The sequence below is a fragment of the Saccharopolyspora sp. NPDC045941 genome (assembly GCF_056431445.1).
Genome location: NZ_JBWKKU010000011.1, coordinates 57,387 through 115,057, shown reverse-complemented (window position 1 = coordinate 115,057; position 57,671 = coordinate 57,387). Strand labels below are relative to the sequence as shown.

The 57,671-nt window shown below is 66.5% G+C and carries 24 protein-coding genes (1 of these 24 only partly in view); 4 read left to right on the top strand and 20 right to left on the bottom strand.

Annotated elements, in window-relative coordinates:
• The 12 genes from AC07FN_RS11545 to AC07FN_RS11490 all read right to left on the bottom strand — a co-directional run.
• On the bottom strand, positions 1 to 31,402 hold the 5' portion of the coding sequence (locus AC07FN_RS11545; RefSeq protein ID WP_478395562.1) for a scabin-related ADP-ribosyltransferase. Its footprint begins 18,653 nt before the window's first position; the window shows 31,402 of its 50,055 coding nt (coding positions 1–31,402); it begins with the start codon at positions 31,400 to 31,402; its stop codon lies beyond the left edge, outside the window.
• Between the two features lie 44 nt (positions 31,403 to 31,446).
• Positions 31,447 to 31,791 carry a hypothetical protein gene (locus AC07FN_RS11540; protein WP_358611350.1) on the bottom strand — a complete coding sequence of 115 codons (345 nt, stop codon included), beginning with the start codon at positions 31,789 to 31,791 and terminating at the stop codon, positions 31,447 to 31,449.
• A complete protein-coding gene (locus tag AC07FN_RS11535) occupies positions 31,784 to 32,179 on the bottom strand; it encodes a YbaB/EbfC family nucleoid-associated protein (RefSeq protein ID WP_478395561.1) in 396 nt (131 codons plus the stop codon). Before AC07FN_RS11535 ends, AC07FN_RS11540 begins: the two co-directional genes overlap by 8 nt.
• 20 nt (positions 32,180 to 32,199) lie before the next feature.
• The gene (locus AC07FN_RS11530) at positions 32,200 to 35,358 is read right to left on the bottom strand and encodes a hypothetical protein (protein ID WP_478395560.1); all 3,159 of its coding nucleotides are present in this window, start codon (positions 35,356 to 35,358) and stop codon (positions 32,200 to 32,202) included.
• Positions 35,359 to 35,360: 2 nt separating this feature from the next.
• Positions 35,361 to 38,645 carry a hypothetical protein gene (locus AC07FN_RS11525; protein WP_478395559.1) on the bottom strand — a complete coding sequence of 1,095 codons (3,285 nt, stop codon included), beginning with the start codon at positions 38,643 to 38,645 and terminating at the stop codon, positions 35,361 to 35,363.
• 105 nt (positions 38,646 to 38,750) lie between these two features.
• A complete protein-coding gene (locus tag AC07FN_RS11520) occupies positions 38,751 to 39,041 on the bottom strand; it encodes a hypothetical protein (RefSeq protein WP_358390201.1) in 291 nt (96 codons plus the stop codon).
• Between the two features lie 25 nt (positions 39,042 to 39,066).
• Positions 39,067 to 39,357, bottom strand: a complete 291-nt coding sequence (locus AC07FN_RS11515) for a hypothetical protein (protein WP_358611340.1) — start codon at positions 39,355 to 39,357, stop codon at positions 39,067 to 39,069.
• Between the two features lie 11 nt (positions 39,358 to 39,368).
• The gene (gene eccB / locus AC07FN_RS11510) at positions 39,369 to 40,727 is read right to left on the bottom strand and encodes a type VII secretion protein EccB (protein WP_478395558.1); all 1,359 of its coding nucleotides are present in this window, start codon (positions 40,725 to 40,727) and stop codon (positions 39,369 to 39,371) included.
• Between the two features lie 44 nt (positions 40,728 to 40,771).
• Positions 40,772 to 42,190: a type VII secretion integral membrane protein EccD gene (gene eccD, locus AC07FN_RS11505; protein ID WP_478395557.1), complete on the bottom strand. Its 1,419-nt coding sequence runs from the start codon at positions 42,188 to 42,190 to the stop codon at positions 40,772 to 40,774.
• 443 nt (positions 42,191 to 42,633) lie between these two features.
• Complete coding sequence (locus AC07FN_RS11500; protein ID WP_478395556.1) at positions 42,634 to 43,767, bottom strand: NAD(P)/FAD-dependent oxidoreductase; 1,134 nt, start codon at positions 43,765 to 43,767, stop codon at positions 42,634 to 42,636.
• Entirely contained in the window at positions 43,760 to 43,954 is a 195-nt protein-coding gene (locus AC07FN_RS11495) for a cucumopine synthase-related protein (protein ID WP_478395580.1), read from the bottom strand. The genes AC07FN_RS11500 and AC07FN_RS11495 overlap by 8 nt, the downstream gene beginning before the upstream one ends.
• 89 nt (positions 43,955 to 44,043) lie before the next feature.
• Positions 44,044 to 44,973 (bottom strand): glutaminase, encoded by a 930-nt coding sequence (locus AC07FN_RS11490; protein WP_478395555.1) that lies wholly within the window; start codon positions 44,971 to 44,973, stop codon positions 44,044 to 44,046.
• Between the two features lie 493 nt (positions 44,974 to 45,466).
• Here AC07FN_RS11490 and AC07FN_RS11485 point away from each other — a divergent pair, with 493 nt between their 5' ends.
• On the top strand, positions 45,467 to 46,603 hold the full coding sequence (locus AC07FN_RS11485) for a PTS transporter subunit EIIC (protein WP_478395554.1): 1,137 nt from the start codon (positions 45,467 to 45,469) through the stop codon (positions 46,601 to 46,603).
• Here AC07FN_RS11485 and AC07FN_RS11480 read toward each other — a convergent pair.
• From AC07FN_RS11480 to AC07FN_RS11445, 8 genes are all read right to left on the bottom strand, one after another.
• Positions 46,590 to 47,225, bottom strand: coding sequence for a DUF742 domain-containing protein (locus tag AC07FN_RS11480; protein WP_478395553.1), 636 nt, complete (start codon positions 47,223 to 47,225; stop codon positions 46,590 to 46,592). The genes AC07FN_RS11485 and AC07FN_RS11480 overlap by 14 nt on opposite strands.
• 324 nt (positions 47,226 to 47,549) lie before the next feature.
• A complete protein-coding gene (locus tag AC07FN_RS11475; protein WP_478395552.1) occupies positions 47,550 to 48,170 on the bottom strand; it encodes a helix-turn-helix transcriptional regulator in 621 nt (206 codons plus the stop codon).
• Between the two features lie 182 nt (positions 48,171 to 48,352).
• The gene (locus AC07FN_RS11470; protein ID WP_478395579.1) at positions 48,353 to 48,781 is read right to left on the bottom strand and encodes an SsgA family sporulation/cell division regulator; all 429 of its coding nucleotides are present in this window, start codon (positions 48,779 to 48,781) and stop codon (positions 48,353 to 48,355) included.
• 229 nt (positions 48,782 to 49,010) lie between these two features.
• A complete protein-coding gene (locus AC07FN_RS11465; RefSeq protein WP_478395551.1) occupies positions 49,011 to 49,367 on the bottom strand; it encodes a hypothetical protein in 357 nt (118 codons plus the stop codon).
• Positions 49,368 to 49,682: 315 nt separating this feature from the next.
• Entirely contained in the window at positions 49,683 to 50,537 is an 855-nt protein-coding gene (locus tag AC07FN_RS11460; protein ID WP_478395550.1) for an ATP-binding cassette domain-containing protein, read from the bottom strand.
• Complete coding sequence (locus tag AC07FN_RS11455) at positions 50,534 to 50,938, bottom strand: GntR family transcriptional regulator (RefSeq protein WP_478395549.1); 405 nt, start codon at positions 50,936 to 50,938, stop codon at positions 50,534 to 50,536. Before AC07FN_RS11455 ends, AC07FN_RS11460 begins: the two co-directional genes overlap by 4 nt.
• A gap of 55 nt (positions 50,939 to 50,993) precedes the next feature.
• The gene (locus tag AC07FN_RS11450; protein ID WP_478395548.1) at positions 50,994 to 52,274 is read right to left on the bottom strand and encodes a hypothetical protein; all 1,281 of its coding nucleotides are present in this window, start codon (positions 52,272 to 52,274) and stop codon (positions 50,994 to 50,996) included.
• A gap of 562 nt (positions 52,275 to 52,836) precedes the next feature.
• Complete coding sequence (locus tag AC07FN_RS11445) at positions 52,837 to 54,132, bottom strand: nickel pincer cofactor-dependent isomerase, group 22 (protein ID WP_478395547.1); 1,296 nt, start codon at positions 54,130 to 54,132, stop codon at positions 52,837 to 52,839.
• Between the two features lie 936 nt (positions 54,133 to 55,068).
• On the opposite strand from AC07FN_RS11445, the gene AC07FN_RS11440 reads away from it, so the two are divergent.
• The 3 genes from AC07FN_RS11440 (at position 55,069) to AC07FN_RS11430 (ending at position 57,663) form a co-directional block, all read left to right on the top strand.
• Entirely contained in the window at positions 55,069 to 55,257 is a 189-nt protein-coding gene (locus AC07FN_RS11440) for a hypothetical protein (protein ID WP_478395546.1), read from the top strand.
• 82 nt (positions 55,258 to 55,339) lie between these two features.
• Positions 55,340 to 56,470: a terpene synthase family protein gene (locus AC07FN_RS11435; protein WP_478395545.1), complete on the top strand. Its 1,131-nt coding sequence runs from the start codon at positions 55,340 to 55,342 to the stop codon at positions 56,468 to 56,470.
• Positions 56,467 to 57,663: a cytochrome P450 gene (locus AC07FN_RS11430; RefSeq protein ID WP_478395544.1), complete on the top strand. Its 1,197-nt coding sequence runs from the start codon at positions 56,467 to 56,469 to the stop codon at positions 57,661 to 57,663. Before AC07FN_RS11435 ends, AC07FN_RS11430 begins: the two co-directional genes overlap by 4 nt.
• The last annotated feature ends 8 nt before the right edge of the window (positions 57,664 to 57,671 follow it).

Here is a 57,671-nt window from a genome sequence, read left to right as displayed (position 1 = left end):
CGACCACGACCACCGAGTACCGGAAATCCGCATCACTCAGACCAGCTGGCAATTGCCCCATCGCCGGCACGTGCCACGCCCGAATTCCCGCACCACCCTCCAAACCGCTCTCGGGCCACCGCACCACCAGCGCCTCAGCCGCAACCCGACCCTCCGTAAACGCATGCATCACCGTCGCATCCAGCACCTCCCGTACATCCTGCTGCGGCGGAACCACCTCCAACGACCCCGGCATCACCCCGCCATCAAACGACGCCCCCCGACCAGTCAACGCCCCCGCAAACCCGTCCCATGCCGCAGACCCACCCTCCAACGCCCCCCACGCCAAACCCGCCGCCACAGCCCCCAACAACGACTCGGCAGAACCAGCAGCCCCCTGCAACTGCGGCGTCTGCTCCACCACCCGCAACGCAAACCGCCGACCCTCCAACACATAACCCACAAACCGATCCACCGCCTCCCGAACATCACCGGGCAGACGGGCAAAAACACCCTCCACCTCCGCGTCCATCCGCCCATGCGCCAACGCCACAGACTCAGCCGTACGCTCCGCGACAAACGCGCCCTCCTCCGCCGCATCCAACCCAGCCACCAAGGCCACCACACGCTCCGGCGACCACACCAACCCACCAAATCCCGCACCAAAACCAGACCCCGCACCCTCATCACCGCGCTGCCGCTTCGCCGGAGAACCCACCTGAGGACCGACCTGCTCCACAGCACGCTGCCGCTTACGCCGCCCCTTCCTAGAAACCCCACTCGCCACCGACCGCTCGCCGCTTTCCGACGCCGCACCGAGCTCCTCCGCGGCCGCCGCCAGCGACGCCCAATCCTTACCCCCCGAAACAACAGCCCTCAACAACGACTCGACGTCACCGGCGGCGGCGAAGCCACCAAGCTCTTGCTTTTGCAGCGCAATCTTCTGTGCCAACGAGCCACTCACCGATGCCTCGGCGACGAACCTGATGATCGCGCTCTGAACCACCGGGTCCAGGCCGCCCCAGACCTGAGGGTTCTCCCGGCTCAGCCGGTCATAGGCCCCGGCCACCTTCCGCTTCGCCTCGGCCAAAGCCGACCGCCGCTCGGACCCAGCCGACCGCCGCCCGGGCCCCGTCCTCCCCGTCCTCAAAGCCGACGTCAAGTGGCGCAGCTCGTCCTGGTCCAGAGCGCTGACCACCTCCCGCAATCCCGCAGGCAAGGAACCCGCAGCCTTCTGACCTTCGGCGGATCCCGGCTGCGGCATCTGCGACGACCCACCCGGAACCGCCCCCTGCGGGAGAGCCCCGGCGACCAGGTCCAGCAAGGTTGCGGCAACCTCCCTGGATTTTTTGAAATCCCCCAGGTCGGTGGCCCATCCGTCGGCGTTGCCCCACGACCCGCTGGCGCGGAATGCCTCGGTCTTCGCCATCACCCGCAACGCCACCGGATTCATCGCCAGCACATGCGCGACGAACGTCTTCACAACCTCCTGCTCGCGCGACTGCAGCCGCCCCAATGCCTCCGGCGCCTCCTTCTCGGACGCCTCAACCACCGCAAGCTTGGCTTTGGCCAGATGCCATGCCGCAGCTTCCCGCTTCTCGTCGTGTACTTCGCCCGTCGGCGGCAGAGCCCAACGCTCCACCTCAGCCGCATCACCAAGCTCCCGCGCAACCTTCTCCAACCGCTCGAACGTCAACCGCCCATCCGGCGTCTCGACACCACCGGCAACAACATTCCCTGACCCCTCAGCCACGTGCGCCAGCACCGCCAGCCACCCCACCAGCGGAACCCGGCTCTCACCCTCGTCGTTAACCAGGCCCGCCAGCTCCGATGTCCCGACCGCCTGCACCGCCAACGGCGTCTTCGCCACGATATGCTTGGCCACCGTCCTGAGAATGAGAACCTTCTCCGACATCTCGCTCAAAGCGGCCGGGACCAGCCCCCTGTCCACGGCTGACTTCCAAGACACGCCCATCCTCAACCCCACGCTGTAAAGGCGCCGGTCGTTCGCCACGTCCTCCTGCAGGGACGACGACCGCAGCTCCGCCTCACGCACCTCAAGTGCACCCGCCAGGGACTCCAACCCACCAGGCGTCGTCAACTCCAACCGCCGCACGACCGACTCTGGCTGGCGGTCCAGCGACGCAGAATCACCAACCCCAGCACCCAGCAACCTGTCACCACGGTCGCTGTCGCCTTCAAGGCCACGGAGCGGCGAAATGCCGGTGACCGCACTACCGTCGTCGGCGGCATTGGACTCGGCTTCCTGCCCCTGAGCGGAAACCGTCATTTCTTGGCCGGCCGGTTCCCACTGACTCACGACCTCGTCGACCACGGCGACGCGCTCTTCGTCATCCATCTCCAGGACCCGCGCCGCAGCGTCGTACTCGTCTGGGGTGAGCCAACCCGGCAACAGCCCGTGCAGTGCCCCCGAAACCAATGTGTCGTCCAGCGGCAACCCCGACGCGCCGTCCAGCGCCTGTTCCTGCGTCTGTGACGATCCCGCTTCCAGCGTCTGTGACGATGCCCCCGCGGCGGGCTGCTCAGCTACCAAACCAGCCAGGATCTCGTTGAACACCACCTCAGCGGCCTCGCCCCGATTAGCCCGAAGCCACACCACCCGCGCCACACCCTCAAAAACCTCCCCATCCTCACCCGCCAAAGCCCGAGAGGCGTCCAACCCGCCCGGCGGACCCAACTCGCCCCAAATCCCACTCCACGCCTCACCACTGCCCGGCGCCTCCAACACCGACACCGCCGACAGCACCCGCGCCCTGTCCCACACACCCCCCGTCCACGAATCCCCCGCCGCCTCATCACCGCGCTGCCGCTTCGCCGAAGAACCCACCTGAGGACCGGCCTGCTCCACAGCAGCACGCTGCCGCTTACGCCCGCCGCTTTCCGGCGCGAGCTCCTTCGCGGCCGCCGCCAGCGACGTCCAATCCTTACCCCCCGAAACAACAGCCCCCAACAACGACTCGACGTCACCGGCGGCGGCGAAGCCACCAAGCTCTTGCGTTCGCAGCGCAATCTTCTGCGCCAACGAGCCACTCACCGATGCCTCGACGACGAACCTGATGATCGCGCTCTGAACCACCGGGTCCAGGCCGCCCCAGACCCGATGGTCCTCCAGGCTCAGCTCGTCATAGGCCCCGGCCACCTTCCGCTTCGCCTCGGCCAAAGCCGACCGCCGCTCGGCCAAAGCCGACCGCCGCTCGAGCCCCGACCTCCCCGTCCTCAAAGCCGACTGCAAGTGGCGCAGCTCGTCCTGGTCCAGAGCGCTGACCACCTCCCGCAATCCCGCAGGCAAAGGACCCGCAGCCTTCTGGCCTTCGGCGGATCCCGGCTGCGGCATCTGCGACAATCCACCCGGAACCGCCCGCTGCGGGAGAGCCCCGGCGACCAGGTTCAGCAAGGTTGCGGCAACCTCCCTGGATTTTTTGAACTTTCCCAGGTCGGGGACCCGTCCGTCGGTGTTGCCCCACGACTCGTCGGCGTGGAATGCCTCGGTCTTCGCCATCACCCGCAACGCCACCGGTTTCAACGCCAGCACATGCGCGACGAACGTCTTCACAACCTCCTGCTCGCGCGACTGCAGCCGCCCTAATGCCTCCGACGCCTCCTTCTTGGACGCCTCAAACACCGCAAGCTTGGCTTTGGCCAGATGCCATGCCGCAGCTTCCCGCTTCGCTTCCCGCTTCGTCGCAGCTTCCCGCTTCGTCTCGTCGTGTACTTCGCCCGTCGGCGGCAGAGCCCAATGCTCCACCTCAGCCGCATCACCAAGCTGCCGCGCAACCTTCTCCAACCGCTCGAACGTCAACCGCCCATCCGGCGTCTCGACACCACCGGCAACAACATTCCCTGACCCCTCAGCCACGTGCGCCAGCACCGCCAGCCACCCCACCAGCGGAACCCGGCTCTCACCCCCGTTGTTAACCAGGCCCGCCAGCTCCGATGTCCCGACCGCCTGCACAGCCAACGGCGTCTTCGCCACGATATGCTTGGCCACCGTCTTGACATCCTGCGGAGACACCCCGCTCAAAGCGTCCGGGACCAGCCCCCTGTCCACGGCTGACTTCCAAGCCGGGCCCATCCCCGTCCCCGCGCTGGTAAGGCGCTGGTCGTTCGCCATGTCCTCCTCCAGCGACGACGACTTCAGCTCCGCCTCACGCAGCTCAAGTGCACCCGCCAGGGACTCCAACCCACCAGGCGTCGTCAACTCCAACCGCCGCACGACCGACTCGGACTGGCGGTCCAGCGACGCAGAATCACCAACCCCAGCACCCAGCAACCTGTCACCACGGTCGCTGTCGCCTTCAAGTTCTTGTCCCGCACCGGCCGTCGACTCCCCGCGCCCGGAACCCGGTGCCTGCGCAGTAGCAACCCGCGGCCGCCCGACAACCTCCTTGCCCTTATCACCCGACACATCCCCCGAGTCGCCGGAAAACTCGGAGCCGTCAGCGTCCCCGAAGCCCTCGGAGACGTCGTCGTCAGAGAACGTCGGGACGTCGTCCCGGACAGGACCGGTGGAGCTTTCCCCCGGTTCTTCTTCGGCCCACCTCAGGCGCCGACTCGGCGCGTCACGCAGCACTTGCGGCGCGCCACCATCACCGTCGCTGTCCCGCGCGCCGACCCGCCCGTCACCCACCGGCACAGCACCCTGCGACCGCACCGGCAACACCGTCGACGCCGGGGACGCGCTTTCCGGCGCCGACGAGTTCCGAGCAACGACTTCCAGCGCCGACAAAGCAACGGCGACGCCATCGGACTCCACATCGGGGTCCCAGCCAAGTTCTTCAAGCCGCGGCGTAGCCCGCACGATCTGCAGCGCTTCCGGCACACCCGCCAATGCCTCGGCGACGAGCCTGTTGACCGCACGCTGAACCACCGGATCCAACGCATTCAGAGCACCAAGGTCGTCATCGCTCAACTCGCCGTACGCGACCCACACCAATTCCTTCGCCGTCCGCAGCTGCTCGGCGCGATCCAGCCATTTCCGTACCGATATGTCTCGCTCGGCCGTGCGAAGCTGATCCACCGCACGAACCAGCCACTCGGCGCTCAACGGCACCACATCCCGCTGGTCGGCCGCTGCGCCCCGGGAAACCTCTTGCCCGGGCACCACAGGCTCAGCAGACACCAAGGTCGCGAAGACCTTCATCACATCGACAGCAGTTGATGAAGTGGACCACCTTTCGGGCACAGGCCCCCAGGAGTCGGCGTCGCGGAACGCCCCGGTCTTCGCCAGCATCAGCAAAGCCAACGGGTTACCCGCCAGCACATGAGCAGTGATGACCTCGACCGCGTCCCGCTTTACCGACGGCAGCCTCTTCAAAATCTTCGATGTCTCAGCATCCGACGTTTTCGCCCAGAAGGCCTTCGCCGCGACTTGGCCACGTTTCAGCCACTCAGCGTTCCACTCCCGACCGCGCTCGGTCAGCGGGTGAGCCGCGTCCAGCACATCCCAGCGATCGCTATCAGTCTCACGAACAAGAAGATTCGCCGCATCCTCCAGCCCAGCGACCGTAATGGCCGGCAACGCATCCCAAGCAAGAACACGCTCCTGCCCACCCTGATCACCCGGCTCGTTCGCCGCCCGCTGGTACCCCTCCCGCACGACATGCGTCAACACAGGCACCAACCCACGAAAAAGAACCCGTGACGAGCCCTCATGCACCAGCCCAGCCAGCTCAGGCGTCCCCCTCAACAACGCCAGCGCCGGCTGCGAGTCCGCGTGCGCTCGCTTGGCAATCTCCACAAGATTGCCCCAGTCCCTGGGGTACTCCTTGCGGAAAGCCGCCGCCGCCGGGCTGATGTACCCGAAATTATTCTTGTTGATCAGACGGTTCGCGATACCCAGCCCGTTGAAATACGGCCACTTCTCGGCCGCGGAGAGCCGCGCCAGCCATCCGGCCTCGTCAGAGCTGACCTGGGCCAGCTGCGCCTCCAACGCCGCACCCGTCCACCCCGCCATCACGGGCATCACGGGGGCAACGTGCCCAGGGTCGATCCGGCGCCCCCCAGCATCGAGCCCGTACACCCAATAATCGGAACCGGGATCACCGAGCGCATCCGGAAGCACACCACTCAGCGCCTCCCATCCGCGCACATGCACCGCCTGGCCCTGCCCACCACTCGGGTGCCACACCACCAGAAACTCGGTCGTGGACGGCTCCTCCGCATTCCGTGCGAGATCCCCCAACCGAACCCGGACATCAGCGACCATGCCCAACGACGCCAGTTCCGGAACGCGATGCGACCTCAGCCGCGAACGGTCCAACGCGCCGGAGAACGACTCCCACGCCTCAACTCCACCCGCCAGCTCCCCCCACTGCCGAACCTGCCGCACATTGTCCGCGATTTCCTGCACCAACTCCTCCGCAGAACCCCAGCCCAGATTACGAAGCTGAGGTGTCGCGTAGAGCACCTCAAGCGCCAACGGCCGACCGGCCAGCGCATAGGCGACGATCCTGCCGACAGCACCCCGATCCACCTCATCCAGACCAACCAGGAGATGCGCCTCCGTCATCCAGCCAAAGACGCCAGCCACCTCGGCCTGTGCCTGCTGCAGACGCACGACATGCTCGCGATCGGTCCCCCGCCGCCGCTGCCCCTCGAGGAACGCCGACTCGGCCGCATCAAAGCGATCCGCCACCGTTCGCAAACCCTCCGGCGTGAACCTCACCGGCCAGGCCGGCACCCGTGCGGCCACAACACCCAACAGATCCACGACGGAATCCAGATCAACACCGGCGAACTCCGGCAAATACATCGCCGCCGGCGTCTCAGCCAGCACGTGCGCAACAATCCTGAACGCAGCATCCCGATACGCCGACCCAGCCTCAGCCAGCCGATGCACCGCATCACTCAACTCCCGGCCATCGAAAACCTGCCGCACGTCAGCCAACGCCGAGCCCAACCGCTCCGCAGACAACGACAAGTCACGCGCCCGAACCTCATCCAGCGCATACGCCGCATCCAGCAACCCCCGCGGCGTCCACTCCACCGAAACAGCCGTGGCGTCCCCTGACCTCACATCACCGCCACTGGTGCCGTCAGCGTTGAACGCCTCCCCCACGTCGCTAGACCCCGCGTCGTCTGGCCCTGCACCAAACAGCAACCCGTCACCACCGTCGCCTTCAAGGGTGCCCGGACTACCGTCGCTGTCGCCTCCAAGGGTGCCCGGACTACCGTCGGCAGTGAACTCGGCTTCCTGGCCCTGAACGGAAACCGTCATTTCTTGGCCGGCGGCCAGTTCCCACTGGCTCACGACCTCGTTGACCACGGCGACGCGCTCTTCGTCATTCATCTCCAGGGCCCGAGCCGCAGCGTCGCGCTCGTCTGGGGTGAGCCAATCCGGCAACAGCCCGCGCCGTGCCCCCGAAACCAATGTGTCGTCCAGCGGCAACCCGGACGCGCCGTCCAGCGCCTGTTCCTGCGTCTGTGACGATCCCGCTTCCAGCGTCTGTGACGATCCCGCTTCCAGCGTCTGTGACGATGCCCCCGCGGCGGGCTGCTCAGCTACCAAACCAGCCAGGATCTCGTTGAACACCACCTCAGCGGCCTCGCCCCGATTAGCCCGAAGCCACACCACCCGCGCCACACCCTCAAAAACCTCCCCATCCTCACCCGCCAAAGCCCGAGAGGCGTCCAACCCGCCCGGCGGACCCAACTCGCCCCAAATCCCACTCCACGCCTCACCACTGCCCGGCGCCTCCAGCACCGACACCGCCGACAGCACCCGCGCCCTGTCCCACACACCCCCCACCCACGAATCCCCCGCCTCCTCCAGCTCCACCCCACCCTGACCCGGAACGAACACCGTCCCCCACCAGCGGTCACCCTCAACCCGACCCGAACCGGGTTGCAGGACCGCGTTCAACTGCTCCCTGATCCGCCTCATGGCCGAGGCGTCCGCGAAATCATCAAGCTCCAACCGCGTACCCGGCTGGGCTGTCAGCGCACGCATCACATCGAACTCATCGCGCTTCAACCACCCCCACCGGCCAGCCGTCTTCATCAACAACCCCTCAGCCCGCGGCGAATGCTCGCGCGGCCACACCCTATTCACCAGACCTTCGACCGCGGACGGAGCAACCAGCCGATCCCCTTCCGCACCGGTCGTCGTATACCACCACGAACTCTCACCGCCACCGTTTTTTCCGGGCGTGTGCGAAACAATGATCCCGGCACCGTGCCGCCTCAACACCTTGTTGACTTTCGAGATTCTTACATCAACAGCATGATCTTTGACACTGGAGTTCGGATCCCAGATACTCTTCCGAAGCTCATCACGGAAGAACTTCTCCCCCGGCGCCTGCGCGAAGAAATGCAGCATCTTCAACGAGCCTGCTTCTAATAATTTACCCCAATCGGCAGCGGTGAACCGGTGCCCCGTTCGACTATCGATATCGGCCACCGGCATCTTGGGCACATACAGATAGGCCGTCTCGTCACCACGTGTCTCGGTAACAATCCAGCCGCTCGACTCCTCGAAACTTCCGCCACCCAAATCTTTCAGGACCGCAGCGTTCAAGAATTCGAAAGTTCTCCGGTGAAAGGGATTGTCTAGCGACTGTTTCGGCCACGCCACTTGCCGCAGAATGCGCGCAGGAATGGGGCGGCCCGGATTCGCCTTATAGAACGCCAGCAACCTATCCTCCGGCGTCGCGTCAGACGCGAGGGGAACCTGCTTGAACGACGCCAACTGCAGCTTGCTCTCCTCGGCACGCCGTTCGCCGAGCGCCCCCGTCGGCTTCATCCCCCACTTCTTCCGCGCCTGCTGCTGCGCGGAGTTGTTCGTTTTACCGAGCTTCGGTTGATCCAACTTGGTCAGCGTCGCCGCATGCCCGGCCTGCTCCAGCCCCAACCGTAGGGTCCAGCCATCGAGCGCGACCAGGTCCCCCACCCCTGCATCGGCGCCGACCGAGTTCAGTTCCGCCACTATCCTCGTCGACGACTCGTCCACCTGCCGCGGCAGGTCCTTTTGCAGGGCCGACAACAACTGCCCCGCACCGTCGCTCAACCACGCCCGCCAGTGGTCACCCACCAGCAGCTCCCACCCATCCCACCGGCGTTCGGGCCGCAACGATGTGCGACCGACGTCCGGGATCTCGGCCATCGACAACAACCGATCCCCCTCCTCGTCAGTCGACGCATATACGAACCCCGTAACCTCTTCGCCGTCATTGATGGGAAAGATGTAACCCGCACTATTCGCCAGCAACAACCCATTGATCTCACTGACAATCTTCGTGGAAAGAATTGCCGTCTTTCGACCACGCAGCGCATCGAACTCCGCCGTCGAAATGAAGCGCCGAGGCGCCTTGACGAACCCCGCCAACAAGTTGAGCTCAGGCCCGCCCAGCGCACCGCTCCAGTTCAACCGACGCGGTCGATCCCCCGCCAAACCCCCACCATCCGATGCCACCGCATTCGATACCGCAGCATTCGGAACGAACATGTACTTCCCAGCCCTGGACACGACCCACCCCGCCGCGCCAGAACCCGAACCAAGACTCTCCCGCGCAGAAGACAGAACCTTCGCGAACGATTTCCGATCCAACCCCTGCGACTCAAAACCAGCCGCCTTGACACCTTCATGAGCCCGGTCCAACCACTTTTCCGGCTCCAACAGCACATTCGGCTTATCCCGGAACGCGGCGGCTAACACATCCTCCCAAGTCTGCGAACCCTTACCCCGCAGCGACTCCGACGTCCGACCACCAGCCTGCGCCTCGTCAGCCTCAGGTTGTTCGTTTCCAGGGCGTTGTGCCGCCGGGTCCAGTTGTGCTGGCGCGGCGGAGGGCTGAAAGTCACGCGCCCGAACCTCATCCAGCGCATACGCCGCATCCAGCAACCCCCGCGGCGTCCACTCCACCGAAACAGCCGCGGTATCCCCTGACCTCGCGTCACCGCCACTGATGCCGCTGAACGCCTCGCCCGCGTCGCTTGACCCGGCACCAAACGGCCCGCCGACCGACTCGGGCTGGCGGTCCAGCAACGCAGAATCACCAACCCCAGCACCCAGCAACCTGTCACCACCGTCGCTGTCGCCTTCAAGGCCACGGAGCGGCGAAATGCCGGTGACCGCACTACCGTCGTCGGCGGCATTGGACTCGGCTTCCTGGCCCTGAACGGAAACCGTCATTTCTTGGCCGGCCAGTTCCCACTGACTCACGACCTCGTCGGCGCGCTCTTCGCCATTCATCTCCAGGACCCGCGCCGCAGCGTCGTACTCGGCTGGGGAAAGCCAATCCGGCGACAGCCCGCGCAGTGCCCTCGGAACCAATGCGTCGTCCACCGGCGGCAACCCGGACCCGCCATCCAGCACCTGTTCCTGCATCTGTGACGATCCCGCTTCCAGCGCCTGTGACGGTCCCCCCTCATCACCGCGCTGCCGCTTCGCCGGAGAACCCACCTGAGGACCGACCTGCTCCACAGCACGCTGCCGCTTACGCCCGCCGCTTTCCGGCGCGAGCTCCTCCGCGGCCGCCGCCAGCGACGCCCAATCCACACCCCCCGAAACAACAGCCCCCAACAACGACTCGACGTCACCGGCGGCGGCGAAGCCACCAAGCTCTTGCGTTCGCAGCGCAATCTTCTGCGCCAACGAGCCACTCACCGATGCCTCGGCGACGAACCTGATGATCGCGCTCTGAACCACCGGGTCCAGGCCGCCCCAGACCCGACGGTCCTCCAGGCTCAGCCGGTCATAGGCCCCGGCCACCTTCCGCTTCGCCTCGGCCAAAGCCGACCGCCGCTCGGAAGCCGACCACAGCTCGGACCTAACCGACCCCCTCGCCTTCAAAGCCGACTGCAAGTGGCGCAGCTCGTCCTGGTCCAGAGCGCTGACCACCTCCCGCAATCCCGCAGGCAAAGGCCCCGCAGCCTTCTGACCTTCGGCGGATCCCGGCTGCGGCATCTGCGACGACCCACCCGGAACCGCCCCCTGCAAGAGAGCCCCGGCGACCAGGTCCAGCAAGGTTGCGGCAACCTCCCTGGATTTTTTGAAAAGTGCCAGGTGGAAGGCCCATCCGTCGGTGTTGCCCCACGACTCGGCGGCGCGGAACGCCTCGGTCTTCGCCATCACCCGCAACGCCATCGGTTTCATCGCCAGCACATGCGCGACGAACGTCTTCACAACCTCCTGCTCGCGCGACTGCAGCCGCCCCAATGCCTCCGACGCCTCCCTCTTGGACGCCTCAACCACCGCAAGCTTGGCTTTGGCCAGCTGCCACGCCGCAGCTTCCCGCTTCTCGTCGTGTACTTCGCCCGTCGGCGGCAAAGCCCAACGCTCCACCTCAGCCGCATCACCAAACTCCCCCGCAACCTCCTCCAACCGCTCGAACGTCAACCGCCCATCCGGCGTCCCGACACCACCGGCAACACTCCCTGACCCCTCAGCCACGTGCGCCAGCACCGCCAGCCACCCCGCCAGCGGAACCCGGCTCTCACCCTCGTCGTTAACCAGGCCCGCCAGCTCCGATGTCCCGACCGCCTGCACCGCCAACGGCGTCTTCGCCACGATATGCTTGGCCACCGTCCTGAGAATGAGAACCTTCTCCGACATCTCGCTCAAAGCGGCCGGGACCAGCCCCCTGTCCACGGCTGACTTCCAAGCCGGGCCCATCCCCGACCCCACGCGGAAAAGGCGCTGGTCGTTCGCCACGTCCTCCCCCAGCGACGACCGCGGCAGCTCCGCCTCGATCCGCTCAAGTGCACCCGCCAGGGACTCCAACCCACCAGGCGTCGTCAACTCCAACCGCCGCACATCCGCCATAGCCGGACCCTGCTCCGCAGCGACCCCCGGCCGGACAACCTCCTTGCCCTTATCACCCGGCACATCCCCCGAGTCGCCGGAAAACTCGGAGCCTTCCCCGAAGCCCCCGAAGCCCTCGGAGACGTCGTCGTCAGAGAACGTCGGGACGTCGTCCATCAGCACGTCGTCGCCCGGGTCGGGCACGGTGGCCCGGTCGCGGACAGGACCGGTGGAGCTTTCCCCCGGTTCCTCTTCGGCCTGCGACCGCACCGGCAACACCATCGACGCCGGGGACGCGCTTTCCGGCGAGTCCGACGAGTTCCGAGCAACGACTTCCAGCGCCGACAAAGCAACGGCGACGCCATCGGCCTCCACATTGGGGTCCCAGCCAAGTTCTTCAAGCCGCGGCGCAGCCCCCACGATCTGCACCGCTTCCGGCACACCCGCCAATGCCTCGGCGACGAGCCTGTTGACCGCACGCTGAACCACCGGATCCAACGCATTCAGAGCACCAAGGTCGTCATCGCTCAACTCGCCGTACGCGACCCACACCAATTCCTTCGCCGCCCGCAGCTGCTCGGCGCGATCCAGCCATTTCCGTACCGATATGTCTCGCTCGGCCGTGCGAAGCTGATCCACCGCACGAACCAGCCACTCGGCGCTCAACGGCACCACATCCCGCTGTTCGGCCGCTCCGCCCCGGGAAACCTCTTGCCCGGACACCACAGGCTCAGCAGACACCAAGGTCGCGAAGACCTTCATCACATCGACAGCAGTTGTTGAAGTGGACCACCTTTCGGGCACAGGCCCCCAGGAGTCGGCGTCGCGGAACGCCCCGGTCTTCGCCAGCATCAGCAAAGCCAACGGGTTGCCCGCCAGCACATGAGCAGTGATGACCTCGACCGCGTCCCGCTTCGCCGACGGCAGCCTCTTCAAAATCTTCGATGTCTCAGCATCCGGCGTTCTCTTCGCCCAGAAGTTCTTCGCCGCGGCTTGGCCACGTTTCAGCCACTCAGCGTTCCACTCCCGACCGCCCTCGGTCAGCGGGTGAGCCGCGTCCAGCACATCCCAGCGATCGCTATCAGTCTCACGAACAAGAAGATTCGCCGCATCCTCCAGCCCAGCGACCGTAATGACCGGCAACGCATCCCAAGCAAGAACACGCTCCTGCCCACCCTGATCACCCGACTCGTTCGCCGCCCGCTGATACCCCTCCCGCACGACATGCGCCAACACAGGCACCAACCCACGAAACAGAACCCGTGACGAGCCCTCATGCACCAGCCCAGCCAGCTCAGGCGTCCCCCTCAACAACGCCAGCGCCGACTGCGAGCCCGCGTACGCTCGCTTGGCAATCTCCACAAGATTGCCCCAGTCCCCGGGGTACTCCTCGCGGAAAGCCGCCGCCGCCGGGCTGATATACCCGAAATTCTTCGCGGTGATCAGACGGTTCGCGGCAACCAGCCTGTTGCCATACTCCCACTGCTCGGCCGCGGGGAGCCGCGCCCGCCGTTCGGCCTCGTCAGAGCTGACCCGGGCCAGCTGCGCCTCCAACGCCGCACCCCTCCACCCCGCCATCACGGGCACCACGGGGACGGAGGGCTGATGAGCCGCGTCGCCGGGGCCGGCGCCGCCCCTCAGCTTCTCCAGCTCCCTGCGCACCACCCACCCCGGATTCTCGGTGCGCAGAACGCGTCCGAGTTCAGCGGCGAACCGCTTCAGACGAGGCTCATTCCACCCGCGAGGGAGGTTCGCGCGCTGCTCGGCAACGAGGCGAGACACCGTGTTGAACGGGAAACCCCAGCCGACTTCACCGTCGAGATCGACCACATCAGGGTTAACCGGGGTGTCAAACAGGTTGGTTTCGCTGACGATTCGCTGCGCGGCCTTCAGGTCGTTGTAATGCGGCCTCAGATTCCTCGCCGCATCAAAGATCTGGGCTTCACTCGTCAACTTCTCCCGACCAGCGCCGCGGTCAACGGCAAACGGCTGATCAGACGCGGTCCTCGACTCAGCCCGGAGTGCCCCCAGCCCACGCGCGATCCTCGTGGCGATCTCGAGGACGGCATCGCGGTTCAGCTCGCGGTTGCCCAGCAGCGTGCTGATCTCGCCGATAGCGGCGACGTAATGCCTCCGTCGGCTCTCCAACTGGTCGACGTCGCTGACCTCGCTGAGCAGGTCGCGGGCGGTCTGGATCCGGTCCAGCAGGGGGCCGACCTCATCCGGGCCCGGCTGGGACCTGACGAACTCACCGACCTGCTCAGCAGTAACAGCGTCTTCCTCCACGCCCACCCGATCCGCAACCAGCGAACGAAGCACACGCGAGGCATGCAGCGCCGAACCCTCCCGGCCGCGTTCCAGCTCCCGTTCACCGGCGCCCTCCGTTACCTTCGGGGTGGGCGCCGGTTCGATGGCGTCCGGGCGGCCGGTGCTGGGGATGGGTGCCGCCGGCAGGTCCAGATCCTGGCGGATGTTCCTGGCGCGATCGAGCGCCGCGCCCTCGCCCCGGGTCACCAGGTCGAAGGCGATGACGTCGCGCAGATCGTTGCGCAGGCCGCGGCCGAGGTGCCGCGCTTGCTCCGAGCGAAGGTTCATCTCGCGCTTGGCGATCGCGTCGGCGCGTTCCCGCTGCGTGTGTTTGCCGACCTCGTCGCCGGGGTAGATCGCGTCGAGCAGGTTGCGCACCTGCTGCCCGCGCCAGTTGAGCTGGATGGCGTTGGTCAGCGCATCGCGCAGTCGCTGCTCGGTGAAGCCGGCGTCCTGGGCGAAGGTGTACGTGGCAGGCCGCAGGGCCGCCGGCAGGCCGGCGAGATAGCCGACCACCTGGTTCATGGTCACACCGGGCCCGATGTCCAGGTTGCGGCCCCTGGTCAGGTCGTCCTGAGGCAACGCGGGCCGCGCCGGCTCGTACGGCTGGCCCTCGCCATGCATGAACGCTCCGGTTCGCCCGGGAGTGCTGCCGACTACGACCCCCCTGGGCACCGCGACGGATTCCTGCCACAGCTGGCCCAGGTCGGTCATGCCGAGGCGCAGTGCGAGATCACCGGTCACCATGACGATGCTGTCGTCGTGCGCGTCCACCTGCGTCACACTGCGCTGGAGGCGGGTCTTCACCGACAGGAAGTACTGCCAGCTACCGCGGAATATGTACTTATCGTCGTTGTAGACGTTGTTCTTCGCCCAGTTCGTCGCCCCCCGATCAGACACGAAATGCGTGTCGTGCTCGGCGAGCACGTTGCCCTCCGGGATTACCCGGGCATTCGGGTTGATGCCACCCTCACCCTCCGCACGGACGCCCATTCCCTCGCCGCGCAACCCCGCCGCCGCGCCCACCGCCGTGGCCTCGGACTCGCCGAACCGTTTGCTGAACTGGTCGATCGTGGCCAGCGTCGCGCCCGCCTCCGGCGGCACCTTCTTCAGCAGCGTGAACTCGGCAGGAATGGGCTTGGCGTGGGCACTGACGTTCATCCGGCTCTTGCGGAAACCCCGTCGCACCACAACCTTCTCGGCCCCGTAGCGGTCCTTGCTGTGAGCCATGGCGTGCATACCGCCGCGTACCGTGCTGCCGCGCGAGAGCATGTCCAGCACGAGCCGGCCGGCACTGCCTTCCTCGGTGTAGCGCGACTCCTTGGCCGCCGCGTTCTCCAGGTCCGTTGCCGTGACCGCGCCCGGCGGCAGCGGAGCATTTCCCAGCTGAGCCTTCAACACCGACTCGAACGCCTTGGAGGTGTACTCGCCGATGGCCATGGTTTGGAGGCCGTCGCCGACCGCCAAGACGGGGCTCGCCCCGTCCGGCAGCGTGGCGTGGACGGTCACCGTGGGCCCTTGTGCCGGGCGCTGCAGCGCCGGAGCGAACCCGGCTTGTGGCGAAATCAGCCCCACCTTCCCGAGCACGGTCGCCGGCACCGACACCGCGGCGCTGCCCCCGCCCTCCGGCGGCGGCGACTTCTTCCGCAGCTTCACCGGACCCTGCGGCCGACCGTCCCGCAGCGGCAGCACGTCCTTGTCAACCACATGACCCAGCGTGACCGCCTTGAGCAAGAAGCTGGGCTTTTCGTGCCGCGAGAACTCCAGCGTGTACTTCACCTTCACGTCGGTGCGGGCGACGAGGCTTTGCGAGGTGCTGACGCCGCGCTCCTCCTTGTTGCTGCCGTCCAGGATGGTCACCTTCGTCTTCTCGCGAACCGCCACGAGTCCGGTGCTGGCCCCGCCGAACGTGTCCGTCCCCCCGCCTGGACGCGGTTCGGCGTGCGCGCCGCCGACCTGGGGACCGCCGCCGAACACCAGGGTCCTCGCCTTGGTCAGCGACGTGAGCACGATCGAGAAGGCGAGGGAGGCCATCGACGTCGGCATCACCGGGGAACGCCGCACCGGCGTCTCGTCCTCGTGGTCCGACCTTTCCGCGGAGATCCGCACGTTGACCACTTCGTGGAACCCGAACAGCCGCCGCCAGCCCTTGCTCGCCGGATTGACGATCGACAGCACCGCGCCCTGCTCCGTCGTCCTGCCGGCCAGGGCGTCGCTCAACGTGACATGCCCGTCCGGTTCAGCCAGCACTTCCTCGATCGGCTGCAGGATCTTGTCGCGGAACTCGGCATCGGTCACCTGCAGGAAATCGAGGGCCCGCTCGGCCTCGGCAAGGGGCTGCCGCCCGTGTACTTCGGACGACTCCACCACCGTCCCGTTGTGCGAACGGTAGTCTTCCGGGTTCTCCGGCAGCAGGGTCTGTACCGGGGACGCCTCGATCCAACGACGAACCGACGACTCCGACACCGACAGGTCGTGATCATCACGCAGCCGCTGCACGATCGTCGCGACCGTCACACCGGCGTCAATCCACTCCTTGATCCGAGCCCGATGAGGCTCGAGCTCCGCTTCCGCCGTCTCCTGGGCATCCGCCTGCTCCTGCCGGTGCTTCTCCAGCTCCTTGAGCAGCTCGGGCGGCACCTCCTCGCCGTCCGCCTCGTACAAGCTGATGGCGTCCTCCAGCGGCATCACTATCACCGCGGCGTTGGGCACCACCGAGACCGCCGGACCCCCTGGCAGCCGGCTGTTGATCAACCAGTTGACCGCGCGGCTGGACGTCTCGTAGGTCGTCTTCCGGTCGACGACGAAGACCGCCGTGGGACCGGAGTACGGGAGCACCTGCAACGGGCCCGGAGCCTTCAGCACGGTCTTTCCGAGGTTCAGGTTGTACAGCCCCAGCAGGTTGCCCAGCACCCGCCCAGCGCTGCCGGGCATAACGCTGATCAGCGACAGCAGGATCCGCACGCCCAGTTGGTATCCCCGAGAACGCGACCTGACCATCAGCGGCAACTGGCTGGCATAGCGGTACAACTCGGGGGAGTCCTTGGCGCTCTGCGCGCTCAGCAGCCGGTAGTTGCCGAACTCGCTGGTGTGGACTTTCTTGGTGAGCAGCCGCGACCACAGGCCGCCGGTCGCCAGCTCGGGCACCTCCTGCTTCCGGCCACTGAGCGCGAGGTCGGCGTCCACTCGATGAGCGCCGTAGCTATCGAACGTGTCGACCAGTCGGCCAACCGCGTCGCCGGATCCCTTGTGCGGAGGTGCCTCGTACCGGTACTCCGTCGTCGTCCCGTCGGGCAAGACCTCGGTGAAGGCCTTCAGCCCCTCGGGGCTCGACCACGTCTTGAACAGCCGTGGCGGCTTGTGCTGGGGCGCATCCGGCCGTCCACCGTCGGCGGGAACCAGCGAACGAGCACCCGACAGCTCCGCGGCAGCCCGGTCGGCGGGGCTGACCCGCACCGTCTGCGGGTACGCGAAGTTCCCCACCTTCTTGGGTTCGAGCCTGCGGAAGGTGACACCGTCCGGCAGCGACCCGAGATACGTCCGCTCCTCGACCTCACTGGCGGGCAACGGCTTGGCCGCCCAGGCGAGCTTGCTCTCCGGCACCGCCAGCAGGACCGCGTTTTCGATGCGCTCGCTGAATACTCCCTGCCGCGGCGACGGCACGGCTTGCGGCTCGGGCGGAAGCTTATTGCCGGACTCGTCCTTGCGCAGCACCTTCCGGAACGCCTTCGGCCTGGACAACGACCGCGAGCCCGGGGAACCGGACGCATCGCCGGGCTCCGCACGCTCCGTCTCATGTGGATACAGCGAGTCACCGGGCGTGAGGCCCGCCAGCTGCGCGTCAGCGGCCGTCGGCGCGGCCCGGCGACCACGCACGTCCGAGCCGATCATCGTGCCACCGGCCAGCAAACTCTGCGCCAAGTTCGGCAGCTGCCAGGAGGTGTGTACGCCCGCGACCCGCGCGTTCGCGTAGGCCTCGACGAGGTTCTCCGCGGTGTACCCACGTGCGTTCTCCGTCGCCCAGCCCTGCATGTTGGTGCGCCGCACGTTGAAACCGGCGCTGACGCCCATGCTCGGCATGTTCCAGGAGCTCGGCTTGCCCCTCAGGAACGAGAAGAGCCCGAAGACGAACCGCAAGAACCGGTTGGCAGAACTCACGCGGGCACGCAGGTTCAGGCGGTTGTCCTCCTTGGTCCTCGAGCGCTCGGACGACGGCTGGAAACTGTTGGGCACCTCCGCCTCGATGCGCACCGCGACCCGGTGTGCCCTGCCGTCGGCCTCCACCCAGCTGAACGCGAACTCACCGGCCGTCGCACTGCGCATCGCCTCGGTGGCCTTCGCCGCGGCAAGCTCGCCCCGGCCGGCGTCGGGGTGCCCGCCAAGGGCTTCCCACAAGGCGGCCTTGCCCTGTGGGCCAAGTGCAAATCTCTCGGAGACCATCTCGGCGAACTCGCGGACCTTCGGCTCGGGCACCTCCTTCACTTCTTCCGGCGCCACCAGGAAGGCGGGGGCACGGCGCTCGGGCGGCACCTCGATGTCCTTCGACTGCGTCAAATGGCGGGGAACAGGCAAGCCGGCACGGATGGCCACGTGCGCCGGCATCGCTACCCGGTGGCCACCCACCTCGTAGACCAGCCGGTCGTAGAGCGCCTTAACCTTGTTCTCCAGGTAGATCATCGAGAAGGGGCCGTTGTGGGTACCGAACCCGCCTTCCACGTTGAGCCCGCCCATTAGCCCGGTCACGAGCCCCAGCATCTCGCCGGCGGCCAAGCCGCCACCGGCGGCGAGCTCGACGCCTTCGAGCTGAGACGCGTTGAACTCGATCTTGTGCTCCTCGCCCCGACCCGCCGGGGTCGAGCCGACAAGGCGAACCCGCGCCCCGGCGGTGATCGCCTCGGTGATCCCCTTCGGTAGCCGAATGCCGTTCCCGGCGAGGCGGTCAACGACCTCCGGCGTCAGCTCGGCGGTGTCCTCATCCTCGGCTGCTTTGACCGGCGTAATGCTCGCCACGCGCAGGCCCGCATCCAGGATCGCCACCGCGGGTCGCCGCCCCTCGGCGCCGGACCCGACCCGGACGGTCATCGTTGCCGGGATGGCCGGGCGGCCGCCGTCACCCTCCATGACCAGGTTGATTTCGGTGTAGTCGAGATCATGGCGCGAGTCCACCGCCGGTCCGACCCACACCAGGGGACGGACGTACGCGTCGGAGTTAGAGATCGGCTCGATCGTCCCCAGCGGGATCCGCAAGACCGCCCTGGCCGATGCCTCCTGAGTGTCGAAGTCACGGTCCTCCGTGCCGCTCGACTTGACCGTGACGGGTGCCAGCTTGGACGGCACGGCACTACCCGGCGGCCGGTGCAGCTCGACCTGCACCGGGACCAGGATCCGGTCACCCGCGGCGGTCTGGATCGGCAGCTCCCGGTTGGTGAATGCCTCGGCGAGCTCGACCAGGCTCATCTCGCGGATCTGCGACTCGATGGCCGCACGGCCCTCTCCGCTGTGCTCGGCCACCGCGTCGACCAGCGACGAGACGCCCTTGAGGCTCTCGATGGTCAGCGTTGAACTCATGGCGAGCAACTGGAGCTCGGCTGCCTGCTCGACCATCGCAGCGGTGGCGTCGGCAACGGTCTGGTACTTCTCGATGGCCGCGTTCAGCGTCTCGTACTGCTCGCGCAACTCCGAGCCGAGGGCCTCGGCCTCGCCGTGCAGGAGCTCCGACTGGTCAGCCGCTGCGGCGATCCGGTTGTCCCGCTCGGTCATATCGTCGAGGTCCCGCGAGAGCAGCGACTCGGCTTCCCGTCGCTGCTCCCCGTCGAGACCAGGGGAGGTGAGCTTCTCGATAGCCTGCGCGGCTTCGGCGATCTTGGCACGGTAGGTCTGCGCGGCCTCGCGCGCGTCGGCTTCGACGCGGCTCGCCTCCTGGGACCTGGCGTGGACCCCGTCCACCAGGCGCTCGGCCTTGCCGCGGACGGTCTCGATCCGGTCGATGAGCTCGGCACGGGCTTCTCGCAGCTGTGCAAGCCCGGCGTCGGTCGCCTGCCACGAGAGGTGAGTGGCGGACACAACGTCCGAGGCTTCCCGCACGAGTCGCTCCGCCCGCTCCACCGCCGCCGCGGACCGGGCAAGACGCTCGTCCGAGTCCTGTCGTGGCGGCAGAGTGCCCGCAGGGGTCTGATCGATCTCACGAAGCAGGTCAGCGTGCCGGCCCCGCTCAACGTCCAGGTTGGCCGCCGCGTCGGTCAGCCGCTGCTGAGCCTGGTCCCAGGCCGTCCGAGTCGCACGCGCGCTGGCTTCCGCTGTGTCTTCGGCCCTGTCGAGCGACGCGGGGTCGATTTCTCGCAGGTCACCGTCGATCTCCGCGAACAGGTCGGCGGACCGGTCGGCCTCCGCCTTGACCTCCTCCACCCGGGCGCCGGTGACTTGCCGGCGATGCAACGGGGTGAAGCTACGGACGAGACCGCTGTCGTTGGCGATCCACCTGGCGGCCTGCACCACGGACATGTCGTTGGCCGCCGCCTCCGTCTCCACGACAGAGGCCACCGCCTCCGGATCCAGCTCGTGCAGTTCGAGCAGGTACGGGTCGAACAAGGCCTCCACCGCAGTCATGGTGCGGACCTCGACTGCAGGCCTCTCGCCGCTGGCGTGGATTTCGTCGCTGAGCACCTGGCGGGTGAACAGACGCCGATTCGGGCCAGGCTCACCGTCAGCGGATGAGGATGGCTCGGGCGCAGCGGTCTTGAAGGACCGGATGATGTTGTCCACCACAAACCACGAGCTGACGTTGTTGTCGCTCATCTCGACGATGCGGTCGGCCACCCGGATCACGTGGTCCGGGTCGAGGCCCTGTTCAAGCAGCCACTCCCGATCTTCCGCGGCGATCGACGGCCGGAAGTCCTGCGGAATGTCGACAAGCTCTGGCGCGTGCGCGAGCTCGCGGGCGAAGCGTGCGCGTGTCCACGCTTCGACGCCCATCACCAGCGCCATCAGCCGCGCGAAGCTAGTGTCCGGCCCGCTCCTGAGCTGGACCTGCTCAACGACCCGTTCCATGTCGTCGAGGTTGATGCTGTCCTCGTGGAGCAGCTGCATATCGACGGCTCGCAACACCTCGGCGTCGGTGTCCGAGCTGACCGAAGCCAGCGACGGCGCCTCCGCCAGGACCTCGTCGAACTGCGGCCGGTTCCCCCCGCCCAACCGGAGCTCCCGGGAGATGTTCTCCGCGATGCGCCCGACGGGCACCTCGCGGCCTTCCTGCTCCCAGACCGCCTGCACGACAGCGGCGACATCGGTGAACCCGAACTTGGCACCGAACAGTGCGGCGGTTCCGACATGCCACTCGACGATCCCGCGCAGCTCAGGATCGAGATCGGCCTCTGCCGGCGCTGCGGCGCGCACCTGCTCGAACTTCTCCCAGGTCCATTTCTCCGTGCCGAGCGCGCGGGCGACGTGCCTGGACAACGCTTCCGGTTCGACTACATCGGCGCTGGCGTCAATGGCGTTCTGCAGCGCCGTGGCCACGTCGTCCTGCGAATATCGGCGGCGGGCCAGCAGCGCCGGGCTGTGCTGATTCGCTGCCTCCCGCACGGCCGGATCGACCGCGTCACGGAGGAGGCGCTGCTCGCGGAACGCATCGAATTTCTTGCCCGACCACGGATCCGTTCTCGTTTCCACGGCCAGGTAGCCGGCGATTTGGTCCAGGCTGAGACGACCCTCGGCCTGGTGTTCGAGGTGATTGACCAGCCAGGCGATCTGTTCGGGGGCGTAACCGTTGCGGGCGAGTTCGACGCTGCTGAAGTACATGACCACCGAGCCGGGCATGACCTGCCCCGGCGACGCGCCAGCTTCGGCGCGAAGAGCGTCGACCATGCCCGGACTCAGCGGCTCGATGCCGAGCCGCCGCACCAACGCTGTGGCAACCACAGCTTCTTCGATGGTGTTCCCGCTGCTTGCCCTGATCGCCGCAGTCACCTGCGCGATGTCAAACACGTTGTAGCCATGCACCTGGGTGCGCAGGTAACTGCTGTTCGTGACGACGGCCGCGAATGCGGGGGCGGGATCGGCGCGCAAGCCGGCCGCCGCCAGCACGACATGCCGCGGCTCCCAGCGCAGAGCCGGCACGCTACCGATCTGGGCGGCCAAAGCCTCGCCCTCGCCGAGACTGGCCACACCGGGCCCGCCCGCCTGGTGCATCCGCCACGCGAGAACGTCGCGAGCCGCCTCCACCGGTGAACGGCTGAGCTGCTGGAAACCACTGATCCTCGGCAACGGATTGATCGACGACAACGCCAGATCCAGCGCCGGCTCCCGCAGCCGCGACACGTACTCGGGGTCGCCCAGTTTTTCCAGCGCCATCGACGCCACGTACCCCTCGACATCGAGGCGGTCCTGCGTCCACTCAAGCGCCATGCTGCCGCGGTCCGCGGCGATCTCGTCCGCCACCTGCAACCCGGCAGCCCAACCCCCGCTGCTCGTCGCGGTGGCGATCATCGTCCTGATAGCCCCGGCCAGCTCGTCGTCACGCTTGTCGGCATCACTGATCTCACCCGCGTCGAACGCCGCGGCGATCAGCTTGTCCGCGCTACGCAACGCTTCCTCGCTCGGGGGCTGCTGGATCGCGGCCTCCGCCTTCAGCCGCTCCTCCGGCCATGCCGCCCGCAGGTCAGACTCCGCGCCGAACCAGGCCCTCGCCTGCCTTATCGTCTCGTCGCCGGTCGCTGGGTCCATCCGGTCCGCAGCAACCAGCGGAGCCAACCACTCCCGCTGCGCGGGGCTCAACAACGGGGCCGACTCGGCCAGCACCCCCATCGCCTCCGCTACCAGGTCATCCCGACCGGGTAGCTCGCTCAGCGCGACTTCCGCTGCCTCCAACTCGGTGTCGATGGCTTCCCGAAGCTCGGCCAAGACTTCGTCCACCCGCAGGTCCGACTCCGGACCGAACCAGGCCCTCACCCGCTCTGTCGTCTCGTCGCCGGTCGCTGGGTCCATCCGGTCCGCAGCAACCAGCGGAGCCAACCACTCCCGCTGCGCGGGGCTCAACAACGGGGCCGACTCGGCCAGCACCCCCATCGCCTCCACTACCAGGTCATCCCGACCGGGTAGCTCGCTCAGCGCGACTTCCGCTGCCTCCAACTCGGTGTCGATGGCCTCCCGAAGCTCGGCCAACACGTCGTCCACCGTCTGCCGGACATTGGCCCGGCCCGGCGCGTTCTCTGGCGTGGTGGCACCGCCGCGGAGCCCAGGACGGAACCGGTGCTCGAGAGCCGATTCCGGACGCAACGTCCCCGAGATCTGGCTCAGGAGCACCGCGTTGGCGTGCCGCATCTCGACGCTCTCGGCGATCAAAGCGATGGCGGCCCGAGACTTCGCGTCATAGCTGCTGAGGTCGTGGTAGGCAGCGCCGTCGCCGACACCACGGATGTCGACCTCGTCAAAGATCCGTCGCGCCTCCTGCATGGCCGCCGCGTCGAACTCCATCGACTCTGCCAGCGTGGTCATGTCCTCGACGGTCTGCACCACCGCGCCCGAACTCGTGCGCATGGTGTCCAGACGGCTCCCGTCACGGCTCATGCCCATGCCGGCGACGACCGATTCGGCGTCCTGCGCGACCTGGACCCTGTCGCCCTCATTTCGCAGTAGCCACACGACAGCGCTGAGCGCCTCGGGATACCGCAGAGCGTCCCGCTTCAGCCGCTCGAAATCGCTTACGTCGCGCAGGATGTCGAGAGCTGCCGGTACCTCGGCATCGTCCGCGGTCGCCTGCGGTATCCGGCGCACCCGCGACGGTCGCTCAGACCCGCTCCCGGGGGATTCTGGTTGCAGGCTCTCGCGGCCTGCCGCGGGCGGCGATTCAAGCCGGGGCCGCTTCGCCAGCGGCCCCTGCGGCTCTGCGCCCGCCTGCTCACCGGACGGCCTGGGGGAGCCGGGATCGTCGACCTCCACCGCCGGGTGATCCGAAACCTGCGCAGCCGCGACATCCGGGTCAGGTTCCGTCGTCGCGACCGGCGGGCCGTCGTCCTGGAAAAGATCCGGATACTTCTGGCGAAGAACCCATTCCGGGTGGACCGAGCCCATGATGCGGCTAAGCCCTTCGGCATACCGGACCAGAGCCTCAGAATCCTTGCCCAGCTCCGCTTCGGCAGCGATGAGGGTGATGGCGGACTCGGCTTCGTCGACGATGTCGGGATCGGGATCGTCGGGATCACGCAGGTCGATCTCCTCGAACAGCCCCCGCGCGGCCTGCGCGATGCTGCTGTCGACCTCCAGCTCGTCGGCAGCCTCGAGGATGTCCTGGATCGAACGCAGCGTCCCGCTTCCACCTGTCACGGCGGGAGGTTCGCTCGGGTCAAGGGCTTCGATGATGTCCATCGCATCGTCAAGTACGACGGACTCGTCGGGCTCGTTCTTCAGCCGCCATGCGATGGCGTCCAACGCCAACCGGTGACTTTCCGGGTCTCGCTCGTTGGGGTCGCTCACCTCGTCCAGGATGCCGAGAGCCGCCTCGTAAACGTCGTCGTCCGGCTGCACCCGCGGTATCCGGCGCACCGGCCCCGCCGCCTCCGCCCCAGGCATCCCGAAGGATGCAGGAATGTCGAGGGCTTCGATTTCCTCCAGAGCATCGCTGATGCTGAGTCCCGCACCATCGCTGGGGAAAAGGGATGGCGCGAATGGCGGTGACGATACCGGCGGCGGGACAGGCGTCGAACGGGCGCTGTGCCACCTCTCCCGCAGTCGTCCCAGGGCGCCTTCGATGGCCTCCTCTCCGGACTGCCCGGGGTATCGCGCGGCAGGAGTCACGGCCGGTGGCGCGGCCTGCGCCGCGCTGGGGGGCGCTTCCCGTCCAGTGGTGGAGGTCTCGTCCGATGGCAGCTGCCTTGCCTCGCTCAGCACCTCGGCCAGAAACGCGCCGGGAACCAAGCGGTCGGGTGGCATCTGCACCCGATCCAATGCTCGACGCAGTTCCTGTTCGCTCACCTCGTACAGCCGGCCCCGGTTCGTGTCCGGCCATGACAACCGCTCGGCCGTCGGCCGCGCGGTACCGAGCTCACGTCCGATCGCCTGCGAGCTGTTGCGGATTTCCAGGATGCTGGCCGCGTCGATGCCGAGCTCGATGAGCTGTTGAGCAGCAAGCTGGACCAGCGGGGCTTTCAGGTGCAGGTTCGGCGGCTTGTTCTTGAGCTGCTCATCCAGCTTCACCGAGCGGAGCTCTGGTGGCAGGTCCAGGCCATTGCGGGCGACATCGGGCCTCCTGTACGGCCCGGTGAAATGGTGGACGCTGTCGACGATCGCCTGCGCCAGCTGCATCAGATCCTGCGCCAGCGGGCCCGAGATCTGGCGCAGGGCGCGCACCGGCATCGCAGCGGCCTTGCCCACGCTGACGACCCGCTGCGGGGTCCACGCCCGCGACGGCATCGCCCTCGACTTCGCCCCGGACGCGGCCCCGTCGCGCTCCTGCCGGCCGATTCCCAGGTCGCCGACCCACCGCTGGACCACCTCAGACGGTGTCCGCGCCGGATCCTTGCGCACCTCGTTGGCCGCGACGAACGTGAGGTTGCTGGCCGAGATGCCCTGCTCGAGCGCGCTGGGCCCGTCGACCGCTTGCCGCACCGCTTGCCGCACCTGCAGCCAGGTGTCCCAGGTCAGGCCCGAGCGTGCCTGTCGCAGGAGCTCCTCGTCGAAACGCCGCCGAGCGGGCGACGCGGCGGGTTTCGCCGCCTGCTCCGGTGCGGCTTGCCTGCTGCCGGGTTCGGTGAACAAGTCTGGCGGGAAGACCGATCCGTCAGACCGCTTGCCGACCACCAAGATCCTGCTCAGATCACCCAGCATGGCGGGATCGACCGGGTCTCCGTCGGCATGCAACACCGCCACGTTATTGGCATCGCCGGCCGCACCGCCCGGTTGGCGCGCCACGACGTAGGCGTCACGCGATTCGCCGTCCAGCACGATCGCGGTCGCGGCGCCGCCTTCGTCCGCACGCACCGCCTCGATGACGCCGTTCAACGTCCCGCCCATGACGACCGGCGCGGTCCACATGCTCTGGCCAAGCTGAGGCGGCTCATCGCCAGGCTCTGCTCGCTTCTTGCCGATCCGCGCGATGCGCGCCTGGCGGATCTCGTCCTCCCGCACCAAAGCGAGTTCGGCCGCGCCGGACTTCACGAACCGGCGAGCGTCGCCGTACCCGAACAGGCCAAAATGGGCAGGCTTCGGCAGCGCGCTCCGCAGCTCCTCGAACCTCGCCGCCCGATCCTCACTCACCGTGGCGACAGCCTGATCGCCAATGAGCGCCGAACCGTCCGCGTCCATCGCGATGGCGTGGACAAGCTTGTCGGCGCCAATGCGAGCATCGCTGCCGGTCATGTCGTACGACATGCCGTTGTGGTGCCGCTTGACGCGTACGTCGCTGTCACCCACGCGCTGCATGATAAGAGCCTGGTGCCCGGCAGTGTCTACCAGCACCGCGGTCGCACCCTCACCTCGCAGCCTGAGCAGGTCTCGGACCTGGGAGAAAGCACCCGGCCCCCGGCCGACCAGAGTGGGCTTCAGCGTCCATCGCTTGGCCGGATCGTCAGCTGGCAGGTCCCGGACGGCCGCCTGCACATCCTCCATCATCGTCAGGCTCAATGCCGACAGCAGGTCTGCGTCTTCGGTCGGCGGTATATTCGCGTACTCCTCGGCGAGCTGGGAAACCTGCTGGTCCGTCAATACGGCCCGACGGCCGAAGAGCAGCCCGCCGTCAAGCAGGTAGGCCACCCCGAACAGCCGCCCCGCACCATCCAGATCGCCAGGTCGCGCCGCCTGGCCGTCGTGCATGCCGAAAATATGGACGTCGTTGCCACGCCGCACCAGGACGAACCCCTTGCGCGTGTCCGGCGCGAACACCAGCGCCCGCACACCGTCGACGTTTGACCCGTACAGCAACTGTCCGACCCGTCTCATCGCCACCAGGCCGTCACCCAGATAAGCGAGCGGGTAATTGGGCATGCCTGGCCCGCCGGCCCGATCGTTGCGTCCCGGTCCCAACGCCTTTGCCTGGAAGACCAGCGCATTGTCGAACCCGGCGAACATGTCGCGGAATCCAGCCAACGTGTAATTCCGCGCCACGTCGGAGGACGGCCAGGATGCCGTGATCGCGTCGAACAGTGCTTGGTCTTCCTCCGCCAGCGACGGCCCAACGCCTGCCTCCGGCGGCGCGCCACCGGGGAGATTGTTCTGCTCTGCCCGCGCGCGGAGTCCGTCCGCGACCCACCGGGTACGGGTGTCGAGTCCGGCGCTGTGCACCTCGGCGAGCAGGATTCGGTCCACCAGGCCACGAACATCCTCGCCGAGCCGGCCGACGGCGTCCATGTCGAGGATGCGCTGCCGTTCCAGGTATCCCGCCAGCCGCGCTTTCTTGTCGTCCGAATGCGACTCCACCGTCGGCGTATCCGCCACCGCCGTACCCAACGTCTTGATGAAGGTTTCGACCTGCGGGTCGGCGCCCCCGGACCACAAGGCGTTGACGGAACCGTCCATGCTGAGCATGGGATCGGCGAATTCGAGGGGAATCTCCCGGATCTCCCGTACCCCGCCCGTGTCGTCGACTTCGGCGAGGGAGGTCGTATCGGTCCGGTCGGACCCATCGGAGACGGCCGAGACGATCGAAGCCGCATCGGACTCCTCGGCGAGCAGGGCCCGCTCGTCGGAGTACAGGTCATCGGGATCGTCCGAACGGGTCTTCTCGTCAACGACCTCCGCCGCGGTTTTCTCCTCGACGGTCTCCGCCGCGGTCTTCTCGCCGCGGGTCTCCGCCGCGGTCTTCTCCTCTTTCTCCGCAAGCTTCTCCGCCGCGGTTTTCTCGCCGAGGTTCTCTGGCGCGGTCTTCTCGCCGCGGGTCGCCGGCAGATCCTTCCCACCCCAGCGACCAAACCAGTCCCGCGGGTTCCACGAACCCGGATCAGGCCGCACATCCAGCAGTTCGGCCACCAACAACGCGATCTTGGGCGCCCCGCCATCCCGCCGAGGCTGACGAAGCAGCAACTCATACAAACCCAGCAACGTTTCCGGCCCGTACCTACCCGTCAACGCCAACTGATCAACCCGGCCCTGCAGGATCGTGTTCAACCACACGAACGACGTGACCCCGGCGCCGGCCAACCGCAGATCCTTCTTCGGCTTACCCGCATACGCCCGCAACTTCGCCGGCAACGCCTCCGGATCCCCCAACAACCCCGCATACGCCCGCAAATCCGGATCAGCAGCAACCAGCATCGCCAACAACTCACGCCGCGACCCCGGCTTCGAACCCGACCCGGACCCCACACCCGGCCCCGACCCGCGACCACCACCAATCTTCTCCACCCGCGACGACGACTCCACCACCCGCGACGAGTCAGCACCATCGCCGACACCCGCGGCCGCCGTCACCTCCCGCACCCCACCAGAACCCGAACCATCACCGACCCGGCCCGGCATCCCCGGACCCACCGTCCCAGCCCTCAGCGACGGCACACCGCGGCTCGACGACCCCGACCCCGGCCCACCAGACGTGCCCGACCCGCCAGCGGTCCCAGCCGACCCGGCGGACGTCCCACCAGACGTACCCGCACCCGGCCCCACCGGCGCAGAACCCGAGGGGGCCGCCGCTGAAGTGCCCCCGGTAGTACCCGTCGTGGCGGCCGCGGGGATACCCGAGCTAGCCGCCGCAGGAACCTGCGAAACCGGAGCGGTCGCCGGCGCCTGGCCAGACCCCTGCCCCGTCCCCGAACCAGAACCCGACCCGGTACTGGCGGCCGGGGCCTGGATCGGTGCCGGGGTCACGCCGTCGCGATCACCATCGGAGCCGACCGCGGCATGGGAAACGACCGGACCATCAACGTCCCCCGACACCGGCGCGCCGGTGTCATTGGCGGCCGGGACACCAGAAGGAATCCGCGCCGACGTCGACTCGCCACCACCGGACTCACCGGCCGACTCCCGACCACCGCCAGGCGTGCTGGCCGACCCACCGACCCGTTCGCCGCCAGGCGTGCTGGTCGACTCGCGATTACCGCCAGACTCACCGACCCGTTCGCCGCTGGGCTCAACCCCGCGTTCGCCGCCGGGCACGCTGGTCGACCCACCGACCCGCTCACCGCCAGGCTCACCGACCCGTTCGCCACCACCAGACTCACCGGTGAACCCGCGATGACCACCAAGCTCGTCACCGCGTTCGCCAACGCCGGTCGACCCACCGCGTTCGCCACCACCAGACTCACCGGTGAACCCGCGATCACCAGACTCACCAGCCGACTCCCGACCACCACCAGGCACGCCGGTCGACTCACCGACCCGCGCGCCACCAGGCACTTCGCCGCGTTCGCCGCCGGGCACGCCGGCGGGTTCAGACCCGGGCTCCCGCGCGCCATCGGGCTGACCCGCGGACTGACCGGCGGGTTCAGACCCGGGCTCCCGCGCGCCATCGGGCTGACCCGTGGACTGACCGGTGGATTCGGACCCGGGCTCCCGCACGCCATCGGGCTGACCCGTGGACTGACCGGCGGGTTCAGACCCGGGCTCCCGCACGCCATCGGGTTGACCCGTGGACTGACCGGCGGGGTCGGAGGTCGTGTTGGCCTGATTGTGGGTGACAACCTCGCCGGCGTTGGGTGCCGGCCCGGAGTCTGCCCCGTGGGGCTGGGACTGCGCGAAGCCGCCCAACCCGTCGTTCCCGGGGGTCCGGGCAGAGTGCGTAACAACCTCGCCAGGGCCGCGATCACCGGTGACGCCTGACTGCGGAACATCCGGCCCCGACGGGACCAGCCGATGACCTTCCGGCACCCGCTGCTGCCCGCTACCGGACTCTTCCCGGACGGCCTCGGATCGTCCCGGATCACCCGGCGTGGCCGGGACCTGGTCACCCGGCTGCCCCGGCCGCGACGCAACAGCACTTACCGGATCCACAACGGGCTTGGTGTCCGACTCGCCCTCGGCACCGACCCGTTCACCCGGCACACTCCGGCCACCAGAGGTTTCCCCACCCCCAGACACAGCACCAGAACCCTCGGGAACACTGATGTGGCGGGGCTCGCCCACCGAGGCGGGACTGTGCTCGTCGCCGGACTGGTGCTGGCCGTTGCCCGGCAACAGGGCATCCCGGCCCCCACGAGAACCACTGGAGTCGCCCTGACCGGTGGAGTGGGTGGAAATGGCCGGTGGGACGGTGGTTCCCCCGGTGAACGCCCCCAGCCCCGGCCCACCATCGCTGCTGCCACCGCCGGACTCGCTGCCAGCGTCGTCCGCGTCCTCGCCGCCGTAGCCGGACTCGCCGCTGCCACCGCCGGACTCGCTGCTGCCGCTGCTGAACTCGCTGCTCGCGTCGTCGGCGTCCGCCTCCTCGTCGCTGCCGTAGCCGCTGTCGGCATCCTCGTCGCCCGGGACGTGTTTGTTGGCCTCGTGTTCCAACGCCCGCCCGCCGAGACCTTCCCCCACTTTCTCCCCAGCGATCTCAGCCACCGCCGACGCCCCACCGGCGGTGAACGCCGCCGGGTTGAACACGAACTCGCCCTCCATGATCCCGACCGCCACCGTCTCGGTAGCCCCCTCATGCAGGCCCTCACCACCGATCCGCGCCCACGGGTTGTGAAACCACCCATCCACCGCGCCCGGCTCGCCGCCCGCACGCTTCACCCAATCCTTGATCGCACCCTTCAGCTTCGGCAACGCCCCCATCGCCCCGAACGACAACACCGACCCCACCGCAGCGATCACCGCGGCACTCTCGTAATGCTTCCCGTCATGCCCCTCGCGGGTGCCCTCCCCGATCTGGATCTGCTGACCCAGCCACACCACACCAAGCTGCTGCCCGAAACTCATCGCCAACATGCCCAGAATCTGCACCGGAACACGCGGCACACTCGCCATCCGCCGCGCCATCCACGTCACAGCCTTCTCCACAATCACCTTGTGCATGAACGCCTGCGACATAAACCACGTCTGAACACCCGGAACCCAAAACCACTGCACAAGAAACTCAAACTCAACCGCCAGCAACGCCAACTGAATCAACACCACCAGCTTAAGAAACTCCACCTCCATCGCGATCTGGTCCAACGCATCAGCCATCGCATCAAAATGATCGGCCGCCGCATCCAGATAATTCGACGAACCATCCACAAACGGCGCCATCCGCGCCACAAACGCCCGCTCCGACGCCCCCGCAAAACCCGACGACCGAATCCCCTCAACCGCCGCCCGCGCATCCACCCGCAACCGCCGCAACCGAGCCGCATGCGACCGCCACACCACCGCCAACTCCCGCACCTTATCCTCATTAACAGGCGGCGGCTCATCCCCCGTAAGCCACTTGGACAGCTGGCGCTCAAACTCACTGAACATGATCGCCATAACCGCCCCTTTTAGCTTACCTAACCCAGTACTCGTGCCAACAACTACGACGCGGCCGAACCGGCATCACCATCGGCTTCGTCCAGCTTAAATGCGGTGCCTCGCGCTCTTTCCCCGGCGTCCCCTATCGCATAGTCCAACCGATCCAAGAAATTCAGCGCGTACTCCTGACCGGGAACCACGGTCCCCAGCCAAATTTTGACGAAATCATTACCGCTGGCTCCCTTATAGCCTCCGGAGCCATCCCCAGCACCGTCGAAGACGTTGCCGTACGCACCGAGAGCGTTGGAGAAATCGCTCATGAGGTCCCGCGCTTCGTCAGCAACCCTCGAAATGTTGACCGCGCCGCCTGCCAGCGCGGAAGGATCTGCGGCGGTACGGTCACTCATTGAACGACTTCCACATCTTTTCGACGTCCGGGAACAGCGCTTCGATGTCCGGCTTGCCGGAGAACAGCTCCGGAATGTTCATGCCCTCCGGCGCCATCGCGGCCGCCAGCTCGGTGACGTTCTTATGCGCCTTCTCCTGCGCGCCGGTGACCGCCTCGACGATCGCCGCACCCAGCTCCTTCGGCGACAGATCGCGCCAGCGATCGCCGCGGAACACCACCTCGGTGAGCCGGCCCTGGCCGTCCACCGTGGCCTTGATCATCTTGTTCTTGGTGGTCGCAGACTCCCGGACAGCCTGCATGTCCTCGACCGCGCCGGAGATCTTCTCGCGCTGCTCGTTCAGCTCCGCGAGGAGCTTGGACACTTCCTCGTCGTAGTCCGGATCCATCGGACGCTCCCTTCTGCCGTTTACCCCGTCGACTTGGCGGACTCGGCGGAGTTCGAACCCTCTGCTGACTCCACGGCTTCGGGGGCCCCGGTGGTTCGCTTGGCCGGCTTGCCGGGCCCGGCGGAGTTCGAACCCTCTGCTGACTCCACGGCTTCGGGGGCCCCGGTGGTTCGCTTGGCCGGCTTGCCGGCCTTGCCCTTGCCGCTGGACGCCTTGGCCGGAGCGTGAACGTGGGTCGGGACCGGTGCGTCGTCCGTGACGCGGTGACCGCCATCGGGGCGACCGATGACCCCGTCGCCCGCTGCCAGGTGAGCGCCCCAGATCTCTTCGTCCTCGGACAGCCAGGTCTGGCGTTCCCGTTCGCGGTCACCGTTGCCGCCGCCACCGCCCATGCCGCCCATGCCACCCATACCGCCCATCGGCGGCATCATCGGCGGCATCATGGGCATACCGCTCCCGGCTTGGCGCTGGTCAGAACCGCCACCGCCGGCCCCATCACGGGAACCGCCGCCGAGGTCGCCGGACCAGTCGGACCACCCCTCGCCGCCAAAGCCCGAGCCGCCAGCGGTAGCGAAGTTCGCTCCCTCGCCGAAGGAAGACTGACCACCTCCAAGGCCACCGGCGCCTGGCAGGCCGGAGCCACCCCCACTTCCGGACGGGAGGTTGAGCTCCGCATGTCCCCCACCGTCCGAGGGCAAGCCCGAACCACCGTTGCCACCCTTCGGCAGATCCAGGTTCAAGCCGCCGCCATCGCGACTACCCGGGAACTCCGGCACGTTGGACTTCGGCGGATTGAACTGCGCAGTCGGATCCTCCGGCTCCCAGCCTTGCCCACGAGGACGATCCAGGTTCAAGCCGCCGTCATCCCGACTACCCGGGAACTCCGGCACGTTGGACTTCGGCGGATTGAACTGCGCAGTCGGATCCTCCGGCTCCCAGCCTTGCCCACGAGGACGATCCAGGTTCAAGCCGCCGTCATCCCGACTACCCGGGAACTCCGGCACGTTGGACTTCGGCGGATTGAACTGCGCAGTCGGATCCTCCGGCTCCCAGCCTTCCCCGCGAGGACGATCCACGCCGTCGAAGCCGCCCTCGCCGGGACGGCCACCACCGAATGGCGCGTTGAATCCCAAGCCCGGCGGCCGCCGGCCCGATCCAGGGTTCGCACCGCCACTGCCCGGAACCCCGCCGAACGGCGTCAGCGGTGTTCCGCCGGACCCTTGACCGTTCGGGTCCGAAACGAAGGGATCGAAGCCGCCCCCGCCAGGCTGGTTGAAGTTCAACCCGCCATTCGGATCAGACCCGCCGCCAGGCGCATTCAACCCAAACCCAGGACCACCAGACCCGCCACCAGGCTGGTCGAAATTCAACCCGCCATTCGCATCAGACCCGCCGCCAGGCGCATTCAACCCAAACCCAGGACCACCAGACCCGCCACCAGGCTGATTGAAATTCATCCCGCCATTCGGATCAGACCCGCCGCCAGGCGCATTCAACCCAGACCCAGGACCACCAGACCCGCCACCAGGCTGATTGAAGTTCAACCCGCCATTCGCGCCGGATCCACCGCCGCCAGGCGTATTCAACCCAAACCCAGGACCACCAGACCCGCCACCAGGCTGGTCGAAATTCAACCCACCGTTCGCGCCAGATCCACCGCCACCCTTGCCATCGGGGTTGAATTTCAGCTCGGGACCGTCACCGCCACCCTTACCGTCGGGGTTGAATTTCAGATCAGGACCGTCACCGCCACCCTTGCCGTCGGGGTTGAATTTCAGCTCGGGACCGTTGCCGCCACCTTTACCGTCGGGGTTGAATTTCAGCTCGGGACCGTTACCGCCACCCTTACCGTCGGGGTCGAATTTCAGATCAGGACCGTTACCGCCACCCTTGCCATCGGGACCGCCGCCCGCGGTGCCGATTGTCGGTGGCGTCTTGTCATACACGTCCTTAAACGGCGGGTTGGCGATGAGAAAGACCTCTTCCAACCGCGCGGCCGCTTTCCGGGCAGCTTCGTTCAGCGGCTGCAACTGGGCACGCACGGACTCACTGACAGCCTTGTTGATCCAGGCCCATCCCAGCTCGGATCGCAAGTCGGCTTTGAGGCTCGTAATACCTTCCGGCAACGGCGGAGGGGTCCAGGTGGTACCTGGTGCTGGCCCCTGCCCTACCCCATCTGGCGTATGAAGGGTTAGACCCTTACCTCCTGAACTGGTGCTGGAATCATACGACGCCAGCACGTAGTCGATGTACTCCAGACCCTCGGACTTACTTCCAAAATAGGGCAGGACGTAATTGGGGTCACCGGAGACGAGGCCGGATCCCGTAACATACGCCCAAACGTTCTTGACCACCAAGGTGAGTGCGTTCTCGATCGCGTTGACCAGTCCGCCACTCACACTGTCCCACGCCGTCCCCATCTCGTTGCCGAACAGGAGCAGTCCGGACGTCACGTCGGCGAGCCCTTCTGCCGGCGACGGGTTCCGGTGAGTAATCTGCTTGTACAGGTCATCCAACACGAAGTTGATCTGACGGACATGACCTTGGATGGCATAAGCCGCGCGGCCTTTGAACTCCGCGTCCGGGCTGTCGAGCCTTTTGATCCATCCCGCAGTCTTCTCGCGCGCTCCGTCCAGCCAGTTCACGTAATGTCTGATCATCCCCACGCCGTCAGCGGCTTGCACCCAGTCGACAGTGCCGACCCGAGCAGCCGTGACCTGTGGCATGTAGCTGTCGATCTCTCCGACGGCCGTGTGCCAGTCCGCCAGCAAAGCGTCGTTGTAAACTACCCTGAACCAAGGTTTGTCGGTCCAGTTCTGGGTTGTGTAGGAGGTGGCAACACGCCCCCCCGCTTCCCCATCGGTGGAGAACTGGAGCCAGCCCTCCGGCCCGCCGCCGGTGTCCAGGATCTTGTTCAGGTTCTTGCCCACGCCGGCAATCGTGAACAGAATCTCCTCGTAGGTCGCACGGGAGAGGTTATTCCGGCCATTGGTGACGTCCGGGTCGACGATGTTGCTTTGATTGCCACCGCTATCTGACCCGCCCTGGCCGTCCGACTCGCCATTCGAGTCGTTGTTGCCGCTGCCCGACCCGTCCTTCGACTCGTCGTTGCCGCTGCCCGACCCGTCCTTCGACTCGTCGTTGCCGCTGCCCGACCCGCCGTTCTCGTCGTCCGCCACGACTACATCCCTCCAGAACCTTGGCCGCCGCCACTCATCTTCCCGCCACCAGAATTAAGGTCCGGGAATTCGGTGACAAATTCATTCAGACTGTAGTTCGCCAGATCGTCGGTGTTTTCAAATACTTCGATGGCCCACCGCATCGCGTTGACAACAGTGCTCAGTCTCTGTCGAAGCGCCTCATTGGCAGTTTCCACTGAGCCACCGAATTTCGACGCCCGAGCATTCAAATCTTTGGCAGGTTCCCACTGCGTATCCCGCGGCTGAGCCTTAAAAGTACCATTCAGCTCGCCATACCTGGAAGTCGTGGCGTAGTCGATCAGACCGTTCTCAACATCGTGCAACGCCCCCAGCAGCTTGAGCCAGTCGTCCTTGTTGAATCGGAGGTTGCCTTTGCCATCGGCGGCCTTGACGGCTGGCAACGGCTTCGGCTTTCCGTCCTTGCCATCGCCGCCCTTACCATCGCCCTTGCCGTCGCCACCTTTGCCATCGCCCTCCTTACCGTCACCGCCCTTACCGTCACCGCCCTTACCATCGCCCTTACCGTCGCCACCCTTGCCATCGCCCTCCTTACCGTCACCACCCTTACCATCGCCGCCCTTACCATCGCCGCCCTTACCATCGCCGCCCTTACCGTCACCACCCTTACCGTCACCGCCCTTACCGTCACCACCCTTGCCATCGCCACCCTTACCATCGCCTTCCTTGCCCCCACCGCCCTTGCCATCGCCCTCCTTGCCGACCGGCGTCGGCCCACTGCCGCCTCGGGTAAGCGGCCCATCCCCCTGACCACCACCAGACGAACCACCAGAACCACCACCGCTGCCCTTACCGTCACCCACCTTGGCCTTCGGCGCTTCCACAGCCACGCCTCGGGTAAGCGGCCCATCCCCCTGACCACCAGACGAACCGCCGGAACGACCACCAACACCTTCCTGGCCCCCAGCACCGCCCTTGCCGTCACTCTCCTTGGCGCCCGCCTTATAAAGCGTCCTCGGCTTCAGCGGCCCATCCCCCTGACCACCACCAGACGAACCACCAGAACCACCACCGCTGCCCTTGCCATCGCCCACCTTGGCGACCGGCATCGGCCCACTCACGCCTCGGGTAAGCGGCCCATCCCCCTGACCACCACCAGACGAACCACCAGAACCACCACCGCTGCCCTTGCCGTCACCCACCTTGGCCTTCGGCGCTTCCACAGCCACGCCTCGGGTAAGCGGCCCATCCCCCTGACCACCACCAGACGAACCACCAGAACCACCACCGCTGCCCTTGCCATCGCCCACCTTGGCAACCGGCATCGGCCCACTCACGCCTCGGGTAAGCGGCCCATCCCCCTGACCACCACCAGACGAACCACCAGAACCGCCGTTGCCGCCACCATCGCCTTTGCCGTCACCTTCCCGGCCCCCAGAACCGCCCTTGCCGTGACTCCCCTGACCACCAGACGAACCACCGGAACCGCCGCCGTCCCCAGTCCTTTCCTCGCGCGGCGAGTGAGGCTTGACGCCCTGCCGGCCTTCGCCGGGGAGCGAACCGTAGGTCGGGAGGCCGTGGAATCCTGGCGGCGGCCCGTCCGAGTTCGGATCCTGGATCACCAGGGGATGCTGAGTGCCTTCGGTGCGAGCCGTTCCGTCCGGCGCGCATTTCGGTCCGCCGAACTCGATCTTGCCGTCTTTGCCGAGAACGACATTGCCGTCGTCGAGCAAGGGCGCCTTGTTCCGCGGACCAACCCAGCGCAGGTCGCCGTTGGGCATCACAAGCAGTCCGGCGGTTCCGTCGTCTGGATTGCCCGATCCTGGCTTGCCGGACGCGAAAACCTTGGTCGGGTCGCCCTCGTCGTGCCCGTTGTAGAGCGTCTGGACGTCGCCGTTTTTTCCGATGCGGGCCTCGTACGGGCCGTTGTCCAGCAGCGGGGCGTCCTTCGGGTCACCAACCCACTTGAGCTTCCAGTTGCCGTCGCCGTTGACCCAGGCCAGGCCCGACTCCTCAGGTGAACCAGACGTGCCGTTCTCCGGCTGGACCGAGTGGACCGGCTTCACCAGCGTCGTCGGCTCCGCCGATGGGAGCGCATCCCCCTGACCACCAGACCGGTCGCCGAAATCCGACCGCTCATCACCGGTGAACGGCTCCCGCTCGCGATAACCGGACGGCTCCGCCGATGGGAGCGCATCCCCCTGACCGCCAGACCGGTCGCCGAAATCCGACCGCTCATCACCGGTGAACGGCTCCTGCTTGTGATAACCAGCCGGCTCGGCTGACGGGAGCGCGTCCCCCTGGCCACCGGACCGGTCGCCGAAATCCGACCGCTCATCACCGGTGAACGGCTCCTGCCTATGATGACCAGCCGGCTCTAGCCGATCCCCATGTCCAGACCGATCGCCGAACTCCGACCGCTCACCAGCAAACGGCTCCCGCTCGCGATAATCGGCCCGAAAGACCTCCGGAGGGGGGTCGACGACGATTTCGCCTTTGTCCCCGAGGCTCACGTGGCCGTCTGGCGTCAGAGGAACGTCGTCTCTCGGTCCGACCCACCGCAACTCACCGTTGGGCATGGCCATGAACCCGGATTCATCGGGGTGGCCGCCAATGTGCAGATCCCGGCTGTCAGCAGAGGATGGCTCATAGTACGTCGCGTTGGAAGCACCGTCGCGGTCCGCTGGGTTGTAGGACTGCTCAAGCTCGCCGGATACATTGAGATGCACTTCGTATGGGCCGTTGTCGAGAAACGGCGCATCCTTCGGGTCACCGAGCCACTTGAGTTTTTCTTCTCCGCCCTCATTGACCCAAGTCAAGCCTTCGTCGTGCGGTGTCCGGTGCGGGGTGTCATCCGGCCGGGGCGCCGACCGATACGGCTCCTGCACGTCGGGATCGTGCTGCGCGACATGGTGCGCCGGCGTCCCGTCCACACTCCTTCGAAAGGACACGGGAGTCATCGCCGGCCCGGGCATCGCCGGACTCGCGTCGGGAAGGTTCTGCCCGGCAAAGTGCGTCGGCGTCCCGGCCACATGCCCTGGCTGAGACAAGGGAAACTGCGGTTGCGAATTCGAATCCGGCGTGAAATGCGGGTCCGGGGTGTCATCCGGCAATTCCGCCTGAGACGTCTCGTCCGGATGCGGCTGCTGCGGCGCGTTGGGACCGTGCTGCCCGGGAGTCAGCACCATCCCCCTGTTCGGCCCCAGACCATCCAGCCGCGGCTCCGGCTGCGGCTCGCCGGTCGGCCGGTTCAGGCGATGGTTGTTGCCACGCCCCGGAAACTTGCCGCCAGCGGGGTCGTCAGTCATGGCGGAGGGTCCTTTCTGCACGCGAGTCACTGGAGGGGCGTGGAATTGATGAGGAGGATGACCGCGGGCCCACCGAAGCGGGCCCGCGGCCGAGGGGAAACGGGACTACATGGACATGATTTTGGCGCCCATGTTGTCGCCGTCCTTGAAAATGTCGTGCACCTTGAACGACTTGGTCACATTGTCGTTGAAGGCTTCCGACATCTTGGCGTACTGCTGGTTCCACTCCCTCTGGAGCGGACCCCACAACTCCTCGGCCTGACCCTGCATACCTTCCGGAACCTTTCGCAGGCCCTGGTTGAGTTCCTCGATGATGACCCCGGCCGCGACGTGGCACTGCCGGAGTTGCTCGTTGAGGTCCATGTAGCCGTCGTGGTTGATGTCAAATCGCGACATGGCTATTCCCCTTCCTTGAACGAGATCAGCGGGCGGCGGCGTCGGCGTCGCCGCTGGCCTGCGTGTTGGTCTTGCCGGTCTCGACGACCTTCATGTTGAGGTCGTCCAGCGCCTTCACCAATTTCTCGAAGTGGCTGTTCCACTCGGAGAACCTGGTGGTCAGCATTCCACCGGAGGTGGAGTTGTTGACCAGTTTAATCTGGTCGGTCATCTGCCAGACCTTCTGCTTGACGGTCGTCATGTTGGTGACCGCTTGGTTGGCGGCATTGATACCCACCGCCAGTACGCCGGAGTCGTAGCCGTATTTAGGCGCCACGGGAATCTCTCCTATCCTTGTTGAGCACCATTGATTTTTTCGAGCACTGGCCCGGTTGGCAGCAGTGCCAGCAGATCGGCTGGAACCAGCCGAGCCGTCTCGACAGGGAGGCCAAGAGCGCTGGCCGCATCGGCGTCGACCACCGGGAACTTGGCTCCCGCTTCGGTGATGAGGTAAATACCCGCACCAGGAACATCCGGCGCCGGGCGAGTGCGCGCCAGGAAGCCGGCGCCAGGGATGACCTCCACCCGGTCAGCCACGCGGCCGTCGCGCACCACCCCCGCCGTCTGATTGCTTTGCGCATCGCCCTGCGGCGGCGGTGCCGTCACCAACCTCGCCTGCGACTGCTCCCACCGCACGCACGGCACGCGCCCCGCCAGATCCGGTGGTTTCGGCGGCTGCGACGGCAGCGCGGACTGCCACACCGGCGCGGGCAGCACGTTCTGCGTCGCCAGCTCCGAGGGCGTAATGCGCACGGCCTCTCGCGCGGGCGATGCCGGGTCGGCGCTGAGCAACGCGGACACGGTCGAGGTCACCGGGACCAGGCCGTTGCCCGCGGTCACGAAGTAGTTGTTCCCCACCGCCTCGGGCACGACTATCAGCTGCCCGACCACGGTTGGCGTCCCGTTGAAGCTGGGCCCCGCCTTGCTCGCGTCCCGTTCGACCGGCGGCGAGCCGATGTCCGGACCGGACGGCAACGTGTTGAGCCACGACGAATCCACCGCGAGAGCCTTAGCCGGGTCGAGCCCGAGCGCGCGCGGCACCCATTCGGCCGCGATCCGCAGCCGCGTGCCCTGCCACGCCAGGTACATGTCACCGCCCGCGGTGACCAACAGCGCCTGGTCGTCGCGCATGCCGGAGACAGCTGGTCCCGCGCCGACCGTCACCGACAGCTTGGTGCTTTCGTCGGCCCCCGCGCACACGGTCCACGGACTGTCGGACGACCCGGTGGGGATCGCGTCCGGTGCACCGAGGATCCCGATCGGCGCACCGCGCGGCACGTCCGCGAGGTCGGCCGTCTTGACCGTGACGATCTTGGGATTGCTGCCGACGAGCAACCGCGCGGACGCCTGGTTCAACACCGGCCGCAGCCGGCCGTTGACCATCATGAACCGGTTTCCGGTGTCCTCGGCGACAATCAGCGTTCCCGGCTCTCGCCACCCGTCGTTGCCGCCACCGATGTTGGTGAACAGGTTGACCACCGCAACGATCGCGGTCACCAGGATCCCGATGACGATGCCGACGGCGAGCCCGACTCCGGTGCGCCGCAGCGGACGCTCCGGCCCGTCCGGGTCAGTACGCAAGATCGCCGAGGACAGCCTGCCCGCGACGAAAGAATAGGCGTCCACTTGGTCTCGCCTGGTGTACATCCCTCACCTCCCAATCCCGGCACGGCCGTAGGCATGAAAATGGTTCAGAGCAGGGAAGCAACCCAGCCATAAACTCCAATCACGGAGAGCAAAATGGGCAGCACGGCCAGCGCGCAGATCCACTGGAGGATGTCGCCCCACCGGCCCCAGCGCGGAATCAAGCGCTTACCGGGCAACGTGTGCGCGGCGGCCACGGCGAGACCGGCCAGCGACAGCAGCCCGAGCAGCACGCCCATCCGGCCGACCACCGGCATGCTCGCGCTCCAGCCGAGCATCAGCACTGTCAGCCCCATCCCGGCAGGCACCAGGGCGGATACTCGATGCCAGATTCCGACGACCTCACGGGCCTGCAACAACAGCAGCACGCTGATCAGCGCCGTCAGCAGGATCGTGTCCCACTGCACGACCGACCCCAGTGCGATCAGTCCCCCGGTGCACAGCCCGCCGAGCACACCGAGGATCGAGGTCAGGTGAGTGTCGCTCAACGACGCGCGGTCGAGGACGCCCTCGCCCGGCAGCGGGTCGAGGCCCTCCTGGAACTCGTCCTGCGTGGTGGGTACCGGCTCCACCGACAGCCCGCCCAGCCATGCCGATATGTTCGGGGCTGCCCTGGTCAGCGCGACCGCGAGGATCGTGACGATCGCGGCCGTGGACGCGCCGTCCAAGCCGACGAGCACGGTCAGCACGCCGCCCAACGCGGTGAGCACACCACCAGCGGCCACCGCCTGGAACGCCGGCTTGGCCGTCTTCAGCGACACCCGGGCCAGCACGGCAGAGACAGCGATGGCCACCCCGGCGGACAGAACCCCCGGCCCGTCGAGCCACGCCGGCGGTGCATCAGCACCGGGGAAGGCCAGCCCACCCACGGCCGCCGCGAAGACTCCGACTCCGGCCAGGGTCACCGCCTGCCCGCCACTGTCGCGGACGTACAGCGACATGCCGGCGGCTCCGGCCAGAAGCAGCAGGCTGACCGTGGCCGCACCGATGGCGATCCCCGTCCCCGTCGCCGCGAAGGTGCAGACGAAGATGGCCAGCAGCGCGCACACCGCAGCGGTTGTCATGCTGGTGTAGTAGGTGAACGCCGGGCGCCAAGTGTCGCCGCGACCAGAAAGTCCAGTGTGGACACCATCGACCAGGTCGTCGAAGTCGGCTACCGGCAGCTGGTCGTCGCGCGGTCGCAGGTAGAGCATGTCGCCGTCGTACAGCCCGGCCTCGGCGGTGCCCTTGTCCTCGTCAAGCGGCTCCTCACCGAGCCGTTGCAGCACCCAGCCGCCATGTTCCATGCCCGAGGTGGCCAGCGTGGGATCGAGATGGCCGAGCACCGTCGGCATGAGGTCTGCTATTGCCACGTGCGCAGGAACGGCCAGTTCCACGCGCGAGGACGGGCCGATGATGATCAGCCGGCACATCTCGCTGGACCCACCCGAACCCTGGACGGTGGTTGCCGTGCTCGTCGCCTCCATGACAAGCACACGTTTCGCCGGACGTGGCTGGTTCAGAAGAACCACGATGATCCGTCATCCCGCGGCCAGGGGCCTTCTGCTGCCGCGCAAGAACAAGCGCAACAGGCTGTCGTGGAGTTGGCCACGCGGCGGTGGGATGCACTGGACGACACGCGATCGGGCAATGCGGGACGGCGATCGGCCCACGGTCGATCCACCCACGGAATCTGGACCGCGGTGGCCCGCAGGCGGATCCGGACCGCGCTCACCTTCAAAGCGCCCCAACTCGCACAAGAGCGGGAGCGGTCCATGACCGCTCCCGCTCCTTCGTTTCCGGTCCTCAAGGCTCTTCGGCGAGTGCCTTGGCGGTGTCCACGATGAACCAGCGGATCGCCAGCACGACGACCAGCACCGGCACGCACATCAACGTCACACGCCCGGCCGGGACGTCGAACCACATCGCTTTAGGTCGGTAACCGCTTCGCGGCAGGATGAGGTTCGGCGTCGAGCCGGATGGGCGAGAACGCTTTGAGGTCAACAGCCGGCTGCTGTCCCAGACAGAGGTCGCGGATGATCTGGCCGGCCATCGGCGCCTGGCACAGCCCGCGACCAGAGAATCCCGCCGCGTAGAGGAAGCGCCGGTGGCTTCCGCTGCCCTGGCCGATGAACGCCGTGCGTTGTGGCGCGACGTCCAGCGAGCCCGTCCAGGCGGTGTGAAGTTCGACGTCGCGCAGGCGTGCGTATCGCTTGGTCAATTCCTCAGCGACGGCACGGTGCCACAATGCTCGCTGGTCACCGCCTTTCGGTATTCCTTCCAGACCGATCAGCAGGGCGTCGCCGAGACGCCGCACACGCAGTGCGGAGCTGAGATGCAGGGTGAATGGAAGTGTCATGTCCGTCGCGATGGGACCGGTGGCCATAAGTTCTGAGGGCTGTGGAGTAACAGGCAGTGATACACCCGTCATCGCTGCGACCCGACCGCTCCACGGGCCTGCGGCGCACACAATCGCATCAGCGACGTAGTCTCCGTTGGTGGTGGCGACACGACCGCGCACGGCGTCCACACCGATGACCTCCATGCCGGTGAGCAGACGGACCCCGCGCCTTTGAGCGGTTTCCGCGTAGCCATGCATGATTGCTTGCGGATTACAGGAGAACGCCTGCGGCGACCAGACGGCCGCCACAATATCCGCCGGATCGAGGAAGGGGTTGCGCTGGCACGCTTGCGCGGCCGTGATGAGTTCCGCCTCCACACCGACGGCACGCTGCGCGTCAAGTTCGCGCCCAAGGGTTTCAACGTCCTCGCCTCTTGTGAGCACAACCAGAAACCCTGTTTGCTCCAATTCCGGATCGACTCCCGTCTCGGCAGCAAAACCTCGATACTCGGCCAGGCTACCAACAGCCAACTCTGAGTCTGCAACTCGCCGAGGGAAGTAGCCGCGGACGACACGCGCCGTCTGCGCTGACGTGCCGGATCCTAGATCACTTTGCTCGATAAGCGTGACCTCGATCCCGGCCTGGGCGCAGTAAAACGCGGCCGACAATCCAATAACGCCTCCACCAATGATGATGATGCTCGAGTAACTGTCCTCAGACATGACTCGACCGCCCGCCCGCCGACCGGTAGTTCCACTTGCTCGGCTCCAGTTCCCAGGGGAACAACTGCAGGTTCCACGCCCCCAGAGTGTTGACGTAGAGGGCCATTTGCTCCATCAGCGCGATGAAATCCTCCCGCTCGGTGACGGCGCCAAGCGCGCTGACGACCTGCTGGGTGAGTTCCCACAGATATGCCCACCACCCCTAGCCCTGATCACTCGCGGGAAGGTGCCTAAGGCCAACCGGGCGTCCCGGCATACTCTGACCGGCGGATCCCGTCAGAAGACCGACCATCCGGTCATCGTGGTGAAGTGATCGAGCGCGGCCACACCGGCCACGGAGTTGCCGCGCTTGTCCAGCCCCGGGCTCCACACCGCGATCGCGCACCGGCCCGGCACGATCGCGAGGATCCCGCCGCCGACCCCGCTCTTGCCCGGGACGCCGACCCGGTAGGCGAAATCCCCGGCGGCGTCGTAGGTCCCGCAGGTGAGCATGATCGCGTTGATCCGCTTGGCCTGCCTGCACGTGAGCAGCTGCGAACCGTCGCGGCGGACACCGTGCGCGGCGAGGAACAGCCCCGCCAGGACCAGGTCGCGGCAGCTCATCTCGATCGAGCACTGCCGGACGTAGTGGTCGAGCACGGTCGCCACCGGGTTGCGCATGTTGCCGTAGGACGCCATGAAATGGGTCAGGGCCAGATTGCGGTCCGCGTGGGCGGCTTCGGAGGCGGCGACCTCCTCGTCGACCCGCAGAGCCGCGTTACCGCTCTCGGCCCGCAGGAACGCGAGCAGCTCCCCGGTGGCGTCGCCGACCAGGGAGATCAGCTCATCGGTGACCGTCAGCGCGCCCGCGTTGATGAAGGGGTTCCTGGGAATCCCGCGTTCGTGCTCCAACTGGACCAGCGAGTTGAAGGCGTTTCCCGACGGCTCCCGGCCAACGCGCCGCCAGAGCGCCTCATCGCTTCCGGCGAGCAGGAGCGCGAGGGTGAAGACCTTCGAGATGCTCTGCATCGAGAACGGCGTCTCCCAGTCGCCGACCCCGTGGACGCCGCCGTCGAGATCGGCGACCGCGATGCCGAAGTGGCCGGGGTCGACTCGCGCGAGCGCCGGGATGTAATCCGCGACCGTTCCGGCCCCGCGCAGCGGGGCGACCTCGTCCGCGATCCGTTCGAGCAGCTGACTCAACTGCCCAGCGATCTGCTCGGCCATATCCTCATTGGACTGGCGCGGGTTCGTGCGAACGCACGCACTGGCCACATCTCGCACTAAACTCTCCTCGCGTGCCGGATGTAGCGCGCCAACACGGATCGAAGGTCACGCGAGTGTTGATCGTTGACGTCGATATCGAACCAGGAACGTATCACCAGACAATCCTTCCGCAAACCTTACCAGGCACATGATCTCAAGATCACTCTCAGGGACCGCTCCCCCGGCTCCCGCACGCACCAGGCCGGCGAACAGGGCGAATTTGAGCGGAATCCAGCGAGGGCGTCAGGTGATCCGCAGCCACGCAGCCCGGCCGATCCTGCCCGAATGAGCGCTATCGCGGCACGCGAATACGTCATCTGCCTGAACAGGCACACTTGCCGGAGAAGGACGTGCACTGTTGTGACGTTTCCGTTCCGGCCCGGAAAAACGTGGTGTTTAATCCCGGAGATCCCAAACGCGTCCAGGTCACAAAGGTGGCCCGAGCGAGTACGCCATGCAGACCTTCTCGATGTCAACGATGACCTGGGATGTGCTCACAGCGATGTCACGTATCAACGAAGGAGCTTCTTCGAGCCGGGAGATCGGGTCGGCACTCCGACGATGGGGCGGGCATCTGGCCAGCATCGTGATGCCCAACATCGGGGCGTTCATCGCATGGGGCCTCGCGACCGCATTGTTCATCCCCGAGGGATGGCTGCCCAACCCGACGCTGGCCGTGATCATCCAACCGATGATCACAACGCTGCTGCCAATCCTGATCGGTTACACCGGGGGCAGGGTGGTCCACGGGCAACGCGGCGGTGTCGTCGGCGCGGTCGCCACACTTGGCCTCGTGGTCGGGGCGAATACCCCCATGCTCCTTGGCGCCATGCTGCTCGGCCCCGCTACGGCACTGCTGATGAAATGGTTCGATCAAGCCGTGGGCGCACGCGTGGGTCCGGCCTTCAAGATGCTCGTGGACAACTTCAGCGCGGGCATCATCGGTGGCAGCGTGGCGATTCTGGGCATGGTCGGGATCGGGCCCGCGATCAGCGGGCTGGTCAGAACGCTGGCCGACGGAGTGCAGGCGCTGATCGACCTCGGCCTGCTACCACTGGCAGCCCTGATCATCGAACCCGGCAAGGTGCTGTTCCTCAACAACGCGATCAACCACGGCGTCCTGGGCCCGCTGGGTGTCACCGCACAGGCGGAGAACGGCAAGGCGATCGAGTTCCTGTTGGAGACCAACCCCGGCCCTGGGCTCGGTATTCTGCTCGCCTGCACGTGCTTCGGGTCTGCTCCGGAACGGGCCAGCGCGCCAGGCGCGTTGGCAATCCACTTCCTCGGTGGCATTCATGAGATCTACTTCCCCTACGTCCTCGCCAAGCCGCAGTTGATTCTGGCGGCCATCGCAGGCGGTGCGGCGGGGATTTTCACCTTCATCGCCACCGGAGCGGGACTGTTCGCGACTCCTTCTCCCGGAAGCATCATCGCACTGATGGCAGTCACACCGCGGGGTGGCCACCTGAGCGTGATCACTGGTGTGGCGGTGTCGGCCGCCGTCTCGTTCGTCCTCGCAGCTTTCCTGATGAAGGCCGGACGGAAGAAGACCACCGAATCACCCCGGACCGACAGCGTCACGCCAGCTTGAGCAACCCTTCGTACACCCGCTGCAGAGTCTCGAGGGAAGGACCTGCACCGCGATTCGACGCGCAGCCGTGGATGACGACCAGTCCGGCCTTGATGGCGTCGCCGATGAGAACGCGAGCGACGGTCAGGGGAATCCCGAGGCGGGATGAGATCTCGGCAACCGAATGCGGTGACGCGCACATCGAACGGATCTCGTCCAGATCAGGGTTGATCGACGTGCCAGCAAGCCGTTGCGAGGTTGCGGACACCAGCGTTTCCACCCGGAACTCGTATTCGGGCTCGGCGCGGCCGCCGGTGCGGACGTACGGGCGCAGCATCGCCACGCTGGGCCCCGATTCCTCGGCCTCGGCGAAAACGGTTGCTCCGGTCTGCTCCGCTGGGTCGCGTTCAGGCCGATCGGTAGCAGCGGCCTGGTCCGGTTCGCGAGTATCGGGTGCCGCCTCGATCGGCTCGGCCGGTTGGTCGTGCATTTCCTGGTCCGGCTCGGACGCATCTCCGTCGCCGGCCTCCGGCGCGGCGGGCCGTGGCTGGAACTGGTGGTCGGCCCATTCCTGGTAGTTCCCCCAGCCGCCGAAGGCGAGCGGGTGAAACGAGGGGCCGGTGTTCTTCCTGTGCGAGCTCATGACAACTCCGGGATCATGAGGCTCGAATGTCGTCGAGCAGCGAATGGGAGCGCACCGGTCAGGTGGGTGCCGGAAGAGCGTTGCCCGCCAGTGGCAGTGCGGCTGCGTCGATCACCACAACATCTGATGCCGCTGAGGACGGTACGTGCGAATTCTGCCGATCACAAGCCGATCAGCCACTGCCGTGGCAGAATCGTTCCCTAGGGGCTTTCTCGTTCGCAGCGAACAGACTCTCCGACATCAGTGAGCGGATGTCAGCAGTTCTTGCCCATCCGTACTCCGCCGCGGCGACCGAACGGGCAAGAGACCATGAGCACTCGCGTTTCAGATCATGCCGGCACGCATCGCGTAGGCGACGGCATGCGGCCGGTTGCGCAAATTGAGCCTGTTGGTCATCCCGTAGATGACGTTCTTCACGGTGCGCTCCGAGTAGGCCAGCTTCTCGGCGATATCAACGGTATCCAAGCCATCGGCCAGCAACCGGACGACATCAAGCTCGCGAGGCGTCAGCCCGGAAACGCTGATTCCTCGCGGCGCCAGAACGTCCTGCTTCAGCCGAGCGAACTCGCGGAGCAGCTCTCCGATCAATTCCGGCGGCAGCACTCCACCTCCGGTCGCGGCGACCTGGATGACCTTTGTCAAGTGCTCCGCGGTGGCGGCACTGCGCGGGACCACCGCCGCCGCACCACATTCCACCGCCGCAAGCAGACCAGCCGGATCCAGCTGGTCGATCACCAGGACTGCACGACGCTCGAACTCAGCGCCCAAGGCGCGCAAGGCGGTCACGCCATCAGTCAGCCGCGCGGCGGCCAGAACGACGACGTCCACCTCTGCCAGGTCTCGATCCGGCACCACCAACACCTCGGCGCGAGAGTCGAGATGGCTTGCAAGACCAGCATGCGTGATGGCATCTGAGGCAAGCACAGCCACGCGAACTCGTTCCATCGCACACTCCCGTGGTTTCTATCTCTGCACCGAACAATCTGCCGGCGCCGACTCCACAACGTCTCTACGTATTCTCTAGATCAGCTGGGCACAAGTAAATTCGCACACCCCGCGGTGCCGCCTCGAACCGCCCCGCGACATAAGGCGTCGAAACTGGCACCCCACGATTTGGTTTATGCCGATCAGTGCATATCATTCTGCAGTAGTCGGCTCAGTTCCTCATCGAAGCTCATCCAGTGGTTCTCGCCACCGGGCGCGACGACGTCGTAGGTCTCGTTCAGGAACTCCGCCAGTTCGGCAGCGGGCGCTTCGAAGGTGGCCTGCCCGTACGGCGAGCTCAACGCGATGACGACGAGATCGTGGTTGCCGGGTTTGGGGATGATCTGCACGTCACCCTCGCCACTCGCAATGACCAGCCCGTCCGCCAGCAAGTCTCGGGCGATCAACCAGTCGACCTGACCACTCATCCCCGCGCGGAAGCTGATGTTCACCGCGTACGGCTCACGGCTGTCGTACCGCAGCTCCACCCCAACCGGCGTCTTCACGTCTGCCGGGGCCGTCAGGTGGAAAACCGCGGTAGAGCGGATCGTCTTGTGGTTCTGGCTGCTCATCATGCCTGCGCTCCTCAATGTCGGATCCTGCACGACACACAGCATGGCCGCCCTGGATCTACAGCTTCTTCACGACGTCTTCAGCTCGTCGCAAGCCACCGACGACCGCCCGCCGCAAGCCGCGGAACAGCTCAGCAGGCCAACCCGCCGACTGCTGCCGGCGGAGTCCGGGTGGCAGTAACTCCCGGACTCCGCCGGCCAAACCGCACGCTCGGCGTGCCGTCCCGAATCAGGCGAAGGCGCACTTCACAGTCGGCGCGTCAGCGGTCCCTCCCGCATTGCAGACCAGCGTGCGACCAGCCTCGAGCGGGCCATAGGCGTTCACGACCTTGCCGTTCACGGAGAACCGCACCGTCGTGAAGCCCTCGGCCTGCCTCTCGCGGGTGGAGTTCGGCTCCACGACGGAGGAGAAGCCGTCGCCATTGCCGTTCACCACGGTGTACTCCAGCGCGTAGCCGGCCGAGCTGATCCGCAGTTCCGGCACGTTCTCCGCTGGCGCCGCGGCAGCGATGCCGCCAGTGCTGGCAAGTGCTCCCGCAGCCAGCAGTCCAACGATCATTTCGCGCTTGCCAAAGGTGAAGCCCATGTTCACTACCCTTCTGAGTCATTTCACTAGTTATCTAGTGAAATGAAGGAAGACTAGCAGTGGTGCGGATAGCGGACAAGGCCGGGTCTGGGAAAGCGGGGCGAAAGGGCACCGACTGGATGGATCACGTTGGATCACGCCAGCAGACGCCTCACCAGGAGCAGAACGAGCCGTCAGCAGCACGGAAGCGGGCTCCCGCAGGGGGCGAGCCGACGCGGCAACACGCAACGAATCCGCCGCCGGTGTCCCGAAAACGACGAAGCCCCGCCAACCCCCGGTTCGGCGACGGGGATCAGCGGGGCTGGCGAGCGGTTCTCAGGCTCCCGCGCGCTCGCGGCCGGCGCGCAGGTAATCGGTCACGAGCGATTCCAGGTCCGGTTGCCGAGACTCCCAGCCCGGGGCGAGTATCCCGGGGGCGCGCACCAGCATCCGCTGCTGCCGCCCGGATTTCCTCGCGCGTACGACCGTCCCGATCTCCGGGGGCCCCGCATCGGCGGGCCCCACCAGTTCGCAGTGCTGCTCCAGGAGTTCGTCGACGTCGCCGTCCAATCCCACCCGTCCCCCCTGTAGCAACAGGAGGTGATCGCACACCTCCCGCAATTCGCCGAGCAGGTGCGAGGAGATCACCACCGTCATCCCGCGGTCCGCGACGTCGGCCATCACCAACCTGATGGTCTCGTCCCGGGCAAGCGGGTCGAGGTCCGCAAGCGGTTCGTCCAGCAGCAACAACCTCGGCAACCGGCCCAAGCAGAGCGCCAGTGCTAGCCGGGAGCGCACGCCCGGGGACAGCGATTCCACCCGGGCGCCGACGTCCAAGCCGTCGATCGCGGCCAGCGCCTCCTCGACTCGCTGCCGCGACCAGCGGCGGTCCATCTTCGCCACCGCGCGGACCATCTCCGCGACCGTGAAGTCGCCGTACAACGGGCGGCGCTGCGACAAGTAGGCCGCGTCAGGATGGATGCGGCCGCGGACCTCGTCGCCGAACACCCGCACGGCACCCGACGACGGCTCGACCAGGCCGGCCGCCAACGCCAAGAACGTGCTCTTGCCCGCACCGTTCGCACCAACCAGCGCGACCACCTTGCCTTCGGGGAGCTCGACCGTGCAGTCCTCGATCCCCCGGCGGCCGCCGTAGCGTTTGGACAAACCGATGGTGCTCAGCGCGCTCATGATGGGTGTTCCGGTCCTCCGGTCGGGAAGTACTCGTCACGGACAGCAGCGAGCAGCGCATCGACCTCTTCGACCGTGAGCCCGCCGCTCCTGGCACGGCTCATCCAGTCCGCCAGGTCGCGTCGCATCGGGGCTTCGACCGAGGTGCGGTCGCTCGCCAGCGATCGAGTTACGAAGGTACCGACCCCGCGCCGAGCCTCCACCAGGCCGTCCCGCTCCAGCTCTCGATACGCCTTCAACACGGTATTCGGATTGACCGCCGTGGCCTCCACCACCTCGCGCGCAGTGGGCAACCGGTCACCGGGCCCCAGCAGGCCCAACCGCATGGCCTGCGTGACCTGCTGAACGATCTGCATGTACGTGGAGACCCCGGAGCGACGGTCGATCCGGAACTCGATCATATCGCCCAGCATAAGGGGCGGCCATCGCCGAAGGCGCGCGCTCCACGCAGCGTCATCAATGCTGTTTGCGCAGCGCCCACGCGGTTCCTCCCAACAGCAGGACCGCAACCACGCCGAGGACGCCGAACTCGATCAGCTGCAGTATCGGGACGTACGAGGCCGGGACCACTTCGGCATACTGGCCGACCACCCCGTGCTGCGCAAAGCACTGAGCCGGGTCGAAGGTCGAGACTGGAACATCGCCCCGCGAACCGCACACGGCGGCGTTGAAACCGCCTTTCGGTATGGTCCGCCCGTCGGCACCCAGGTAACCCACCTGGACCACCTTGTCCACACCGGACTCGGGAGCACTCATCGGGTCGGCCGAGGTTCGCAGCTGCGACGGCAGCAGAGCCGGTCCCGCCAATCCGACGGCACCGCGCACCGCCACCAGCCCGGCCAGGGTGCTGATCATCGCCGGCAACGACCGCCCCAGCACCGTCCCCAGCAGCGCGCCCACCGCGTAGCCGAAAAGAAGGTGGACGGCCGGCATCCACCCCGTGCTCTCGAAGTTCAGGAACGAGAACGAGCCGTTCACCAGCGGCCCCATCAGCCCGGCATCCGCGACCCAGGAACTCACCAGCAACTGCAGGACCACCAGTACGGCCAGCGAGGGCACCACCAGCATCACCAGCTTGGCCGCCATCCAGCCGACCCGGCTCACCGATTGCGCGAACGCCAGCACGTGGGTGCCGTGCTCGATCTCGCGGGCGAACAGCGGCGCCCCGCTGAACACCCCCAGCAGCACCGGGAGGACCACGATCACGAGTTGGCCGACTCTGAGCAGATCGAACCACTCGTCGCGGAAATCACTCACTCCGGTCGGGCAGCCCGGGCCCTGGACCCCCACCGCGAGGCACCGCTCCAGCCCCTGCGCCTGAATCTGCTGCGACATGCTCGTATGCAGCACCAGGACCGCGACCACGCCGAGCAGCAATACCGCTGCCATCAGCAACAACTGCGCGCGGTGCTGCCGCCACGCCACCCAGGTCATGCCGCTACCTCCACGTTGTCCCTGCGCATGTATGCGAGCGCGATACCTTGCTAAAAAAATACTTTCACTAGTTATATAGTTCTTTGCGGTAGAAGTCCAGCCCAGGAGAAGCAAGGCCCCTGAAACACCGCGCCGCCTGGCGGCGAGCCAGACGGCCGGGTCCGCACCGTCACGGCCGTCGATAAGGTCGACCGGCTTGCGCGTGTCGAGGTCGACCATGACAGTGCCGTAGCGGTGCCCGCGGCGGACGGCGAAATCGTCCGCGCCCAGCACCGCGACCGGGCCGATCGGCGGTTCCGGCATAGCTATTGCTGCCCCTGAAGAAATCGGCGCGCCCACAGGTTTGGGCGAAACGCCGCCGACTCAGCGTCCAAACCTGTGCAGCGGGCGGGGTCGGCCCTAGAGTGCGGTGACGAAGATCACCGGATGCTGGACGGGTTCTGACGAGTCGCCTCGGTGCCTCTGTGCCGAATCACTATTGCTGCGGTCGCATGGAAATTGCGCCGTGAAGCTATGCCGGAGAGATTCGGCTCCGCAATTGAGCGTTTTTCATCCTGGCCGGTCCGCAGCCGCGGGCCGTGAAGCTGCACGTCGACGGGGTGTCGCATGCGCCTTAGGCGCATAGCCCAGTCCAGGGAGCCTCTGTAACTCCCGCAGGGGCCGCCACCCGCACCGCCACGCAAAACGAGGATGGAAAAACCTCATTTGAATAGGGTAGAAACGGATCTACCCGTGTGGGCATGAACGTATTCCCGTCCAGATCTGCTGTCAGAAATCCTCGATTCCTCGCTGCACGGTCCGTGAGCGCTGCTCCGCGCCGTAGTGCTTGGCGCCGGTCTCCAAGGTCCCGACCCACCGCGGTCCTTCAGCGGGCGGCAGGGAGGGGCTGGAGGGTTCCCGTGGCGTCGAAGTCCCAGTCGTGCGGCTCGCCGAGCGTGACCATGTCCGGGTGGTCGGCGACCTCCTGGGCGTAGGCCTCGGAGACCTCGATGCGGGGCATCGACAGGGTGTTTCGGATGCGCACCACCTTCGCCGGTCGTTCCGCGGGGCCGCGGGACATGTGCAGGGCGGCAACGATGGCGTCCCGGTCGTTGGCCAGGGCCATCGGGATCCGGGCGCTGTCGGGCAGGCCTGCGGTCAGCGAGTTGGTGTAGAACGAGCCGAACTCGATCTGGTCCACGCAGCGCTGAGTGGTCACGTCCGCCAAGCCCAGGCCACAGGCGTTGCCGTTGGTGTGCTCGGTCAGGCCCAGCACCACCAGCCGCTTGATCGGCACCGCCTTGAACTTGTCCGCGTTGACCTGGGCGCGGCCGGTGATGTTGGGGTCCATCCCGGTGCCGCTGATGTCCTTGCCGATCTCGTCGACGACCAGCACGTCGATGTCGGACATCAACAGCCTCGGCATCAGCTGCTTGGCTTCGACCAGCAGTTCCGCCTCGCGTTCCAGCAGTTTCGCGGTCGGGACCAACTCGATGCGGGCGACGTGCTCGTAGGCGTTCTCCACCACGGCCATCCCGAACTCGATCGGGACCACGCCGAGCATCGCCTCGGCCACCGCCGGGATGAGCGTGTCGAACGCAGCCATGCCGTGGGCGTGCAGGGTTGTCGCGCCGCGGTGCTTGCCCAGGCCGATGGCGAGCATCTTCGCCAGACCGCTCTCGTGCGTGCCCCGGAAGTCGGTGTGCGGCTTGACCCGGCCGAGCACGATGACGCTGTCGGCCTGGGCGGCCTCGGCGTCGAAGTGCACCGGGGTGCCGTCGTCCAGCTCGGCGACCACGACCGTCTCCATGGACGAGACGATCGGGGCGCCGATGCTCTCCTCGGTGATCCCGTACTCGGCCAGCACCTGCCGCTGGCCCTCCGCGGTGCCGCCACCGTGGCTGCCCATCGTGGGCACCACGAACGGCTTGGCGCCACAGCCGATCAACGCGTCCACCAGGGTGGCGACGATGCGATCGATCCGCGCCACTCCGCGGCTACCCGCGGTGATGGCGATCCGCTTGCCGCTGACCGGCTGGTTGCGGTCGTGCTCGGCGACCTGGCAGCGGATCGCGGCTTCGAGGTCCTCGACCGCGTCGGCGGCGAACCGCTGCTCGATCGGGATCATCCTGGGGAGTTCGATGTCGGCTCCGGCCAACCGGACCTTCTCGACGTTGAACATGCGTCCCATCCTTACTAATCAGTCACGGCCCGGATCGTGTTCTCAGAACCCGCCGGTGGTTGCGCTGCTTGCGCGGGTGCAAGCGGTTGGCGCCGCTTCACAAGGCGTGGACGGCATTCGCCGAAAGACTCTCAGTCACTCGGTGATTCCTCTTCCTGGCAAGTCAGCCCGGCGGCCATATCCGGGCGATCCACTTAATTGATCAGGCATTCCCCTGGCCGGCATCACTCAGATCACCTCACCTGCACCCTGCACCGCATCGCCGCCGACCGCACCAGAATCCCGCCCACAGGGCTGCCGGGACCAGCCCGGACCGACTTCGACGATCTCGCCTGCCCGAATGGACACGTATCGGGTGTCCATTCGGGCACGGCCATAACTGAACGGTATCACCCTTGTCGGCAAAAGAGTCAGAATTCGCCACGAAATTTGCGATCAACAAAATTTCGTCCGATTGGCGGCAGAATCAATACCACAGACGCAACACCCGGGGTAGACCGATTTCCGCAGGCCGAAAACGGAGCATGTGACCGGACACGGAGGCCGAGGAGCACCTAAAAACAATTCTCTGGATGCCGCCAGACCTTCCTGGCGGTCCCGTTGCCTGCAAGCGAATCGGCGATCAATGGCACTCATTTTCTCTGAACAATACTTGCGCGAAGCGGCGTGATCCGCAACGAAAGAAGAACACCATGCTCTGGAACGACATATTCGTCAGCGGCACCGGCCGGTACCTGCCGCCCCGCGCCAGCGCCACCGACCTCGTTCGTGACGGCACGATCGACCGCCAAGCACTCGAGATGTCCGACTTCGAGTCCTTTACCGCCTCGCACGGGTTCACCGCTGCGGAGATGGCCGCGAGCGCAGCGACCGACGCCCTCCGCCGCTCCGGGCACCAGGGTGCCGACATCGCCACGGTGATCCACGCCGCCTTCGATGACCAGGAGCACTACGCGCCCGCCTGTTACGTACAGCGGGTTGTGGGTGCCTCCCGGGCGCTTGCTGGTCGAGACGGGCGCGGGCAGCTGCGGTGGCGCTGCGGGACTCGTCCCAGCCGACATGATCAAGGTGAACCCCCGCAGCGGCAAGATCGTCCGGCTGCTCGACGAGCGCGTGGCTCCATAGGACGAGGCCCTGGACGGGCAGTTTCCTGCTCCTCGGCGAAGAAAAACTCGCCACGGTGAAAATGAATAAGACAAGGAAAAAAATGGCCAGGACGACCCTCTTCGACTGCGGCGAGGACCAGTACTACCTTCCCGACCTCAAGACACGGCTTCCCCTGCGGCAGCACTCAGGCGTTGCACGCACCCTGGGCGAGACGAGGGCATGGATCAAAGGTTTCCCTGAAATCCGGAATTGGGCCCCTTTCTGTGCGCCGCGAGGGGATATCGACTTGTGGCTGGCGCAGGGCTTCGCAGATGTGTGGATTTCTCACCAATTCACGTGCGGAAACGTAGATACATTCAGAATCATCTGTGACCTGGGCGGCTGGATGGTGATGACCGACGATGTTCACAGCGCGCCAGGGCCGTTCCGGGACGCCGATGAGGCCACGCGTAATCGGGCATTGGACCGGGCCATTGAAATCCTGAACGGAGACGGGCAGGAGTTCGACAGGAACCAGCCATCGTCCGACACAGCCGATGTGCTTGTCCTGGGACGCTGCCTGTCAGACGTCTGGTACCGCCTGTGCCGTTTGGCACCGCCCTCGATCCGCGCGCGCATCGCCCGTGCACTGCAAGGGACCATGGAAGCTTGGAAGGCCGAGGCGTCTGACAGGGGCAGCGGCAGATGTCTGACTCTGGATGAGACTCTCGAGCGCAGGGATGTCTACGTAGGGATCGACGTCGACTTCCCCGTCCTTGAGTTCATGCTGGGAATAGATCTCCACAGTGAACTCGAAGCCCACGCCGACGCCTTCTCCAAAATATGGCGAATCCTTCGCCGATATACCTCCCTCGTGAATGACTTGTACTCCTTCCGGAAGGAGTACATGGCAGGCAAGGATCTCACCAACTCCATCGCGGCGCAGTGCAACGTGGAGCATGTGCGGATCAGTGACGCGGTCCGCAAGGTAGTGGGTCTGGCGGAATCGGCAGAAGAAGAGTTCATCGCCTGCCGCGAACAGTTCATCGCAACACATCCGGAGCTCACGAGTGGCCTGCTGCGCTACCTGGAGTGCCTGGGAGACATCGCGTCCGGAACCGCTTTCTATACGCGATGCTCCCCGCGGTACCACGGCGTTGACCACGACTGGTCAGAGATCGGTGGTGGCCTGGTCAACATTGACACGGAACGCACGATCATCCATCCGTGGGTGGAAGAGGCCACCCGATGAACACCGAGCATGTACTGCGTTACCCGTTCGAGCCACCCCCCGCGCTCGCAGTCCCACCCCAGTACGCGTCGCTGCGATCCACGCAGCCCGTGGTCGAGGTGCAGATGCCTTACGGAGGAAGGGGATGGCTGGTCACCCGCTATGAGGACGCGAAACTGGTCTTCTGTGATCCCCGGTTCAGTCGTGCGGCCGCCGCAGGCAAAGACGTACCCCGCATGCGACCGCGGCCTGCCAAAGAGACCTCGATCATGGCTATGGACCCGCCCGAGCACACTCGACTGAGGCGACTGATCGCCCCCAGTCTCACCAAGCGACGTACCGAGCAACTCCGCGCGCATACGAAGAAAATCGCTCAAGAACTCGTAGCCGCCATGGTGGCCAACGGCCCGCCCTGCGACATCGTCGCAGACTTCGCTGTTCCCCTCCCCATCAACGTCCTGCTGAAACTACTCGGTGTCACCACCGAAGACACCCACCGCCTGGTAGCCGCTTCCGACGTGGTGATGTCCAGCACCTCCCATACAGCCGAGGACGTAACCCGGGCGCGTCAGGACCTGGCTCAAGTCATCAATCAGCACATCGCCGCCCGCCGCGAAAACCCAACCGACGATCTCCTGGGCACGCTCGTCAGCGCGCACGAGGCCGGCGAGCGACTCACCGACGCCGAGCTACTCGACATCACAACGGCCCTCCTGGTCGTGGGCTGGGAGACGACGACGTGCCAGATCGCCAACTTCGTCTACCTCCTCATTACCTACCCCGAGCACATGCACTGGCTTTTGGCACACCCAGAAGCCACCCCGAAAGCGGTCGAAGAACTACTGCGATACACCCCCCTCAATAACGGAGCCGATTTCGCCCGCATCGCCACGGAAGACGTCTCGCTGGGCGGCGTGCTCATCCGCAAGGGCGACGCCGTGCTGGTCTCCATTCCGTCGGCCAACCGCGACGAAGCGGTTTTCGCCGGCCCGGAGACCCTCAAGCTCACGAGGCCAGACAACCACCATCTCGCGTTTGGCCACGGGCCACACCATTGCGTCGGTGCCAGCCTGGCACGCATGGAAATCCAGGTCGCTCTCAAAACGCTCATCGAGGGCATACCGGGCCTCCAAAAGGCAGTCCCGGATCAAGAAGTGACCTGGCGCTCCGGATCGATCCTACGCGCTCCCACCTCACTACCCGTCACCTGGTAACACCACGA

What these genes read in the sequence shown, in the direction of transcription:
- AC07FN_RS11540 (WP_358611350.1), bottom strand. Translation starts at nt 31,791, where the DNA reads ATGAGTGACCGTACCGCCGCAGATCCTTCCGCGCTGGCAGGCGGCGCG.
- AC07FN_RS11535 (WP_478395561.1), bottom strand. Translation starts at nt 32,179, where the DNA reads ATGGATCCGGACTACGACGAGGAAGTGTCCAAGCTCCTCGCGGAGCTG.
- AC07FN_RS11525 (WP_478395559.1), bottom strand. Translation starts at nt 38,645, where the DNA reads ATGACTGACGACCCCGCTGGCGGCAAGTTTCCGGGGCGTGGCAACAAC.
- AC07FN_RS11520 (WP_358390201.1), bottom strand. Translation starts at nt 39,041, where the DNA reads ATGTCGCGATTTGACATCAACCACGACGGCTACATGGACCTCAACGAG.
- eccB (WP_478395558.1), bottom strand. Translation starts at nt 40,727, where the DNA reads ATGTACACCAGGCGAGACCAAGTGGACGCCTATTCTTTCGTCGCGGGC.
- eccD (WP_478395557.1), bottom strand. Translation starts at nt 42,190, where the DNA reads ATGGAGGCGACGAGCACGGCAACCACCGTCCAGGGTTCGGGTGGGTCC.
- AC07FN_RS11500 (WP_478395556.1), bottom strand. Translation starts at nt 43,767, where the DNA reads ATGTCTGAGGACAGTTACTCGAGCATCATCATCATTGGTGGAGGCGTT.
- AC07FN_RS11490 (WP_478395555.1), bottom strand. Translation starts at nt 44,973, where the DNA reads ATGGCCGAGCAGATCGCTGGGCAGTTGAGTCAGCTGCTCGAACGGATC.
- AC07FN_RS11485 (WP_478395554.1), top strand. Translation starts at nt 45,467, where the DNA reads ATGCAGACCTTCTCGATGTCAACGATGACCTGGGATGTGCTCACAGCG.
- AC07FN_RS11480 (WP_478395553.1), bottom strand. Translation starts at nt 47,225, where the DNA reads ATGAGCTCGCACAGGAAGAACACCGGCCCCTCGTTTCACCCGCTCGCC.
- AC07FN_RS11475 (WP_478395552.1), bottom strand. Translation starts at nt 48,170, where the DNA reads ATGGAACGAGTTCGCGTGGCTGTGCTTGCCTCAGATGCCATCACGCAT.
- AC07FN_RS11470 (WP_478395579.1), bottom strand. Translation starts at nt 48,781, where the DNA reads ATGAGCAGCCAGAACCACAAGACGATCCGCTCTACCGCGGTTTTCCAC.
- AC07FN_RS11465 (WP_478395551.1), bottom strand. Translation starts at nt 49,367, where the DNA reads ATGGGCTTCACCTTTGGCAAGCGCGAAATGATCGTTGGACTGCTGGCT.
- AC07FN_RS11460 (WP_478395550.1), bottom strand. Translation starts at nt 50,537, where the DNA reads ATGAGCGCGCTGAGCACCATCGGTTTGTCCAAACGCTACGGCGGCCGC.
- AC07FN_RS11455 (WP_478395549.1), bottom strand. Translation starts at nt 50,938, where the DNA reads ATGATCGAGTTCCGGATCGACCGTCGCTCCGGGGTCTCCACGTACATG.
- AC07FN_RS11450 (WP_478395548.1), bottom strand. Translation starts at nt 52,274, where the DNA reads ATGCCGGAACCGCCGATCGGCCCGGTCGCGGTGCTGGGCGCGGACGAT.
- AC07FN_RS11445 (WP_478395547.1), bottom strand. Translation starts at nt 54,132, where the DNA reads ATGTTCAACGTCGAGAAGGTCCGGTTGGCCGGAGCCGACATCGAACTC.
- AC07FN_RS11440 (WP_478395546.1), top strand. Translation starts at nt 55,069, where the DNA reads ATGACCAGGAGCACTACGCGCCCGCCTGTTACGTACAGCGGGTTGTGG.
- AC07FN_RS11435 (WP_478395545.1), top strand. Translation starts at nt 55,340, where the DNA reads ATGGCCAGGACGACCCTCTTCGACTGCGGCGAGGACCAGTACTACCTT.
- AC07FN_RS11430 (WP_478395544.1), top strand. Translation starts at nt 56,467, where the DNA reads ATGAACACCGAGCATGTACTGCGTTACCCGTTCGAGCCACCCCCCGCG.